Raw genomic sequence first — 57671 nt, 5'->3', positions numbered from 1 at the left:
AGTCCATAAATAGGCTAACAGCAATATTGACTCGTGGTGTTGCTACCACATCACGAATGGCAGTTAGCAAGCCATTTAAGCCAGACTCTTGTGCTAAAATACCTAAAAATGTTGTTGAGGGGATTGAGCCAAGTGTTGCTACCTGCCAAAGGATATATGCAACCAATGGAATTGCGCTACCTGTAATGAAAATCATACGCAGTTTACGCACATCACCATTCATATAGTTAACTAAGCTAGGAACACTACCGTGGAAGCCAAATGAGGTGAATATAACGGGAACAGCGGCGAGAATTAAACCTTTTTCAATAGGCATGGTGCTTAAGTTCACCGCTTCAGCATGTGGCATCATAACAACTAACATGATGATTAAGAAAATTGTTTTGGCGGTAAATAAAATTCGGTTAATAAAATCAACCGAATGGGTACCAATACATACAACAGCTCCACCAATAATTGTGAAGGCGATAATGGCTGCTTCGGTACTGATGGTAATCCCCCACCAAGATGAAAGACTGTCAGAAATCAATACGCCAGCCCCTCCAATATAAGCGGTTGTTAGCGCATACATCAGTAGCAACATGCTTAAACCCGTGACGATTTGTCCTGCTGGACCAAGGTATTTTTTTGCTACAGTACCTAACCCCATATTTGCAGGGTTATGTTGGTAGACCTCGACTAATAATAATGAGGTATAGCTCATTAACATCCATAACCCGACAAGCAAACAGACGATGCCTGTAAAACCGACGCCTGCAGCGGCAAGTGGCATTGCCAACATCCCTGCACCTATTGTTGTTCCTGCAACGATTAACACACTGCCAAGAGTACGATTCTTCACAAGTTCCTCTAATTGAATCTGAATAATTAATAAGTGATGCAGATTATGCGATTGTGCGAATTGTGTCAAATGTAAATTACAGTTGGTGTAAATTTATTTGTACACTAATTAGAGGCAAAATAACAATAAATAACCGACCAATATCAAGGTTAGTTAGCTAAAGAAAAAATGATGAATAAAGATACCTAAAGGTAAATTAATTTTGGCTTATTTGTTAAGGAATGGTATGTAATTTATTGATTTTACATAATTATTGTTTGAACTGGCTAGTATCGCAGTTACTTAAGATAAATAGTGTGATGCGGTCAAAATAAACACAACAAAAATAAAACTATATTGGTTTTAAAATTATCATAAATCAAATTAATGCTTGAAAATCATCTCAATAATAGGAGGCAAATACATATAAAAGGATGGAACTATGGACTTTATGATTCAACTCGCCATTATCCTTGTTTGCTTGTTTTATGGGGCAAAAAAGGGGGGAATGGCATTAGGGCTTCTTGGTGGGGTAGGTCTTGTTATCTTAGTATTTGGTTTTGGATTACCACCAGGAAAACCACCTGTTGATGTTATGCTTGTAATTATTGCTGTTGTTGCCGCATCAGCTACGTTACAGGCATCAGGTGGTTTGGATGTTATGCTACAAATTGCAGAACGATTACTACGGAAAAATCCAAAGTACATCTCTATTGTGGCACCTTTCGTGACTTGTATCTTAACCATTTTGTGTGGTACAGGGCATGTGGTGTACACTATTTTACCTATCATCTACGATGCTGCGATTAAAAATAATATTCGTCCTGAAAGACCAATGGCAGCAAGTAGTATTGGCGCACAAATGGGGATCATCGCCAGCCCTGTTTCTGTTGCAGTTGTGTCCCTAGTTGCCATGCTTAACGGTGTGACTATTAATGGCAAGTCTCTTGAATTCCTTGATTTACTGGCAATTACTATTCCTTCAACCTTAATTGGTATCTTAGCCATTGGTATTTTTAGTTGGTTCAGAGGGAAAGATCTCGATAAAGACCCTGTATTCCAAGAATTTATTTCGGTCCCTGAAAACCATGATTACGTGTATGGTGGCAGTGTGACATTGCTGGATAAAAAATTACCGAAAATCAACTGGGTCGCGATGTGGATTTTCTTAGCATCAATTGTGGTTGTGGCATTACTCGGCGCATTTTCTGAGTTAAGGCCGTTAGTCAATGGCAAGCCGTTATCGATGGTTTTAGTTATTCAGATGTTTATGTTGCTGGCGGGTGCGCTCATCATCATTATCTGTAAAACCAATCCAGGGCAAATTTCGAAAAATGAAGTATTCCGCTCGGGGATGATTGCGATTGTGGCGGTGTATGGCATTGCGTGGATGGCAGAAACCATGTTCGGCGCCCATATGGATGAAATTAAAAGTACACTGGGGTCTTTAGTGAAAGACTTCCCATGGGCGTATGCGGTCATCTTATTACTGGTATCTAAGTTTGTTAATTCTCAAGCAGCGGCATTGGCCGCGGTTGTGCCTATCGCGTTAGGTATTGGTGTTGACCCCGCGTATATTATTGCATCAGCACCCGCGTGTTATGGTTACTATATTTTACCAACTTACCCAAGCGACCTTGCGGCGATTCAATTCGACCGTTCAGGAACGACGCGTATCGGTAAATTCGTCATCAACCATAGCTTTATCTTACCTGGGTTAATAGGGGTTGGTGTATCCTGTGTGTTTGGTTGGGTATTTGCAGCGCTTTATGGCTATTTATAATAGCGAGGGCGAATTAATAAAGAACAAATAGATTAAAAGCGATTGCATAGAAGAGCTGTGCAATCGCTGATAATGCTAACCAATCTCGATATCAGAAAGCGGATGGCAACAACAAGGTAAAATTTCACCTTCTTGTACAAAGGCTAGAGGCTTACGCTTATAGCCTACTTTTCCTCGCAACAATGTTACACGGCATGAGCCACAGTAACCTTCACGGCATTGATACTCGACAGGTACTCGGCTATCTTCTAGCGCTTCCAATAAGCAAGAATGAACTTCTGTATGGTAGGGGACTTGAACACCCTGCGTGAGTCGCAGGGTGATTTTGTGGCTAGCCATAATTACAGTTCGAAGTCACTCAGGTCGTCAGTATTGACTTCAGAGTCAATTTGACCAACTAAGTAAGAGCTCACTTCAACTTCTTGTGGTGCCACTTGAACGTTATCTGACACCAGCCATGCATTGATCCATGGAATTGGGTTAGAACGTGCTTCAAAAGGCAGCTTCAGACCAACAGCTTGCATACGGATATTGGTGATGTACTCAACATATTGGCACAGAATATCTTTATTCAGACCAATCATTGAACCTTCACTGAACAGGTAATCGGCCCACTCTTTTTCTTGCTCTGCTGCCTGCACAAACAAGTCATAACATTCTTGTTCGCACTCTGCTGCAATTTCTGCCATTTCAGGGTCATCTTGTCCTGAACGTAACAAGTTCAACATATGTTGGGTACCTGTTAAGTGCAGCGCTTCATCACGTGCAATCAGTTTGATGATTTTTGCGTTGCCTTCCATGAGTTCACGTTCTGCGAACGCAAATGAACAGGCAAAGCTCACATAAAAGCGGATAGCTTCCAGTGCGTTAACACTCATTAAGCATAGGTATAATTGCTTTTTCAGCGCGCGCAATGAAACGGTGATTTGTTTCCCGTTGCAATTATGTGTGCCTTCACCAAACATGTGATAGTAGTTGGTCATTTCGATGAGGTCATCGTAAAAACCCGAAATATCTTTCGCACGTTTTAAAATTTCTTCATTTTCAACGATATCGTCAAAAATAATCGCTGGGTCATTCACAATATTACGAATAATATGCGTGTATGAACGTGAGTGAATAGTTTCAGAGAACGCCCACGTTTCTACCCATGTTTCCAACTCAGGAATTGAAATCAGCGGCAGTAATGCCACATTAGGGCTGCGACCCTGAATAGAGTCAAGCAGCGTTTGGTATTTCAAATTACTGATAAAAATGTGTTTTTCGTGATCTGGCAGCGCATTGTAGTCAATACGGTCGCGTGATACATCCACTTCTTCAGGACGCCAGAAAAACGATAACTGTTTTTCAATCAGCTTTTCGAAAATCGGGTATTTTTGCTGATCATAGCGTGCCACATTAACAGGTTGGCCGAAAAACATCGGCTCCTGCATTTGGTCATTTTTCTTCTGTGAAAACGTTGTATATGTATGTGACATAACAATTCCTATTAAATTTTACACGCGCCGCCTTCGCAATCGGAATCCGCTGACTCAACAACTTCTTCCAGATCGCCCTGAACATCTTCCGCACCATCGCGGGTGTTATGGTAGTAAAGTGTTTTTACACCAAACTTATAGGCGAGCAATAAATCTTTTAGTAATTGGTTCATTGGTACTTTACCACTCTCGAAACGAGTAGGGTCATAGTTTGTGTTAGCAGAAATCGACTGGTCGATAAACTTCTGCATAATACCAACGAGTTGTAGGTAGCCGCTGATAGATGGCATTTGCCACAACAGTTCATAAGCCCCTTTCAAGTTTTCATAATCTGGCACCACTTGGCGCAAGATGCCGTCTTTCGACGCTTTAATACTGATGTAGCCACGTGGTGGCTCAATACCATTGGTTGCATTAGAAATTTGCGAAGATGTCTCTGAAGGCATCAAAGCAGACAGCGTTGAGTTACGCAGGCCATAAGTCTGAATATCTTTACGCAGTGCTTCCCAATCATAATGCAGTGGTTCATTGGTTAACTTATCGAGCTCTTTTTTATAGGTGTCGATAGGTAATACACCTTGCGAATAGGTCGTTTCATTGAACCACGGGCATGCACCTTGTTCTTTCGCCAAATCGTTTGATGCTTTTAACAGATAATATTGAATAGCTTCAAAAGTTTTGTGCGTTAAATTATTTGCGCTACCGTCGGAGTAACGTACACCGTGTTTCGCTAAGTAATAGGCATAGTTAATCACACCAATACCTAATGTACGGCGACCCATAGAGCCTTGTTTTGCCGCAATAATTGGGTAGTCTTGGTAGTCGAGTAGGGCATCTAAAGCACGCACCGCTAAGATGGCTAACTCTTCTAATTCATCAAGGCTATCAATTGCACCTAAGTTAAATGCAGACAGCGTACATAATGCAATTTCGCCTTCTTCATCGTTGATGTTATTCAACGGCTTAGTTGGCAGTGCAATTTCTAAACATAGGTTAGATTGACGAACGGGAGCAACCTGTGGGTCAAACGGACTATGTGTATTACAGTGGTCAACGTTTTGAATATAGATACGGCCTGTTGATGCACGTTCCTGCATCATTAATGAGAACAATTCGACGGCTTTTACGCTGGACTTACGAATAGTTTCATCTTGTTCATATTGAACATACAAACGTTCGAATTCATCTTGGTCAGCAAAGAATGCATCGTACAGACCTGGTACATCAGAAGGGCTGAATAAGGTAATGTCTTGGTTTTTAATTAAACGTTCGTACATTAATTTATTCAATTGCACACCGTAATCCATATGACGAACACGGTTACCTTCAACACCACGGTTATTTTTCAGGACTAACAGGCTTTCAACTTCAAGATGCCAAATTGGGTAGAATAATGTTGCTGCACCACCACGCACACCGCCTTGAGAGCATGATTTAACCGCTGTCTGGAAGTGTTTGTAGAATGGGATACAACCTGTGTGGAATGCTTCACCACCGCGTATTGGGCTACCTAATGCGCGAATTCGGCCCGCATTTACGCCAATTCCAGCGCGTTGAGAAACGTATTTAACAATTGCACTTGATGTCGCATTGATGGAATCAAGGCTGTCACCGCACTCAATCAGGACACAAGAGCTAAACTGACGAGTTGGTGTGCGTACCCCCGCCATGATTGGCGTTGGCAAAGAGATTTTAAATGTTGAAACCGCATCATAGAAACGACGAATGTAGTCTAAACGCGTTTCTTTTGGGTAATGGGAGAATAAACACGCCGCCACTAAAATATATAAAAACTGTGCGCTTTCGTAGATTTCACCCGTTACACGGTTTTGAACTAAATATTTTCCTTCGAGCTGTTTAACGGCTGCATAGGAGAAATTCATATCACGCCAATGGTCAATAAAACCGTCCATTTGCTCGAACTCTGCTTGCGTGTAGTCTTCCAGCAAATGCTTATCATACTTGCCCATTTCAACAAGGCGTTTTACGTGCGTATAGAGTGCAGGCGGCTCAAACTGGCCATAGGCTTTTTTACGCAAGTTAAAGATAGCTAGACGTGCAGCAAGGTATTGATAGTCTGGTGTTTCACCAGTAATCAAGTCGGCAGCTGCTTTGATCATCGTTTCGTGAATATCAGATGTTCTGATCCCATCATAAAACTGAATCTGAGAACGTAACTCCACCTGTGAAACAGATACGTTACTTAGGCCTTCCGCAGCCCAGGTGATTACCTTGTGGATTTTATCGAGATCAATGCGTTCTTTATGTCCGTCACGTTTTGTGACTAACAGACTCTGGTTCATGAGTAAGTACACCTTGGTTGAACTACAAATAGTGTGCCACAAACATAAAAAAGCTCATGGTTGAATACCATGAGTCTAGTGCTGTTTAGTTTAGCTTCACTACTATATGTAGTAGTTTGTTGAGTAGACAATAACAAGATAATGTTAATATGCGATTTTATCAAGTGAACAAATCTGAGGGATCTTGTGGATAACTGGTTGGATAAGAAAAATGATCATGTCGGTAAGCTGCATGGTAAAAGGGACTAATAAAAAAAAGGCTTCCGACATGATGACTAAAATAAATTTTGTAAACGTAGACCGTTTGCTGATTTCTTAAACGTACTGATTGCGATTTATTCTTTTCGTGATTAGTTAGCTACTCACTAATTGTATGAAGCATATAATTCACATCTACATTTGGCCCCAGCCAGAACTTGTCAGTGATAGGGTTGTAGTGTAACCCCGTGATATGCTTATCTTTTAACTGTGTCCCGTCAATCCAACCGATGAGTTCAGAAGGGCGAATAAACTTATTCACATCATGGGTACCTTTTGGAACCATCTTCATAACGTATTCGGCGGCAACGACTGCCATCAGCCACGCTTTTTTGTTGCGGTTGATGGTTGAAAAAATAACATGACCACCAGGTTTAACCAATTTAGCGCAAGCTCTCACGACAGATTGTGGGTCAGGAACATGTTCTAACATTTCCATGCAAGTGACAATGTCATAAGCTTGTGGATGTTTATCGGCATGCTGTTCAACGGTTTCTTGAACATATTCAACGGGAATACCCGATTCGAGAGAATGTAAGCGAGCGACCATTAACGGATCTGCACCCATATCAAGTCCTGTAACATCCGCACCTTCACGCGCCATACTTTCAGATAAAATACCGCCGCCACAACCGACATCAAGAATTTTTTTACCGAAAATGCCATCTACACGTTGCATAATATAACCAAGACGCAATGGGTTAATACGGTGTAACGGGGCAAATTCCCCTTCTAAATCCCACCAACGGGATGCAATAGACTCAAATTTTTCGATTTCTTGTTTATCGACATTTAAGTATGTCGGTGCTTGGGTATCGCTCATTGATAAAACTCCTATTTTAACCCTATGACTGCATATTGCCTTTTATGATGAGACGAATTAGGCGCAGTTATAGGTGTCCGCCAATCATTGATGGTCATAATCTAGACAATAATGCACTTAAGGCAGTTATTAATGAATAATCCCACAAGTTTCGGACACATAAACTTAATTTTCCGCTATTATACATAGCTTGAAAGACAAATACCCGTCTCTTATTTTTATTAAATTGGCGAATTGTGGTATAGTTCTACTCTTTGAATCCGAAGTTATGAGGGACAGTGGTTCCATGAGCGAGATTGCCAGAGAAATCACCCCAGTCAATATTGAAGAAGAGCTGAAAAGCTCGTATTTGGATTATGCAATGTCCGTTATTGTCGGCCGTGCACTTCCAGATGTTCGAGATGGACTGAAGCCAGTACACCGTAGAGTCCTCTTTGCGATGAATGTATTGGGAAATGATTGGAATAAACCCTATAAAAAATCTGCCCGTATAGTCGGGGACGTTATCGGTAAATACCATCCACATGGTGATAGCGCTGTTTACGAGACAATTGTTCGTCTTGCTCAGCCTTTCTCTATGCGTTACATGCTGGTAGATGGTCAGGGGAACTTTGGTTCGGTTGACGGGGACTCCGCAGCCGCAATGCGTTATACGGAAATCCGTATGGCGAAAATTGCCCATGAGTTACTGGCGGATCTTGAAAAAGAAACCGTAGATTTCGTTCCAAACTATGATGGTACAGAGCAAATTCCTGAAGTCATGCCAACGAGAATCCCTAACCTACTGGTTAATGGCTCGTCAGGTATTGCTGTCGGAATGGCAACCAATATTCCGCCTCACAACTTAGGCGAAGTAATTAATGGTTGTCTTGCCTATATAGAAGACGAAGATATTAGTATTGAAGGCTTAATGGAACATATTCCAGGGCCAGACTTCCCAACTGCGGCCATTATTAATGGTCGTCGCGGTATTATCGACGCTTATAAAACGGGTCGTGGTAAGGTGTATATCCGTGCCAGTGCCGAAGTTGAGGTTGACGAAAAAAATGGCCGCGAAACCATTATTGTTAGCGAAATTCCTTATCAGGTGAATAAAGCACGCCTGATTGAAAAAATCGCTGAATTAGTCAAAGAAAAACGTGTTGAAGGTATCAGCGCATTACGTGACGAGTCGGACAAAGACGGTATGCGTATTGTGATTGAAATAAAACGCGATGCAGTGGGTGAAGTTGTTCTGAACAACTTGTATTCATTGACTCAATTACAAGTGTCTTTCGGTATTAATATGGTGGCTTTACACCAAGGCCAACCAAAAATTCTAAACCTGAAAGATATCATCGCTGCCTTCGTTCGCCACCGCCGTGAAGTGGTGACACGCCGTACGATCTTCGAATTGCGCAAAGCGCGTGATCGCGCACATATCCTTGAAGCATTGGCTATTGCATTAGCTAACATTGACCCAATTATTGAGTTAATCCGTAAAGCACCAACGCCAGCTGAAGCAAAAGCGGGGCTGATTGCACGCTCTTGGGATTTAGGCAATGTTGCCGCTATGCTTGAACGTGCAGGTGATGATGCAGCGCGTCCAGAGTGGCTTGAAGAGCAATTTGGTGTTCATGATGGTCAATACTTCCTGACTGAACAACAGGCACAAGCGATTCTTGATTTACGTCTGCAAAAATTAACGGGTCTTGAGCACGAGAAATTACTGGAAGAGTACCGTGAGCTGTTAGTGCAAATTGAGGCACTACTGTTTATCTTAAGAAGCCCTGAGCGTTTAATGGAAGTGATCCGCGAAGAATTAGAAATTATTCGCGATACTTACAATGATCCGCGCCGCACTGAAATTACCGAAAACACCGCTGACATCAACATCGAAGATCTTATCAATCAAGAAGATGTCGTTGTTACTTTGTCTCACCAAGGTTATGTGAAATATCAGCCATTGTCTGATTACGAAGCACAGCGTCGTGGTGGTAAAGGTAAATCAGCTGCAAGAACGAAAGATGAAGATTTTATTGAGCGCTTATTAGTCGCGAATACTCACGATACCATTTTGTGTTTCTCAAGCCGTGGTCGTTTGTATTGGATGAAAGTGTATCAATTACCTGAAGCTAGCCGTGGTGCGCGTGGCCGTCCTATTGTTAACTTATTGCCACTGGAGCAAGATGAGCGTATTACAGCTATCTTACCTGTACGGGAGTACGAAGAGGGTTATACTGTCTTTATGGCAACCGCAAGCGGTACTGTGAAGAAAACCCCTCTGCAAGACTTTAGCCGTCCAAGAAGTGCAGGTATTATTGCCGTGAACCTCAATGAAGGGGATGAACTCATTGGTGTAGATTTAACTAATGGTTCTAATGAAGTCATGTTGTTCTCTGCTCAAGGTAAAGTCGTTCGTTTCTCTGAAGATGCAGTGCGTGCGATGGGTCGTACCGCAACGGGCGTTCGTGGTATTAAATTAATGGACGACGATAAAGTTGTTTCTTTAATTATTCCACGTGGTGAAGGGCACATCTTAACCGTAACAGAGAATGGTTATGGTAAGCGTACTGAAGAAGCGGAATATCCAACAAAATCTCGTGCAACTCAAGGTGTTATCTCCATTAAAGTGAGTGAGCGTAACGGGAACGTTGTGGGTGCGATTCAAGTTGATGATACTGACCAAATCATGATGATCACGGATGCGGGAACCTTAGTTCGTACTCGTGTTTCTGAAGTGAGCATTGTGGGCCGTAATACACAAGGTGTTACCTTGATTAGAACGGCTGAAAACGAAAAGGTTGTTGGATTACAGCGTGTTGCTGAGACTGAAGATGATGAGAATGCAGATGAAAGCACCGACGAAAATGGTGCTGATGATGCAAATATCAACGATCAAGAATAAACAACGCCTTTAAGCGATATAACGGGCAGCACGGAAATGGCTGCCCGTTTTATTTATCTTCCATAGAACTATCTATTTTATTCCTTTTCATGTTTATCGTTTTTTAATATTGTAATCGAGTATAATTCGCTGTTGTGATAACGCATAATTAGGAAGACACTTGAGATACTTACCCTCATTTAAAACATCATTAAGATTGTCCCGGGATCTTTTTCGTATCCTTGGATTGATGTTATGGGGCATGGGTGCCTTTATTACATTATTTTTTCTCTATTCTCAATTTAATGAATACAAATCGGATATTCGTCAGCAATTCCATTCAGGTTTTGAAAGCTTACAATCGTATATTCAACAAACAGGTGAAACGCTACAAGCTATCCAATCCATGACAGAACAGCATCGGATTAAATTGGATAGGTATAAAAATTTAAATGAAAATGAGCCTGAATTTATGACATTACCTGGCTCAGTAAATTACTCTTACTATAAGTTAACGCTAAATTCTGATTGTGATTATTTTCAATACCGTTCTCAGGGGTATTTACTGGCTTTTGAACAACTAAATTATTTTTGGAAAGAGAGTATTGCAGTACCTCAAGGATTGAATCACGTTTTTGTCATTGGCTCCCAAAGTTATTGCTTAGTGGACTATCCAATTCGTTCGACGGTTTCTGATATTGAGACGCTCAAAAAGGTTGGTTATGAAAGTGCGCACTCTTACCAAAGTCTAAAATCACAAGGTAAAGAGCGTAATATATATACTATCGTACATGGTGCACAACCTGATAATGGCCAAGTTTATTTGATCCAACCGATTCAAAACCAGGGAGCTGTGACAGGGTTTATCGGTATTGAGCGTGCGATAAATTTAAATCAATTTAATATCAGCAAAGATAAATCCATCGAAATCATGGTGGTAAATTCCCATAATCAACCTGTTTTATACTCGTCAGCAGAGGTCAACCCGAAAAATTCAGCATTGTTGGCGATTGCGGAGCCCTCATTCTTTGGTTTTAATTCTGATTACTCAAAACTCATTTTTAAAAAACGGTTATTACCTGCACAACTCACTGTTTTCTTTTCAATTCCGACGTCCGAGATTTTATCCAACCTTGAAAGCACTATATTTTATGGCGCGATGCTAAATATTTTTACTGCGGTTTTGCTATTTTTTTTGATTTGGCTGCTTGAAAGAAAAATGTTAGAACCTGCAGCGAACACCGCTATTCGCTTAGAAGAACATGAACAGTTTAATCATAAAATTGTTGCGTCAGCACCTGTTGGGATTATTATTTTAAGGTTAACGGATGGCGGGAACATACTGAGTAATGAACTTGCACACGATTATTTTAGACTGCTTAATGATGATGACAAGCAGCGAGTTTTGACGATCATTCGCCAAAAAACGAGTAATTATATTGATGTTGTGACCACCAACGGAACTCACTTACAAATTAGCTTCGTAAATTCTCGATATCAAAACGAAGATGTGGCGATCTGTGTGTTGATAGATATTAGCATCCGTGTACAAATGGAAAAATCACTGCAAGATGTTGCGGATGCAGCAGAACAGGCGAACCATGCTAAATCGATGTTTTTGGCAACAGTGAGCCATGAATTAAGAACGCCGCTGTATGGGATCATTGGAAATATTGAATTATTACAACGTTATGAGTTATCAGAGAAAGCAACTCGCTTAGTTTCTACAATGGATAATTCCTCTGCATTATTATTGCAAATTATCAGTGATATTTTAGACTTTTCTAAAATTGAATCTAAACAACTTAAAATTGAAAATAAACTATTCAATTGTCGAGACGTTTTTGCCTTTGTATTAGCGAATTACCTGCCATTGGTATCGAAAAAAAGAATTTCACTGTATTCATATATTGAGCCTGATATCCCTGATTTGATATTGAATGACTCAGTGCGGTTACAACAAGTGGTCTCTAATATTGTGAACAACAGTATTAAATTTACCCATTCAGGTTTCGTCTTGCTCCATGTTTGGAAAGATAATAATTATTTAAAAATTGAAATCCGTGACTCAGGAATTGGTATGACTAATGCGGTTGTTATGCAGTTGTTTGATCCATTCTTTCAAGTTTATGATCAAAATAACACGGGCCATAAAGGTACAGGGTTAGGATTAGCTATCTGTGAAAAATTGATAAACTTGATGGATGGGGATATGGAGGTGAGTTCTCAGCATGGTCTCGGAAGTTCCTTTATTATACGTATTCCATTATATGGGCAAGAATATATTCAAAAAAATATACCTGAATATCGCGCAAATTATAAAATCGCCGTCTCGTGTAAAAATGAATTTTTGATGAGTTTTCTGTCACGCCTACTCAAACATGCTGAATTTTCCGTAGTCACTGGGAATGATATTGATACACAGAAGGCTTATGACCTACTCATCACTGATTTTACTGACACAATTTCAGTACAGAGCCGTTACCAAATCAGGCTTTTAAGTTGCTATGCAGGAGAGTTTTATGAGGCTCAGCCAAATGAGTGGATTTATAATACTTATCAATTAGATAAGCTACCGCTACTTATTGATAAGTGGTTAGTTAAAGTTGCAGAAGAAAATATAAAGAATCAGAATATTCATGAGCCTATTGAAGCGGATTGTCGATTGAGTGGGTATCATGTTTTAATTGTTGATGATCATCCAATTAACCGAATGTTATTGAGTGAGCAACTTGCCAGTATTGGTTTTAGTACAAGCACTGCAGTTGATGGTATTGATGCGCTTAAGTATTTGAAAAATAACCGTGCAGATATCGTTTTATCAGATGTGAATATGCCCAATATGGATGGATACCAGTTGGCTCAGGAATTACGACTTTTAGGGGAAACATTACCGATTATTGCATTAACCGCTAATGCAATGGCAGAAGAAAAACAACGCTGTATTGATGCAGGGATGAACGAGTGTTTATCTAAGCCAACAACTATTGCAATTTTGCGTGAAACACTTATTCAATTTTGTTAACGTAATGAATAAAAAATAAAAACCCGCAATCGGGTTTTTATCGTTTAGATGGGCTGATAAGCCTTATTCGGAAGGAGAATTATCAATACTCACCGATGAGAGATAATTGAGTAGTGCAATATCATTTTCTACACCCAACTTCAGCATCGCAGATTTTTTCTGGCTACTGATTGTTTTAATACTGCGATTCAATTTCTTAGCAATTTCCGTGACTAAAAAACCTTCTGCAAATAAGCGTAAAACTTCACTTTCTTTTGGTGATAAACGCTTGTCACCATAGCCACTTGCATTAACTTTCTCGAGTAATTTGCTGACGCTTTCAGGTGTGAATTTTTTACCTTTTTGTAAAGCCGCAAGCGCTTTTGGTAAGTCTGCAGGCGCACCTTGTTTTAAAACAATGCCTTCAATATCCAGCTCAAGAATAGCACTTAAGATAGCTGGGTTATTATTCATGGTCAGAACAATAACGGAAAGGTCAGGATAGTGGCGTTTAATGTATTTAATTAGTGTAATACCATCGCCATATTTATCACCTGGCATAGATAAATCAGTAACTAGAACGTCAGCATTTAAGCGCGCTAAGTTATTAATCAAAGAGGTTGAATCTTCAAACTCACCTACGATATTCACCCATTCGATCTGCTCAAGTGACTTTCGAATACCGAAAAGAACAATAGGATGATCATCGGCAACAATGACATTTAGGTTATTCATATTATTGGTTACCTTCTGGCATTAGTTTTTTGACTGAATTATCCAGGTCTCTAATGCAATTTCTTATTTCAATTCCGTTTTTATCTGCTATGTAGTGTTCTAAGTCCTCGCAAAGTTTATGAAGAACTGTAAATTCGAGCATAGCAAAAACTCCTTTTAAACGATGTGCAGTGTTTTTCAATTCGGCTAAATCCTCAACACTTTCACTATTATACAGTTTATTAATATCTATCGGTACTGTTGTGATGAACAAATCTCGATAACCGCTTTGTGCCAAAGCAAATTGATATGCCGCAATCGCTTTTTCTGTAGTGGCTAAAGGTTCATCAGGTAGAGCTATTTCATTAATATTACTGCTATCGGTATTGGCATTTTCTATTAATAAAGAAATCGCATCAATCAGTTCATCTGCAAAATTGTAGTTAGCTTCAATATAATTATGATTAACTTCATTTATTGAAGTGATACTTCCGTCAACTTTAAGTGTATATTCAAACGCTTCTTCATTGTTATCCGTGATGAGTAAATCCCAATCTGATTGGGCTGAGCTTTCGCTTAAATCAAGAAATTCAGCACCGTAGTTTGACAGTGTACCTCTTACTATACGAGAGATGTCTGCATTATGGATATTTAAACGAATGTACACATCTTCTAATAGTGCAGGGTATTCATGCTCGATAGATTCATTAATGGCAGGCAGTGAAAGTTCATAATGTGTTCCAATCGCAGTACTTGAGCGAATAGAAAGCGTGCTGTTCATCTTTTTTGCCAACAATTTGCATAAATAGAGTGCCATTCCTGAGCGCGTAAATTGTGCTGGTTTAACAGTTTGCGCACTAAACGGATTTTGCAGATTACTCAGCTCTTGATTACTCAAGCCTGTACCGCTATCTCTAATATTGAGAGAAATAATATGTTTCTCTGTATCATAAGATAGCGTGAATGAGATCTTTCCAAAAGAGGTTGTGACAAGAGAATATTCCCAAATTAGTTGTAAAAAGTTTTGTAGGTATATAGGGTTTACTTCAATTAGGGACTCTGGATTTACATTGTTATGGAAATAGAGCGATAGACCTTTATTATTGATTTTCGATAGATTGTTCTTGAGAAACTGGTTGATCAATTGACTGATTGAAATTGCCTCAGGTTTGAGAGAGGTTTTCTGTGACTCTAATTGGTTAAGAAGTTCAATATTATTAAACCAAGAATGAATTGTAATTAATTGATTTTCAATCTCTTGTAGTATGGATAGTTCACTAGGGTCAGTAGGTTGTGTTAACTGAGAGAATTGTAATTCCAGCGCTGACAGTGCGGGTAAAATTTCATGACACATATTTTCAAGTACAACTTTGCGCATTTGAATATTTTTTTGATATTCACGCATTGCGAGTTCTTGGCGTTTTTGCGTCAAAACCTCTTTATCTTTATCCATAATAATAAAGAGTGCGGCATTAGGCATTGCGTCATTTTCTACGAGTACAACTTCGAAGATATTATTTTCTATGGAGACTTGAATAAAATCATGGTTATCTATGGCCATTTCTTTTATGTGAGCGAGATCCATTGAAGGTAATAGCTGATTAGCAAGATTATTACTGAGGATTTTCGTGTTGGTATTAAAATCGTAAACCAAGATCCCATAAGATATATGACTGATGATATCGTTATTCAGTGACTCTTTAAACTGGAGCTCCTGCAGCATGGATGTGTTCGGTGAAATCAAACGCTTACGTAGGAAAAGTAGCGTTAATACCGCTAAAAAAATCATGGCTATCATGCAAGCAATTAGCCAAAAGTTATAGCTAATAAGATGAAAGATAATCGTTTTTAACGAAATATGATAATAAAGCTGATAGGGAGTGCCGTCTATTGGTTGTGAAAATATAAGGTTTGTTCCCATTAATGTGGTATTGGTTTCAGGGCCCAGTGTGCTAGTTGGGCGAGAGTTTATTGTGAAGAAGTCGCCATCTAATGAAGAAGGAATCAATGAATTCATCGAAATATCAAATGATATAACACTGGTTAATTGCCCTGGTGAATTAAACATCAGTCGGTATGTATAGTAATATACATTTTCAGGGGAGTATTTTTGTACGTTAGAGATGATTTCCCGTCGGTCAAGTAATGTGGACTGAGCTAGCATGTCGGCGCGTTTTTCTTCCGCCGTGAGTGTTAGATAGCTTTCTTTGAAACGCAATTCAGGTTTTAGAACGGAATGCGTGGTCACAAGAACTAAAGTGTTATCTAACCCATTTAGGTAATACATGGAGTTATATTCATTTCTTGCCCCCCAAACGATCTCCATGTAGTTAGCTAGTTTAGTTGCGAGTTCATTATTGGTGGCTTTATTTGGCCCGAATACAATGGCATCTAAAGTTTGGTTGGTGCTAGTCAACCAATAAATATCATGGCGTATTTCCATCGCGGAAAGAGGGGTATTTGCAGAGACGTGTGATTTATCGTTAGCAAGTTTATAAATATGACTTGCTTGATAACGGTAGTCTTCAATTTGATAGGCTAACCTAGTTGCCATGCTATGAAGTGCAGTTTGGCGGCTTTTTACCCATTCTTGATAGTAGTTAAAAAGTGATAACGAAAGTATCACAACTAACAGTAAAATAAATGTCGCAAAAATGCGTGAAAGGGCATTTGGTTTTAATAATGTTTGTCTGTACATACTCGAGCACGCGATCCCATCGGCAAATTTATTATTAGATTAAAAATCATACGCCTAGAGTACTAGTAGACTCCGATTTTGCACAGATATTACCATTTTTCTTGGTAAAATGAGAACAATTGAGTGAAGATTAGCCAAATGAATTAAAAAAAGCAATTTTTTTACTTTCGGGGGTAGACAAGGAGGTCAGATTCCTCCATAATCGCGCCCCATGGAGAGATGGCCGAGCGGTCGAAGGCAGCGGTCTTGAAAACCGCCGATGGGTAACCATCCTAGAGTTCGAATCTCTATCTCTCCGCCAAATTAGCCGGCTTAGCTCAGTTGGTAGAGCAACTGACTTGTAATCAGTAGGTCACCAGTTCGACTCCGGTAGCCGGCACCAAATAAGAACCCGTTAACTTGAAAAAGTTAGCGGGTTTTTTCTTTTTAGTTCTCTGTATAATTACAACACACTAAGTAGTAGTTGCGCCATATTTGTGTCGTCGTATAACATCAGTTTATTACTCCATTTTGCATGCTCAGCAAGATGATTTAGTACTAAGCATGTCGCTTTTTAACCATTAAAGCCTGTAGGGAAGTGGGATTTAATTTAAGAAATGCAATAAAATGAGCGAATTTCTGTTGTTATAAAGCATAAAAAAATCAAGAGATGCTTTAATGCTTAAAGTTCTTCTTGCAGATGGCAAAGCGGAACCCAACCTTCTTGGTTTTTACTATTTTTAGCCCAAATCCATTGATTGATTTCCCGTGTGGATGTGAGTGTTTCACCAGTAACTACATTAAGCTCTAATGCAGTGTAATCTTCAATTGCAATGGCAGACTTGGAATCAATAAGCTGGATGATTTGCTTAGGAACAAAGCCTTGTAGGTTATTAAAACGGCATTCTAACCAATTCTCCCACCCTTCATCTCCGATATATTCATCACCGACAGACAGAATATCCCCTTTGCAAAAATGTATAGGGTTAGGGAATTCTGAAATATGTGATTTAACGACAGTAAATTTACGCATTATTTGTAGTCTCAAATTTTGAACATAGCGCGGTACTAACCATTTATAGTCTAATTTAAACGTAACTAAAAGAATAAGAATGAAAATTTGTATTGTAGGTACATCGGGAGTTGGTAAAACAACGTTAGCAAAAAAACTGTCTAAGGAATTTAATATTTCACTATACAGTTATGATGATATTTATTGGGATAAAAGCGGAGGGGAATACCACAAAAATACCCAAATTATTATTAATTCTTTGGTTTCAAATGTATTGTCACAGGATAAATGGATAGTTGAGGGGGCATATGACAAACGACTTTTGCCATTTTTTAATGACTCCATGTTAATCATACATTTAAAAAAGCCACATCATGTTTGTACCACTCGGATTATAAAACGTTTCTTATTGGCACGTATAGCGAGGACACAACCAAAAGAAACGTGGAAAAACACTTGCGAGTTATTGTACTTTACTAAAGAATTTGAATCTCGATTAGAGGCCTTTTTTGCCTTACACCCTGAATTTCATGCAAAGAAAGTCATTATAAATCGCAATAATTTATGTGTGATTGACATTGTTAAGCTTTTCAAAGGTACCTAATTAATGTCACTTCTTAGTATTGACTGGCTCTGAGGAAGAGAAAACAAATTATCAATATTGGCTAAAAAAATAGCCCCTGGTGTTGGGGCTTAAAAGGGATGGTACTACTAGGATTAACTCATAGAATTAGTTATACGCGAATGAGCGTCATTTTTTGCAAGTGATAGTTAAAATTAAATTAAGTTTTGTAAAGTAATTAAAGGTAAAGGAAATCACGTTAGGCTCAGAGGTGGTATCGGTGATGGGCAATGGTCTTGCTTATAGTTATGGTCGAAAGGGGATGAGGTATTAAGATATTGGTGCAGTGAAAATATAAATTTCATTGCGTATTGAAAATAGATATTTTTAGTTAAAAATTAATTTTCAATAATAAGTTAAATTACCTATTTTATTTTTAATAAAGAAAAGCTTCGTTAGATGACGAGGCTTTTTTTGTTAGAACCAGCTGTGTAGCATAAAATAGGATAATGAAAATACAAAAATTACCATTAGGTGTTGAAGCACCTTTAAAAATAAAAGAAATCTTCTTATTTGATTCATTTTTTCCTGCTCAGACTAACAAATATACGAAATACTTAGTGCAAGATTTATAGCGTAGTTAAGATATCAATAAAGTTCCAATGACTAAAGGTAAATTATTTAAAAAAATAAAATAAAAGAAAGAAATAGGTATATGTAACTAGTGTTAAAGATATCTTAAATATATATAGAAAATATTGTTATAATGAATGCGTAAGGGAAAATATTCTAGACTTGTATTTTTTTAGAAAATGATGCCCTATCTAATTGTCAGAGAGGGCATCATTGTAATAGCTTATTTATATTTTGAATTAAAAGGTACTTTCATACTCACGTGCTTTTTTGATGTCGTAATTATGTTCCCATTTAGCAATAACGAGAGCGGCCAATGCATTGCCAACAACGTTAAGAGCAGTACGTGCCATATCTAAAATACGGTCAACACCTGCAATGAATGCAAGGCCTTCCAATGGGATCCCAACACTGCCTAATGTCGCAAGTAGTACAACGAATGATACACCAGGAACGCCTGCAATACCTTTTGACGTGATCATCAGGGTAAATACGAGTATCAGCTCTTGGCCTATGGATAATTCAATACCATAGAGTTGGGCGATAAATATTGCTGCAATACTTTGATATAAAGTGGAGCCATCGAGATTAAATGAATAACCGATAGGAATAACAAAACTGGTTACAGATTTTGGTGCGCCGTACTTCTCCATTTTATCCATAATGCGTGGAAGCACAGTTTCAGAGCTTGCTGTGGAATAGGCCAATAGGAGCTCATCTTTTAATATTTTCATTAACGTGAAGATATTAATTTTGCAATAACGCGCAACAATTCCTAATACCACCACAGCAAAGAAAATAATTGCACAGTGCACAAGAATAACCAATTTAAGTAATGGGACTAATGATGAGAACCCAAAGTTTGCAACGGTGACTGAGATCAATGCGAATACCCCGATTGGTGCATACATCATGATCATATTAGTCACGCGGAACATGGTTTCAGAAAATGTTTGTAACACATCAAGCAGTGGTTGTTTTTTCTCAGCGGGTAAAGATGACAGCCCTAAACCGAAGATAACTGCAAAAAAGATGACAGGGAGCATGTCACCACTTGCCATCGCAGCAAAAATATTGCTAGGGACTAAAGTGAGAATGGTATTGATAATCCCTGATGGATGACTTTCGACTTCTTGTGTCGTTTTTTCGTATTGAGAAATATCGACTTGGGTGAGTTGAGACATATCAATACCAACACCCGGTTGAAATATATTTGCGAAGGAGATACCAACAATAATGGCGATTGTGGTAATCACTTCAAAATAGAGAATGGTTTTGAAACCGAGAGAACCTAATTGTTTTGTATTTCCGACACCAGCGATACCCACGATGAGCGTTGAGATAACAATGGGCACAACGATCATTTTAATTAACTGAATAAATATTTTACCCGCGGGAGAAAGGATATTTAAAATAAGCCAATCTTTGTACTCTGTATTGTCATGCAAAAGTGCACCAGCAATAACACCTAAAATAAGAGCAATCAGTATTTGCCATCCTAGGCCAAATTTAAAGGGCTTCTTATTAGTCACTTGGTTTAATGTCATAATGAAATCTCATTTATATTAATATTTTTTATGTATGCTTTTTTATTATCGTAAATTTTATAACGAATATTCGAGAAAACTACAACTATTAACTCGATTTATTTGAGTAATTTCAATGGGTAATTTATATCAATTCGTTACTTTTGTTAAATAAGTAGCCTTAAAGTCAATTAATTGTGATGATTCTGTGTTTGATGTAAATTCTTGTGGCGTGAGAAAGTTAATTTTCGAGTTACATTAAAAAAATGAAAGTGTTTTATTCTGGTTGGTTTTACGTTAAAAATAAGTTAAATGCGTAAGGGGGGGAAACTAAATTGGATGAAAAAACAAACAAAAGTACTTTTTTTATTACATACCGATATAAATGGAATATTAAAATTAAAGATATGAATGTGATTAATTAACAATGCAGAGTTTTCTACTCGATAAATTTAAACTTATTTTGCTGTAATATTCGTAAAAATTTTTATTGTGGGAATAAGATGATTCACTCAAATTTTTGTAATGTAAAAAATTTAATCTGGGGGTAATTCAAAGAGGGGGGAACAGCGTTAATTTGGTAAAACAAGAAAATTAAAATGAAGTTTGGCTGCGTTTATAAGCTGCCAATAGTGTTCTTTCAGATAAATCAAGGTAGCTGCGTAAGGTATTTGCAGCTTCAAGGTTGTGGCCTTTATCGAGTAGCTCAAGAATAAATTGGTTTTTATCAATATAGGGTGCATATAAAATTTTGGGGTCATTTAGGTGCCCAAAAGCGAGACGTAATTCAGCAGATATATTACGATAAAGTTTGATAAGCCGCTCGCTATCGGTTAATTCGACAATAGCAGTATGAAATTTCATATTGGCTGTGCCCACACCAATCCAATTCTCGATTTTTTCATGTTGACGCGCATCAACAACTGCATCTTTCATTTTTTGCACGGCAGGATGTAACGCATAAGCGTGTTCTAGTGCATTACATTCAATGAGCCGTCTCACATGGTAAATATCAATAATCGCAGCCATATCAGGAACTGACACAAAAACGCCCTTATTTGGTGCATAGGTCAGTAATCCTTCTTGTGTTAATACACGAAAGACTTCGCGAAGCGTATTACGTGAAATAGCGAGTTCATCACTCAATGTTGCTTCAGACAGCCGCTGCCCTGGCGTGATTTCCCCTACGGTGATTTTAGCACGGATGACTTCCGCAATCGTGACTGACAAGGTTTGAGCAACAGGCGTTTTTTTCATAAAAATGCAAACTTGAATTTGGTGGATGATGAAGCGGCTATATTCACATATTCAAGTTTAAGCGGCAAGTTTCCTTTCAAAAACATCAGGGTGCATCCCCTGATTTGCACCTATATGGTGAAAAATAGCCTAAGCCGCACTGAATTAGTGCATTCCAATGAGATCCATAACCTATTTTTTGCTTTCATTGTTAAAAAAGTGATCACGCCTTGATTTTTAAATCATGGATAACGATTTTTATTGATTGTTTATTCGTCATCTCATACTAATTGTTCAACAATCCATTAAAGATGAATTAACAATTAACATAACAAGTAGAACAATGGCACGATAATTGCCTGAGTGATAATCGCAATAACAACATCTACAACGACACAAATAATTAAAACAATAACACATAGAGGAGTATGTATATGGCAGCTCAAGAAAGCGCACCAAGCACTGCTGAGTATGTGAAAAGTCGCCGCTCGTCACTAATTGGTGCCATATTTTTGATGGCGACGTCTGCGATAGGTCCTGGGTTTATTACCCAAACTGCAACATTTACTGTAACGTTGGGCGCGGCATTTGCTTTTGGTATTTTAGCCTCCATCGTGATTGATTTTGTTGTGCAGCAAAATATCTGGCGAGTCGTGACATTAACCAAAATGCACTCATCACAAATAGCGAATGCGACTATCCCTGGGAGTGGTTATTTACTGGCAATATTGGTGATTTTTGGCGGCTTAATTTTTAATATCGGTAATATTGCAGGGGCAGGACTAGGGTTAAATGCACTTGTTGGCCTTGACCCAAAATGGGGAGGATTAATTAGCGCCTTACTTGCCATTTATATTTTCTCATCACGCAAAGCCAGTACATTTATTGATAGGTTAATTATTGGCCTCGGGATTGTCATGATTGGTTTAACCGTGTTTGTCGCAATTGCATCGAATCCACCCGTTGGGGAAGCGCTACGTCAAAGTGTTTTACCCGATACCGTCGACTTTGCGATGATTACGACAATTGTGGGCGGTACGGTTGGCGGCTATATCTGTTATGCGGGGGCTCATCGCTTACTCGATAAAGGCACGGTAGGGATTGAAAACATTCATGTGGTATCCAGTGCGGCAACAAAAGGAATATTGGTTGTTGGTTTAATGCGCTATGTCTTATTCCTTGCCATTCTAGGAGTTGTTGCAAGTGGCGTAACAATTGATATCTCTGGTCATGCAGCTAACCCCGCATCTCAAGCTTTTCAGGCTGCTGCAGGTAATTTTGGCTTACGTATTTTTGGATTGATCTTATGGGCTGCGGCACTAACAAGTGTGATTGGTGCGGCTTATACGTCGATGAGTTTTTTAACTGCTTTCAAACACACTATTTCTGAAAGACAACGTAATATCGCAACGATCATTTTTATTGCAGTTTCTCTGATAGTGTATTTGCTGATGGGAACGGCACCTGCTGCATTACTGGTTTTTGCGGGGGGATTCAATGGATTAATCCTGCCAATTGGTTTGACTCTTTTTGTCTATATTGGCTGGAAACGTGCAGATTTGATGTCAGGTTATCACTATCCACGTTGGTTATTATGGTCAGGTGTGGTGACTTGCGCACTGACTTGGTACATGGGGGCGATGTCAGTCAGCGCCATCTTTAATTATCTGAAATAACCCTTGGAGTGATGATGAAAAAACAAATCGATTTAAATAGCGACCTTGGGGAAAGTTTTGGTCAATGGCAGATGGGAAATGATGAGGCTATCTTATCTGTAGTCAGCAGTGCAAATGTGGCTTGTGGCTTTCATGCGGGTTCACCTGAAGGGATCTTAAAAACCTTAAAAGCGGCCAAAGAAAATGGTGTGGCAGTAGGCGCTCATGTAGGGTATCCCGATTTAGTGGGATTTGGACGTCGAAATATGGATATTGCTTCCAGTGAATTGATTGCGGATGTGATTTACCAAATTGGCGCACTAAAAGGCTTAGCCACTGCTGCGGGCACTGATGTGTTATATGTGAAGCCCCATGGTGCACTTTATAACACGATTGCACATGATAAACGCCAAGCTATCGCAGTGATTGATGCAATCAAATCGATTGATAATCAATTAATTCTTGTTGCATTAGCGGGATCTCCGCTGGTTGGTTGGGCACAAGACAGTGGTTTGCAAGTTGTGGCAGAAGCCTTTGCAGATAGAGCTTACAACTGCGATGGTACATTGGTTTCCCGTAAACTCGCAGGCTCTGTATTACATGACCCGAAAATTGTGGCTGAGCGTATGTTGCAATTAGTGCAGGAAGGCGGTGTTGTATCTATTGATGGTAAATTTACCCCAATTGATGCTGGCTCCATTTGTGTTCACGGGGATAGTCCAGGTGCGCTTGAAATGGCACAACAAGTTCGCTCTATCCTTGAAAAACAAGGGATTGAAATTTATGGCTTTGCCCATAAAGGAGAGCGCGAATGACACAATTAATGAAAGCCTCTACGCAAGCGATTGAGGCCGCACGAATTGCCCGCGAAGCGATACGTAATGGTTATGATAAACCGACTGCAGGTCTTGCTCCAGGTATGACGCAGGCCAACATGATTGCACTTCCTCGTGATTGGGCGTTTGATTTTTTATTGTACGCACAACGTAATCCGAAAAGTTGCCCAGTCTTAGATGTGTGTGAATCGGGAAGTTGGCAAACCATGTTAGCTGAAGGTGCAGATTTACGAACTGATATCCCGCGTTATCGCGTATGGGAACATGGGCAATTAGCCGATGAAATCACGGATGCGACCGCAATTTATCGACAATATCCTGATTTAGTTACATTTTTGATTGGCTGTAGTTTCACATTCGAGACACCTATGATTGAGGCAGGTATTGATGTGCGCCATATCACCGATAAATCGAATGTCCCAATGTATAAAACCAATCGCTTGTGTCGCCCTGCAGGGCGCTTACAAGGGGAGTTAGTGGTTTCGATGCGACCAATTCCTGCAAACCGCGTTGCTGATGCTGTCAGTATAACAGGGCGATTCCCCGCCGTTCACGGTACACCTGTGCACATTGGTGCTCCTGAGCAGCTTGGCATTGCCGATATAATGCAACCCGATTTTGGCGATGCGGTACGTATCGAAGAGGGGGAAATTCCCGTATTTTGGGCCTGTGGTGTGACGCCACAAGCGGCAGTGATGAAATCGGGGGTGCCATTTGCGTTAAGCCATGCGCCTGGATATATGTTCATCACTGATGTGCCTGATGCGGCTTATCATATATAGAGGTGCCCATTGAGATTTTTACCTGTCAATTTAAGTGCGCTGATGGTAGAGCTTCAAAGCCTTGAGCAGACAATGGCGCTCACAGATTCATTGTATGAAACGCCAATTAAGGGGATTGAAGAAATCACACCTGCAGCAAGGACGATTTTAGTTCGCTATAACCCTATCATTGTTAATGCGAAAAATTTGGTTAGCCAGATTTCTGTCAGAGATATTTCGAAAGTGACGTCTAAATCGAGCAAATTAGTGGTCATCCCAGTGCATTATACAGGGGAAGATTTAATAGAAGTTGCTGAAATATTAGGTGTTTCTATCAGTGAAGTGATCCGTCGTCATACGGAAAATGAATACCACGTTGCATTCAGTGGTTTTGCACCTGGTTTTGGTTACATGGTGTCGAAAGATGCACAGTTGCATGTCCCTAGACGCCAATCACCACGCGTTCGTATCCCCGCGGGTTCTGTCGCGCTTGCAGGGGAGTTTAGCAGCGTGTACCCACAAGCAAGTCCAGGCGGATGGCAGCTGATTGGTGTGACAGATCTTGCTATGTGGGATATCAATCGTCCCGAGCCTGCTTTAGTCCAAGCGGGCTCACGGGTGAATTTTACCAATGCAGCGAAAAGTACGCTGAGCTATAGCCTGCCTGAAAAGGTCAAGCAAACAGCAATCTCTCAGAATTTAACGAATGATTTCACCGTATTAGCGACAGGGTTACAAACATTATTCCAAGATTTAGGCCGTGTTGGCCAATCAGCGCTGGGTATCTCAGAATCAGGGGCTATGGATAAAACGGCTCTGCGTAGTGCTAACCGCCTTGTGGGTAATCGTTCCGATGAAACAGTGTTAGAAATCACGCAAGGTGGTTTTAAGGCACGGGCAAATAAAAATTTAATCGTTGCTGTCACAGGGGCGCCTTGTGCAATTGAAATAACGACAAACAACAACGAATACTACGAAGCGAATGTGTATGAAACTCTTCATCTTGCTAAAGGCGATGAGATTAAACTGGGGCGCCCAACGAAAGGTGTTCGCAGTTATTTGGCCATTCGTGGTGGTTTTAATGTTGCCCCGATTTTATCGAGTCGTTCGTTTGATACCCTAGCCCAAGTTGGGCCATTACCCTTAGCCGTTGGTCAAGAGCTCGCAATAAATAATCAAACAACTTCGCAAGCTATCTCCGTTAACGAAATGCCTGCTTTTGATTACCCATCAGCAGATGATGTTGTGGTTTTAGATGTTATTTTGGGGCCAAGAACAGATTGGTTTACTCAGGAGGCTATTGAGCGACTCACTCACCAATTATGGCAAGTGACTGCTGCATCGAACCGTATTGGTTTGCGACTTCTGGGTGAACAACCGTTTGAGCGAAAAATCCAACAGGAATTACCGAGTGAAGGGACCTGTATTGGGGCGATCCAAGTCCCTGCAAATGGACAACCTGTTTTATTTTTAAACGACCACCCATTGACGGGCGGATACCCCGTTATCGGTACTGTCTGTGAGTATCATTTGGATCTCGCAGGGCAAATTCCAGTGAATGCCTTAATACGTTTTAACCCATTAGGCGAGTTTAAAGAATTACAAGGGAGTGATTGAGCTTATGAATACGAACAACAATAACAAAGACCATAAAGTATTGATTGCCAATCGTGGCGAAATTGCTGTACGCATTATCCGTGCTTGTCGTGATTATGGTTTTCAATCTGTTGCCGTGTATGCAGATAGCGATATAGCTGCGTTACACGTCAAAATGGCTGATGAAGCTTATGCTTTAGGGGGGAGCACCCCAGCTGAAAGTTACTTAAATATTGAAAAGCTGATAAGTATTGCCAAGAAATCAGGGGTAACAATGGTTCACCCAGGATACGGTTTTTTATCCGAACGAGCAGAGTTTGCTCGCGCGGTTAACGAGGCAGGGTTAATTTGGATTGGCCCGAGTGCTGAAAGCATTGATATCTTAGGGGATAAAGTGCAAGCTCGTCATATCGCAATGCAGGTCGGAGCCCCTTTGGTTGTCGGGACAAAAGACCCTGTTAAAGACGCACGAGAAGTGGTGGAGTTTGCCCATCAACATGGCTTGCCGATTGCAATAAAAGCGGCGTTTGGCGGTGGTGGACGCGGCTTAAAGGTTGCATGGCAAATGCATGAGGTCGAAGAGCTTTATCATTCCGCTGTGCGCGAAGCGACCGCTGCATTTGGTCGAGGTGAATGCTTTGTTGAGCAATTTTTGCATAATCCACGCCATATTGAAGCACAGGTTATTGCAGATACGCATGGCAATGTACTGGTCGTGGGAACCCGCGATTGCTCATTGCAACGTCGTAATCAAAAATTAGTCGAAGAATCTCCTGCTCCATATTTATCAGAAAAGCAATTACAGCAAATTATCACTTCATCGACCGATATTTGTCGTAAGGCGGGGTATGTCGGCGCGGGTACGGTTGAGTTTTTGCTTAGCCAAGATGGAACGTTATCTTTCCTTGAGGTCAATACAAGATTACAAGTTGAGCATCCTGTGACAGAAGAAACAGCAGGAATTGATCTGGTTATTGAACAGTTGCGTATTGCACAAGGCCTGCCGTTAAGTATCAATGAAATGCCTAAACCGCGGGGGCATGCTTTTGAGTTTCGTATAAATGCAGAAGATGCAGGAAATGGTTTCTTACCGACGCCAGGGACGATTACCGTTTTTGATGCACCATCAGGGCCAGGTGTACGAGTGGACAGTGGGGTAGAAGCAGGCACAACAATCCCGCGAACTTTTGACTCTTTAATGGCAAAACTGATCGTGGTTGGAAATACCCGTGAACAAGCTATTTCACGTGCTCGTCGTGCTTTGGCTGAGTTTACTATTGAGGGGGTGGCTTCTGTTTTACCTTTCCACCAGGCCGTGATGGAACAGGCTGATTTTTGTGGCGATTTTAAAGTGCACACTCGCTGGATTGAAACGGAGTTTAATGTGGATATTCCTCCTGCGGCACGTCAAATTCCACAAGATAGCAATGCATTAACGCGTACGTTTATTGAAATTGATGGCAAACGCTGTGAATTGGGCTTGCCAGCTGAGCTCCTTTCTGGTTTATCCGTTAACAATGCACCAGTAACAAAAGTGACTTCTAAAAAGGAGAGTAATCCAGATGCTGTTAATGCTCCGATCTCAGGTGTGTTATTTAACTGGTTAATCCCACAAGGTGAAAAAGTGAATGAAGGGGATATTATTGGGGTAATGGAAGCAATGAAAATGGAAGTTCAGGTGCTTGCTCATCAAACAGGAACTTTAGAACATAGTGTCAATAAAGGCGATTTTATCGAAGCAGATTGCCAAATTGCACAAATAAATTAGTTAATCCTTTAGCTAACTTGGGTTCAAATAGGGGCTCAAGTTAGCGTGAATGGCGTTCTGGCAGTGAACGTAGAGGGGGATGCGGTGCTGGAACAGCATGTTTTTCTTCCGCAGTCATTTCTTCGCTGTCACGATAGACCTCCCCGCAGAGGAAATACAGATTAGGGCGTTTTGACTCGAGGTAGCTTTTTCTGCTAACACATTGTTCTTGAGTGAAAATGGTGTCAGTGACAGGGAGTGCATCACATGAATCTGTCCCGCAAGGGCTGACCCATAATGCCCAACCAATAAGTACCATATGTCCTGCCATTTACATTGCCATCCTTAATGAGAGCCAATATTAAACGCTGAAGAATTATTAATGTGGCGTCGTGTACTTAAACGCGTTAGCTATACAATTATCTTATCAGTGAAATTCTAACATTAGCTTAACCAAATGTATCTATTTCCTCTTGATAAACAGATGTCCTCACATTAAATAACAAAACATGAAAATTGAAAAAGTTTAAACCTATTATAGTGATAGATACAATAATTTACCTCAGGTATAAACAAGCTAATTTGTTAAATTGTGACAAAAAATGTTGTGCAATTTTTTAGCGTTAGGTCTCAAAAAAACAAAATAATTTGCTGTGAATTGCTGTTTTTAGAGTTTAACTCTGTTAATTAATACGATTATTAACTAGGATTACGATAACGTCTAATAAGAAAATCGATAGGAATATACGATGAATGCCATGGAAGAAGTGCTTTCATTTTGGTTTGAAGAATCAACACCAAAACAGTGGTTTGAAAAAAGTACAAAATTTGATTCGACGATTGCCCGCCGTTTTTCAGCGATTTGTGAGCGTGCAGCGAAAGGAGAACTCGCTTATTGGCGTGCGTCAATTCGTGGTCGTTTAGCGGAAATTATCGTGCTTGATCAGTTCTCTCGTAATTTATGGCGTGATACTCCGCGCGCTTTTGCTCAAGATGCGATGGCGTTAGCGTTAGCGCAAGAAGCCATCAAGCAGCATGATTATAATTTATTGACGCTATCGCAACGTAAATTTGTCTTAATGCCTTATATGCACTCAGAGTCCAGTTTCATTCATTTACAAGCGGTGGAACTCTTCCGTATGTTAGGGGATGACAATACGTTAGATTATGAAATGCGCCATAAAGCGATTATTGATAAATTTGGTCGTTATCCGCATCGTAATACGGTTTTAGGCCGCCCATCGACCCAACAAGAGCTGGCTTTTTTGCAAGAGCCAGGCTCCTCATTTTAACGTTTAAATAACCAAAGAGCAGGCAGCTTGAGCTTACTCTTGGGTATAATAAAATTAGCGGAATAACTCAACCTGAATTGGTGTAAGTTCAAGTTGTTTTTGTAAGTCAGTTAAGTAGACTTCAGTGACCTTGGCGATATTTGGGTAGAAGGCGTTTTCTGTTTGCGTTTGTTGAACTAAGGTTAAGTAGCGGTATGCCCACGGTAATAAGTGCTGCTCCAACAATTCAACGATAGCGTCATCTTCCCCATGTTCTGCGAGCGCTGAAATTGCCATCAACATCAAGCCAAACTGGTCTTCAGGTTCTCGAATGCCAGTATCAGTAACTAACCCTTTTGATTGCAGTAAGTTGCGATAAGCCGCAGTTGACTCTCCCATGACGGTATTATCATGCTCAAAGTACACTGATCCCCAAGGTGGAGCAGGCATGCTACCTTGCCCTTCAAATAAGACAGAGTAATCATAAGCAATATCATTAGGGGCAGTTTGTGCCAATGAAGCACAAATAGCCTGAATTTGTTCTGAGTCTTTCCATGAGTGTAATTGTGGTAATTCACCTAAGGCGGAATAGACGTTCTGTAAGGTATCTGATTGTGGGGAATAGTAAAAAAACGCACCTAAAATGCGCAGTATAGTGGTGTCTAGCATCGTATTTTATCCATCTTATTTCGCGCTGCAGCATGGCATTTTAATCTGATTACGTTCAATGATATTGTTGCAGAGTAATTTTGGCATTTAATCAAAGAACGCCAAAAGGCGTCCTTTGATAGGTCATTTTAACACAGTAACAACAAAGGGTTACATGGTGATTTGCCATAAATTATAGAAAGCAATGCGACCCGCAAGTTCAGCCAGTAAAACCGCTGCCGCACAGGTAGCTAAGGTCGCTTTCGGTGCGCGTTGTTTCAGTGCGATACCAACAAATGCAGCTAAGGCAATAGCTAAAACAACCACTTGGAAGCCCCAGAAACCTGTTTGCTCGCTACTGAGAACAGGGCCTGTTTCTGTTAGGAACGCTTGATATCCCGCTCGGCTGGCAAAAATAGCGAACGTACCGATAAGAAAAGCAGCAATGCCTAATCCGCGAGCACCAATGGCAATGGCAAGTGCACCACCCCCAACGAGCATGGTCATCCACATTTGCAGTGTGGTATAGCCCGTATTCCAGTTTGCGATTGTTGCAATGTTATATACCTGTGGGATTGACCAGACAAAGGCTAATCCAGATACCACAGCCGCGATATTCGCCAATTCACGCAAGACGGTATTTTTGAAGAACAATGTGAAAAACAAGGTTGCTGCTGCACATCCAACAAATACACCACTTAAGAAGGCTTCGTTACTCATTGGAGAACGACCAACACCTAACAGCATATTAAAGAAGCGCAGTGGTTGACCTACGTGCAATCCACCGATAACTAAACCAATAAGCATAATAACAAACGCAACGATATTCGCCGTTTTTAACTGTTTGTCATCGATGGAACCCATTTTGCGGCTTAAATAGGCCAACAAAAACAGCCCCGCAGCGGATTGCCCTAAGACGGTGAAAAAAACTAATGGTAATTCATGCATTTTACACCTCCGCAGGGTTTTTTAGTTCGCCACTTTTATCACCAAATGGCTTCGCGTCTTTATGGGGTTTGATGACAATGTTCGGATTAGTGAAGCTTGGGTCTGGCATTGGTGCAATCCCACACTCTGTGCCATGTAACTCACGCAGAACATTAATATCATCAAAGTCTAAAGCGCGTTGTGGGCAGGACTCAACACACACGGGCTTCATACCTTTTGCGACACGCTCATAACAGCCATCGCATTTGCTCATCAGTTTTTTCTTCTCATCAAATTGCGGGGCACCATATGGGCAACGCAATTCACAATAACGACAACCTACACAAATAGACTGATCAACAACTACTAGGCCATCTTCTTCTCGCTTATGCATTGCACCTGTTGGGCAACCCGCGACACATGTTGGGTTTGAGCAGTGGTTACAGGAAATTGACAGATAATAATTAAAGACATTCTGCTGCCAAATGCCATCTTGTTTTTGCCAACTACCGCCGCCAAATTCGTACACACGACGGAATTTAGGGCCTAAATCTAAATCTTTTTCGTCCTTACAACTGACCTGACAGGTTTTACAGCCAGTGCATTTTGTGGAGTCAAAATAAAAGCCATACTGTTTCATGATTTAACTCCTTAAGCGCGTTTAACTTCAACAAGGTTAGTATGCTGTGGTGTTCCTTTTGCCAACGGAGAAGGCACGTGAGAAGTCAATGTATTGATACAACCACCAACATCTAAACCTTCACTATTTAGAGTACGCCATGCACCCTGTGGAACAGCAATAACACCAGGTAAGACACGCTCAGTGACTTTGACTTTAATTTGGATACGGCCACGGTCATTGAAAATTTCAGCCAGATCACCATTACTTAAACCACGTTGCTGTGCATCAATTGGATTGAGCCAAAATTGGTGTGGGATGGCTTCACGCAGCATCGCAACATTATAATAAGAGGAGTGTACGTGGCCTTTATCATGGAAGCCTGTCATTAATAAAGTGTGCTTTTGGTCTTTAGCTTGTGCTTCAACCCCTTCTTTATTCACACAATATTCAGGAAGAGCAGGGATGCGCTGGCCTTCTGGCAACTCCCAGTTTTTGACTCTTTCAGCTAATTTTTCCGAGTAAATTTCAATTTTTCCAGATGGTGTTTTTAACGGATTGTTAATCGGGTCATCACGGAATTTTTTCAGTGCAATATTTTCGCTACTATTTAGGAACTTACGGTCAATGATACCCGCACCGTCTGTTTCACTAAATTCAGGTAGATGTGGCATTTTTTCACGAGTCTTGTTGTAACAGAACTCAATCCACTCAGCGTAAGTACGGCCTTCCGTGAACTGTTCTTTAACACCCATTTTTTCAGCGATTTCGGCTAACACATCATAGTTAGGACGGTTTTCCCATAACGGCTCAATCGCGTTTTGTAAGCGTACAAGATAATGATACGCACCGCTTGCATAGGAGTTATTAATCAGGTCGTTAGTTTCAACCGTAGTGACATCAGGTAACAGCAGATCAGCATATTTAGCGGATGGGGTATCATGGTTATCCCACACCAAAATAAACTCACACTTAGACTCATCCGAGAGAATTTCATGCGTTTTATTCAAATCACCGTGCTGGTTGCCAATGACGTTACTGGAATAGCACCACATAAATTTGATGTCATTTTCCAGTTTATCGACGCCTTTAATACCAGCATTTTCTGCAGTCAGTTCTTTACCTCGTACAATGGCTTCAGACCACATGTAGGTTGGGATCAACGCTTTCACAGGGTTAGGTAGCGCAAAACCTGCAACAGGATAAGCGTAGCTATTACCCCATAAACCAGTGTTAGTTCCTGCTCGGCCAATGTTACCTGACATCAATGGCAGCATCATGATAGAACGACATGCTTGTTCGCCATTTTCAGTGCGTTGTAAGCCCCAGCCCTGTGAGATCCAAGCGCGGTTTGCATTGCCAATTTCACGTGCTAATTGGGTAATACGAGCAACAGAGATACCTGTCAGTTTACTTGCCCACTCAGGGGTTTTAACAATACCATCAGGACCATTACCTAAGATATAATCTTTGTATGATCCATTACGCGGTGCAGAAGCAGGAAGTGTAGACTCATCCCAACCGATGCAATAATTTTTCAGGAATTCTTCGTCAGTTAACTCTTCTTGGATCATCACATAACCCAATGCAGCGACTAATGCAGCATCCGTGCCTGGGTAAATAGGGATCCATTCAGCGCCCAAAGTTGTGACACTATCCGTGCGGCGAGGGTCAATAATAATGACTTTCGCTTTACTTTTGTCTAAGGCATTGAGTGTTTCATAGAATTGGCCACCACCAGACATCCGTGTTTCGGCGAGGTTATGCCCAAACATGACGACTAAATCAGAATTTTGGATTTCAGATAAATAAGACTCTTCAACGCTACCATATACGTATGGTGTAATTTCCATTAATTGAGCGTACGAATAAGTACCGTAGTCACCTAAAAAACCACCCGTTAAGCTAAGTAAGCGTTTACACGCTGCGCGACCATGCAAATTGGCGCCTGTAGAACCTGAACCGTATTGGTAGTAAATAGCATCACTGCCATATTTATCAATGGTATATTTCAGTTTTTCAGCGATGATGGTGGTGGCTTCATCCCAAGTGATTTTCTTGAATTTACCTTCACCTCGTTTACCCACACGCACCATTGGGTATTTTAAGCGGTCTGGGTTGTAGGTTTTCCAACGTACAGAACGTCCACGCAAACATGGACGGATTTGGTGCTCGCCTAATGTGGAGTCATCGTACATTGTTTCGTTAGAAATACGGCTGATAACACCGTCTTTAACGTGAACCTTCAGAGGGCAACGACTTCCACAGTTAACTAAGCATGCGCTATAACTGATTTTTTCACTGACTTCGTCAGGCATGATTGCTGGTGCTTTTGCTTGAGCAGAAAAGGGGAGAGTGATTGAGCCTGCTACTGCGGCGACACCCGCAACAGTTGCGGAGGTTTGTATAAACTCCCTCCTGCTCAGTTCTCCAAATTGAGTATTATTTTTAATTTTATGCATTGACATTGCCTATATGTAAATAACAACACGACTTTCTTGTTTTATATGTTAAAAAAAGTCTCTGTTAAGTGACATGACGTACATCAATGTTACTGCGGATAAATTAGATGTATTCATATAATTTATAAGGTTTTTTTTTGAACTAGAACTGATTTTAATCCGATTTTTATTAACAATCGTTATGTTTTTTTTTATATAATGGTGGGGTATGAAGCGAGGAAAAAGAGGGGGTAAACCCTCTTTTAAAATACTACTTTAGATGTAGAAAAATAAGAAACTTTAACTAATTACTTTGGGTTAACGGTTTTACTGCCGATTGGTTAATTAACCTAACGTCATTTCCGGTAGGTGATTGATGCGGCATTAAATTAAACTGTGGCAAAATGGAGAAAATATGGTCAAAGATATCCGATTGAATCCTCTCATATTCAACCCAAACCGTTGTGTTAGTGAAGGCGTAAATCTCAATTGGAATACCATTTGAGTCAGATTCCAATTGCCTCACCATAATCGTCATTTTTTTATGAATATTGGGGTGTGCTTTTAAATAGGCATCAATATATGCGCGAAATATCCCAATATTAGTCAAACGTCGCTGATTTAATGGGATTGCTTTATCATCAGGTATTGCGGAATTAAAAACTTGGATTTCAGACACTTTTTGGCCGATATATGGCTCAAGTAAATTTGCTTTTTCGCAATGCGAAATTTCTTCTGGTGTCAAAAAATGTACGCTGGTGGCATCAATACGAAAGCTACGTTTTATCCGGCGCCCGCCAGATTCGGTCATGCCTTTCCAGTTTTTAAAAGAATCTGAAATTAATGCATAAGTTGGAATAGTTGTAACAGTATTATCCCAATTACGGACTTTAACGGTGGTTAAACCGATATCAATAACAGCACCGTCCGCACCGTATTTAGGCATTTCTAACCAATCGCCAATATTGACCATATTATTGGCAGATAATTGTATACCAGCAACTAAGCCCATTATTGGGTCTTTGAATACCAACATCATCACTGCTGTCATGGCACCGAGTCCACTTAAAATAATCAGTGGAGACTTACCAATTAGTAGCGCAATGATCATGATTGCAATCAGTATGGATGCGATGAGCTTAATACTTTGGAAAATTCCTCGCAAAGGAAGGTGAGCGGTTTTAGCAGCACGTTGTAAGATGCCTAACACGATATCGAGTATGGAGTAAATCGTTAATAAGCCAAATAATAGGCACCATGCTTGTGAACCGACTTTAAGCACTATCTGGGCTGTTGACCCAGTAGATAGCCAAAGTGATGCTTGAATGTTAACAACAATACCTTGAATTACAAATGCAATTCGGTTGAAAAGATTATGTTGGGTAAGCAAATGCGGCCAGCTACCTACTGATTTTTGCCCCCGTTTCTCTAATGAGGGTAGCAATATTTTGTGTAAAAAAAGGTGTAAGACAAGGGCGACAATCAGTATGAGCCCAAGCACAATGAGCAAAGAGGCGAGGTTGGCATAGTCTTGATTAAACTGGTGTACCCAGTCGAGCAGTTGCTGCTGCATGTGTTCTCCTTCTATCAAAGGTTTTGTAGAAAATCTCAAAAAAGTGAGCAAAGCCTGAATAGCATATCATATATGCGATAAAAACTCATTAAGGGTGATATTAAACACTGCCTTAAATGTTTTAATTAGTTAATAATTTCATCACATTAATGACGACTAAGACTATCATTAAAATAGCAGATTTCAAAAGACACAGCCCAGTAGAGAAATAACATTTACATAACATGACAGATGATAAGTATTTTCCGATTGCGAATGAATATGGCACAGAATAATGTTTGCTGAATATTAAAAGCGAGTTTTCTCACAGATCTGCGTATTCAGGGGGTAATCATGAATATATTTAAGTTAAGTAATGTTGGGAGGGGAGTACGTTCTCGTCATCTACTATTTTTCTTTGCGATGGTAATGCCACTATCATCAATGTCTTCACCATATGAAAATAATGAGCAAGGAAAGGGTAAAGGGCATCACCAAGTTCATAATGGAAAGGATAAGCAAACTCAGCGAAACGAAAGAAGTAATGCTAAATGGCATCAAGATACGAATAAGCAGAAACATACGCTGGCAAATTTTAATGTCAGTTTTGGTTATGCTCGTCCACTCGCTATCGAATATGGCTTAACTGGGTATAAAGGCTTACCACCAGGTATAGCGAAACAAATTGGTCGAGGTAAACCATTACCACCTGGTATTGCCAAAAAGGTACTCCCTAGGGAATTTGTATCGCAACTTCCAGTGTATGTTGGTTATGAATGGCAGGTAAGTGGGCGGGATTTACTGCTTGTTGCAGTTGGAACTGCGATTATTGCAGAGATTATTGAAAATGTTTTTGAATAAAAAAGCGGCTTTGAATTCAAAGCCGCTGTGCAAAATGTTTGCAAATTAACGCTAATGATAAGGTAAATGAAAGGTTTGATTGACTAGAAAACAACTAACTTACATAAAACGTTTTGACAGTAATTCAACGACTTCTTGAACACTACTGATAAATTCTTTAATGCTGCTCATGGTTAACTCCGATTATTAAAGTGTGATCTTGATCACGTGAGAGCATTTTAATCTTTGGATTGTTAATGTCAAGTTAATCCTAAAATATATTTTAAAAATTAAACATAATTTTAATGTGGATATTCATCACGGTTATTGGTGCATCCTCTAGACGCTTTATAAGAAAAAAGAGATGAATTTAAACGCAGATAGATAAATATGGTGTATGGTTAATGATATAAAAGAGAATAAAATGGCAGATTAAAGGGATGTATCTCAATGATAAGTTACGTAAATGGTCAATACCTACCTGAAGAACAGGCAACAGTCTCCGTTTTTGACCGGGGTTTTTTGTTTGCCGATGCGGTGTATGAAGTAACAGCCATTATTAACGGTAAATTGGTCGATTTTGAACATCATATTGCACGCTTACAACGCTCATGTCATGAATTGCAACTTGCTTTACCTTATAGCTCAGAAGAAATTAAACAAATTCATATGCAATTAATTGAGCGTAACAATATCAATGAAGGACTTATTTATCTTCAATTCACTCGAGGAAATGCAAAGCAGCGTAACTTTTTATTCCCTGATAAAGATATTCAGCCAACATTAGTCTTGTTTGCACAAAAGACGAATATTGTTGATAACCTAAAAGTAAAAAATGGCATTAGGGCTGTCACAGTAGACGATATTCGATGGGCGCGGTGTGATATTAAGACAGTGGCTTTATTAGCGGCTTCTTTAGCGAAAGAGTATGCTAAACAACAAGGTGCTGATGATGCAATTTTCGTCAAAGATGGAATTGTAACAGAAGGGAGCTCCAGTAATTGTTTCATTGTGAATCAACATGGTCAATTACAAACCCGAGGGTTGAGTCATGAAATATTACCAGGCATTACACGAAAAGCCGTTCTTTCACTGGCTAAAGAGCAGGGTATCGCAATTATCGAAAAAGCGTTTAGTCTTGAAGAAATGCTAACGGCGAAAGAGGTCTTTATGACATCAGCTACAACATTAGTTTGCCCTGTGATCAAGATTAACCATCAGAAGATTGGAGAAGGTAAGCCGGGGAATATTGCCATCCGGCTACGTGAGATTTACCTAGAAAATACAAAATAATAAATTAGGCTTTGCTATTTTAATTGCAGAAATTCCTTAACGGAAGAAACGGTGACCATACCCTCTAATGCTTGGAGACTTTGTTCATGAAGTTCAAGTGTTGGCGCGGCGCATAAGTCATCTAAAATGGTGACAAAATAGCCTAAATCATGCGCTTCCCGTGCTGTGCTCTGAATGGCTTTTACGGTGCTTACACCACCGATAAATAATTGCGTAATTCCATTATTAGTCAGCCATTTATTAAAATGGTTTCCTGCAAATGCAGAGACACCTTTTTTAATCATGATTGGGTCACGAAAACCCACATCAAGGTCATTTACCCAATTGCAGCCATTATCACTTAACTTTAATGCGCCGATTTCTTTGGCATGTTGAAACATGGGGGAGCCAGCGGGAACATCATGGTAATTATCAGAAAAACCGACTTTTACCCAAATAACAGGAATATGAAGGTTCCTCGCGTGATTGGCTGCTTGATTCGTTTTTTCAATAATTTTGCGCTCATAAGTTTGTTGGTAGCTGGAATTTGATAAGCCATTTTTACCAATTATCTCTTCAATGAGATCAATAATTACTAATGCCTTGGACATTATTGCCTCTTTTTGCTGTAAGTAAATTAACTTAAAGGCGGCTATTTTAACCCTAAAATAGGGAGTGTGTTGTTAACTCAATTACAGAATTAGATTTATGGCAAATCAATAATGAAACCAATCCCTCTATTATCTAACCCATCAGTAACTCTAATTGACGCATTAATTTTCATTGCTAAATTATGGGCGATGGATAAACCTAATCCACTCCCTGTTTCCATTGTGCCAGGAACACGGTAAAAGCGAGAGAAAATGAGTTGGCGACTTTGTTCAGGAATGCCTCGCCCATTATCTTGTAATGAAATAGTGGCACCAAAGGGGGTTAAATCTTTAATTGAAACTTTGATATTTCCTTTTTCAGGGCAATATTTGATCGCATTTTCAATTAAGTTGGTAAAGATATTTGTCAGAGCTAGTTTATCTGTGAGCACATAGAATGATTCTGGGCTTTGCAGTTCAACATCAATATTCTTATTAATTGCATAAGGAACATGGGATGAAATAATGGTGCTGATTAAAGTGGGTATATCGACTTGCTCTTTATTTAAGACGAAATCCTCGGCTTCTAAACGGGCTAAATCAATAAGCTGATGAGATAAAGAAGCTGCGCGGTTTAGTGTCTCCTGCATGTCATTAATAATTTCTTCTTTTTCTTTTGGATTATCGATTTGCATTAATAAGTGTAATTGGGCGATAACGGCAGCAATCGGGGTGCGAAGCTCATGTGCGGCATCTGCCATAAAACGCTTTTCACGCTGATTAGCCGCATCAACACGAGCCATTAAATTATTGATTGCGGCAATAATCGGCCGAATCTCTTTATATTGTTCCTTAACTTCGATAGGCGTTAAGTTTCCAGGTTGGCGGCTGGAGATAATTTTTGCCGCTTGTCTTAATGGTCTTAGACTAAAATAGGCGGTAATTAAAATAGCAAGTAACATTATTCCTAAAATAAAGGCGAGAGGAATTGCAGTGCCTTCAGCAGGGGTTCCTAATAATGATTTTCTATCACTATAGGACTCTGCAATAACAATTTCGAATGTGTTTGTTTTATCCCAAGCAGAGGTGAAATGCCAATCTTTATGTAGGTTAGCTAATTCAGAAACAGATTTTAGTGAAGGAACCTTTAATTTTTCATTATTGCGGTAAAAAACATTGCCTTGTTGGTCCCTGACAACCATAAAAGGACGATAGGTTATTTCATCACCACTCTCCATTGCGTCTGCATATAGATTTTGTAGGTTATCTGCAATTTCTTTGAAATATTCAGGGTTATTTGAAACCACACTTAATGTTTTAGCAAATCCTTGAGTAATAATCTCTTGCTGTTTATCAAGCTCTTCATGAATTGAAGGCCAATAGAAAAACTGTAGCCAGCCAACTAATATTAGCCAGAGAAAAATTACAGAGCTAATTTGTAATCCGAAGGTATAAATAAAAAAGGACTTAACTTTCACTTGTTTGAGCTTCTTTTTTTAATAAATAACCGATACCACGGATAGTAATAATGCGTTCTTTACCTATCTTGCGGCGCAAATTATGGATATGAACCTCTAAAGAGTTACTTTCTACATCATCAATACCAAAGAGACGTTGTTCTAAGTCTGCTTTTCGAACAACATTATCGGCATTCTTAATTAATTCATACAGTAATAAATATTCTTTTCCAGAAAGCAGAAGCAGTTGCTCATTAAGTGTGACTTGATGATTTAACGGGTTTAATTGCAGATTATCTAATTGCCAAATCTCAGAAGAAAACCCCGCTATTCTACGGCTTACAGCTTTGACGCGAGATATAAGTTCTGGCATGGCAAAGGGCTTAGTCAAAAAATCATCTGCGCCTGAGTCTAAGCTAGAAACCAAATTATCCATCTGATTTCGAGCTGTTAATATAATGATTGGAATTGACTCCCCAGATTGACGCCATGCAATTAATTCTTCCTGACCATCACCATCAGGTAGCCCTAAATCTAATAGCATTAAATCAAAATTACGAGAAGCGAGCTGTGACTTTGCATCTGTAAGCAACCGTACCCAACAGGGGTTAAAACCAGCTAATTCAAGTCCACGACAAAGTGCTTTTCCCAACTGGAGATCATCTTCTACTAATAGGATATTCATATTATCACCTCTGACCGTCAGTATAAGTAGTCAATGGAAACCAGACAATATCTCGCCGTCTCAAGTTCAGCTTAGATTTAAGTTTATCTTAAGGTTGGTTTAACCCAGTTTTAAGGTACAAAAATATAGACAGATTATTATTCTTACACCCTCCTAAGAATAAGAGCATTGATGATGAAACAAGCTTTCTATGAAGTACCAATGTTTATTGCAGTTATTCTCATCGCTTTGATCATCATGGGAAAAGATTTCAATAAGACATCAGGCATTTATCCTTCTAGCATAACAACCAATGAAATATCAACATGTATTGATGTTAATAAATGTATTTCGCAGTCGCATCTTTCTGATGAAAGAAAAAACAAATCAAACCTATTAAAAGAAATTAAAACGTTTTTAAGACAAAAGATTTATTAACTACGATGAGCGTAATTTGAACATGAAAAAAATTGTAGCATTAATGGTTGGCATTTTACCTTGTAGCTATGTGTTTGCAGGGGAAAGTACATTTATTGCAGGGGCGGGGATCAATATAGCACCCGTTTATGAAGGTTCAAAAAAGTACCAGCTTGGACCAAGCTTAGAAGCAACGTATGCATATCTTTCTGATGATTATGGCGTATTTAGCTTAGGTATTGAAGGTGCAGCATGGGGAATAGGCTTAACGGATAATCTCACTTTTGTCAGTTCATTGGGCTATGACTATGGGCGTGATGAAAAAGTTGGATTTTTGGGTAATAAAAATAAAGACCTAAAAGGAATGGGGGACTTAGATGGCTCCTTGTTAGTTGGCGCTGATCTGTCTTATACACTAAATAATTATGAGTTTTACATCATGGGTGATATAGCAACAAAAGATAGACGCTATGGCGGTCGCCATATAGGTCGAACTGTTACTATAGAATTAGGTATGAATACAGACTATGACATTAATAGCTCATGGGAAATGGAATATAATTTAGCGGCGGTTTGGGGAAATAAAGCCTATAACCAAGCTTATTTTGGTGTTTCCAAACAACAAGCCAGCAAAACTAAATTCGCAGAATATGATGCAGGTAGTGGTTTTAAAGATATACATGGCTCAGCCATATTAAATTACAATATGGATGATAATTTCACGCTATATACTGGTATCGCTGCGTATTATTTAATTGGTGACGCAGGAAAGAGTTCATTAACAGAACAAAAATTAGGTTTTGTGGGGTTAACTGGCTTCCGCTACAAATTTTAAGTATCCAAAAAAGGAATGCTTATTGATTACTAACATTCCTTTCGTTAATGAAGTCTATTCAGCAGTATTTTCTTCGGGGATCCACCCGTCATCTAACCAAATTTCTTCCAATATTTCTTCAATGCGGATTTTATCTTCAGACATTTTGGTTCCTGAAATGTTTACGCGCTGCTGCGAGCTAAAACCAACACGGGTTACCATATCAGGGTATTGATTTTGCAATTTACGTAAAATCTCAGATTCAAGCGCGTGTAAAACGTTTGTGCTTGGTTTTTGTGGTGCATTTTTATCAAATAAAACTTCAATTCTTAACATAATAGCCTCGGCCAATTACTGTGTTAATATACAGTATTTTTGGGCGTATATAGAAAAAAGTCAATATGATCACAAAAATATTTTTTAAATTAATCTGAGTTAAAAACCAATATTTTTATATTAGAAAATAATAAACAATTAAAACAAATAGTTATTTTTTTATAAAAATAGGTTTGCAGTGGATAAAATGATTGTCAGATCTTAAAAAAAACGTATTCTAAAAGTGTAATTATGTTCATATAACGATGAGTCTAAAATCAAATGCTACATTCAATCAGAATTTCTAGGGAAAACATAAACGAGAATAATGTTGTTAATCAGCTATATGATCAGGCATTTCCGCTTTATGAGCAGAGAAGTTATCAAGGTCGTAAGTCAATTTTGAGTCATGACGACTATTATCTCTATTATTTTACAGATAATAACGTATTTGTTGGTTTTATTGGTTGCTGGAAAATTAATGAATACTTTTACATTGAACATCTCGCCATTTCAGATTCTCTCCGGGGGCAAGGGTATGGTCAGAAAGTACTAAAGCAATTCTGCCACGATGTAGGGTTAGTTATCCTTGAAATTGATCCTGTAATTGATGAAATCAGTCAAAAGCGGCTTTCGTTTTATCAGCACTGTGGTTTTCAACAAAACGAATACAACCATGCTCACCCGAGTTATTATCCTGAAAATAAGCCCCATAAGTTAGAAGTATTAAGTTTTCCACAGACAATAGATAAAGAAACGTATCAGCAATTTAACCAGATGCTACAAACTGTTGTGATGGAAAAATCACTACTATAGACCTGATTATTAGGTCATTTTACCTAGCGATGTAGCAGTAAATAAGCTCTGGATCATTATCATCTATGTTTTCAATACAGCCACTAGGAATAAAGCCAGTTTTTATCAATAGCTGTTGAGTGGCTGTATTTGATTTATTAGTTGACGTGAAAACTTTGGCTGTCGGGCTTTTCTTTATCAATTGATTGATTAGTATAAGCCCAAGACCTTGCCGACGATATTGGTTATTGACCATTAATAGTTCAATAAACCCATAGCCAAAAAAATGTGTGTTTATAACACCGTACGCTAATATTTCTTGATTTTTTTCCAATATAAAACAGTCATTCTGTTTTACCCAATGTGTGATTTCGTTTAATCGAACATCTGTCGCTACAGTGTCTATTTTGTAGATATTGTCTATGTCATCAATTGTTGCTAAACGGCAATTCATGTGAAGGTATCTTCTAATTTATTAGGGGGTAGTAGTATAGAGCTAAATAATCTTTATTTTCAATAGATTAGATATGTTTGTTGGTAAGCAGAACATAAAATAGGTATTTATGTGCAAAGGGCCAGGTTACTATAAAAAATACAGGGTATTATATACAGTAAATGTCAGCTTTTAGGTGTGTGATGACATGCATTATGAGGTGGAAAGTGGAAATAGAGAACCATGGTGAATATTTAGAACAAAAATTTTGTAACTTAGAGCTTGAAAACGAAAGACTAGAGCATGTACTTTTTGAGCAGTGTGAATTCATCAATTGTAACTTTACTGGAAGCTGTTTTACAGATTGCCGATTTGTCGAATGTACATTTCTAAAATGCAATTTGAGCCTAATCTCCATCCCTAATTCCCGTTTTTCTATTTGTGAATTTAATGGGAGTAAATTAGTGGGGGTAGATTGGACAAAAGCGCATTGGCCTCGTTTTGATTTTTATTCACAGCTGAGTTTTAAAAGTTGTATTTTAAGCGGTAGCAATTTTTTTGCGCTTAAACTTCATGAAACTCATTTTGATGATTGTCGTTTACACGATATTGATTTTAGAAATGTGGAACTCAATAAGTCTGTGATAACAGATTGTGACTTATCAAACAGTCTGTTTATGCAAACTAATTTAACTTCGGCTGATCTTACAGGTACTCATTCTTTTACGATTGATATTCGACAAAATACCTTAAAACAGGCTAAATTTTCGCGTTTTGAAGCATTAGAGTTGTTATATGGGCTAGATATTCAACTTATTGATTGAGATATAACAAGTCATAAAAATGCCCTTTGCAGGGGGGCCTGAAAGGGCGATTATTTAATATTACATTGCATACATAAGTCCTATTTGCTTATCTTCAACCTCAATACTAATTTTGTCGCTATCAGGCATTTCAATAGTCGCCAAAGAGATGAAAAAAGCAATGACAATGATGGTATATACGAGAAACATAAAAACCTCCCGTAATGCTTGGCGGTGACAGTACTGCACGTAAGCATGTTCGCTCAATTTAAGAATAAATGAGTTTTTTAAATTTGGGAATAGAGAAGGGACATTTTTTAAAAAGTTTATTGTTAAAACTACTTATATTTATCAGGTATTTTATCTGAGTAAACTTCTTTAATGCCCATCCAATCAGCGATTAAGTTAAAGAAATTAAGGCCATTCCTTCGAGCTGATATGAATTCTCGCATTTGCGAGTCTGAAGAGGTAATAAAAAGCGGTGGTTCAAAATTTTGTTTACGTTTATCGCCATGAGTCAAATCTTTTTGATTATCAATAAAAGAAAGACCATGAGCTGAAAAATAGAGCATAGACCATAATTTTTCGGTTTCTAATAACCTTTCTACATTAAAATCAAAGACTCTATAAAAAAACCAACCGTAATAGGTTGGTTTTCTTAGGGAATTTTGGTCGGCATGATAGGATTTGAACCTACGACCCCCGACACCCCATGTCCCCGATAGTGTCCTGTGAATACCATTGATCTAAAAGGAAAATAACTCATTTGATTGTACAAACAAACAGTGCTTAACATGCAAAAGCTGCACTATATGAAACAATGAGTTAAGTCTGATTTTACCGCCTGATTTATACTAAGGATAACAACTCTTTTTCAGCAGATAGCAACAGATCTTCCTTTAATTTTTTGAATGTTATTAGCGAGTCATTGACATAACTTTCCCATTCTTCATAATCATTGGGTTCAGGTTTAATTAAATCTATGATGCCTGATATTATAGTTTTAGACTCTTGTGATAAAAATAGAGCTTTAATTTGCAGAATAATAGCAAGACTTTCTATGCTTCTTTGTTTGATATTTTTATATTTATCAGATAATTGCTTGTATTCATCGGTATCGAATTTGTCATGGTATGCTTTTTTAGAACTGTAATATTCATTTAATTCTTCTTTAGATGCATTATCGATAAATTGATATATACCATGTTCATACCAAGTATATTCATCAAGTGCAGATCCTTCATAATTTAAGTATTTATCAATATCAATAAAAATCTTAAAGATATCATCATAGATTTCTTGTTTTTTTATCCAGACCTGCTGTGAAACCCATGTTTTTTGTATGAATTGATGCTCAATGTTTTTAGTCGTCTCAGTGTTCTTTGCTAACTGAGTATTGATTTCAGTTAGATTCTTTTTAATAAAATCGAATTTAGATTTTTCTTTAACGTACCCAGTTAGATACACTGAAAGCACTGAGAAAAAAGAACTCACTAGAGCTACCACGAAATATGACTCAAAGGATAAGCTTTGATTGAATTGTATTTTACCTAAGATCTCTGCTAACTGTTCGACTGTCATTTCTCACCCAACTATTTCACAATGCGGAACCTCTACCCATTCTACATGATTATCGGTATAAATCTTGGTTGATTCAGCGTCACTATGAGCCATGCGAGCTTGCGGATCAAAACCTCGTTGTTTAAACATAAATGCTGCCAATGCCCTAATTTCATGAAAGGTCGGTCTTTCATCTTGCGGTAAATTAGCTGCAACACCAACGCGATCCCTAAGTGATGAAAAAGCACGACTGAGATAATCAGGTGCCACTTGAGTAGGGTGGTTAACTTCTTTGCTGATTTTATTTGGCAATCGAATTGGCAGTCTATGCACGATGTAAGGACTGGCTACACTGTCACGACTATTATCAATTATTTCTTTAAGTTTTTTTCCAATAGGTATTGCTACATGGGATGCTTCTTTGTGCTGAACCTTTTGACGGTGTATATAGATCATGCCATAAATGCCGTCTTTCTCTTCATCAAACCAAACGCAACCGCAGGTGTTAGCTTTCGGTGCTTTGATATTGTATTTGATACGTGAAACTTCAAGTCTGGCTTGTGTTGTCTGTAAAGCTAAATCCATAGCTGTTCGTAACCAACGTTCAGCAGATGCTCGGATTTTAAGAAAGTCATCATAAGATAGTCGGCGACGTTTTTTCCCATCAACTCGTTTCATTTTCTTACGTTCTGCAGGATTATCTAGCATTAGAGATTCATCCATTGCATAACTAAATATTTTCTTTAGAAAGCCAACTTTTCTATTTTGAACATTAGCGGAAGCTTCCGCATGAAATTCATTAATGAACCCGTTAACATGCTCAAGAGTGACCTCAGCTGGTGTAATGTCATTGAAATAAGCTTTAACCCTTTCTAGATCGTTAGTCCAATCACTAAGCGTGCTTTCCGATGGCTGTTCATCATTCACCATTCGAGCAAACAATTTATCCAGATGTTCAGAAAACGGAAGTGACTCTCCATTTTTACCCCCTGAACTAATGATTAACGAATTAACAGAAATGAAATTTTCTGGTCGCATGATATTGTTATACTCTTTAGCAATCGCGATAGCCTTTGCCTTGTCTGCTCCCAAGTTCTTACGAGCACCATTTACTAAAGTAAATCGATACTGTTTCTCTGTTTTGTCATAGTAGAGAAAATCAGGCAAATGCCTGAATTCTCTTTTACGTGGTCGGCCTGCCATCTTAAGAAGCCCTTATAAGATCACTTACGCATGATGAAATAATAGACTCAACACCCCAGCGTTCTTGTGAATTTACCCATACAGAGCAATCAACAATCTTGCCTTTTAACATTCCAGTTTCAACCCAGCGCTTAATCGTGCGATTGTCGGGTATTGAGCCATCCTCGAATTCTCTTTTAGCCCATGCGCTAGCTTTCATTAATTTTCCACTAGACATAATTATCTCCACATATCTGCCGCATACAGATTTAAAAATTCAACCACAGGCATTCAGTTCGAATACCAGTACCTCTACCTGTAGAAATTCTTGAGTCTTTAGTTACTTTCCTCCACGTTGATAATTCACTGTTGTATAAACCAGAGTTGTAACCGCTAATTAAAACTTTGCCGTTAATTTGTTTTACTGTATTAAGTAGCTCCTGATGTTGTTAGGGGGATCATTTCTGACCTCCAAAAACATCTTGAGACCCTTGAAAAGTCCGAGATTCAATCGCCTCAAGGGAAGAAGCATTAACTGTTGGGAATGTACTGTAACCATGTTGGATAGTTTTCCCGAACGCATTAGCCTCTAGTTCTAGCGAATTTCTATCCAGCATTAAGACTTCAGTGGTTTTTGCGATAAATGACAAGTAATCCGCAGCTACCGAGCCATCCGTTCTCAAATAACAAACCGTGGCGCCATTGATTTTCAACTCAATAATATTTCCTGTTGTTTTATCTGCTTTATTCGACATAGCTAGAACTCCACACAATTGAATTTAGTTAAGCATTAATAATGACTTGGCAGCGTTCAGACTGGTCGAAAATATCTTCATCGAGCTTTTCTAATTGGCGCTGCAAGTCTGATTGCTTAGCTTTAAGTGCCGCCAGCTTTTGAAGTTCAGCGGCTTTTTCCATAATCCATGCCGCAGCATCTTCTTGTGTCATAGCAACGCTAAAAGTAACGATTGGTTCATTTGAATTGGTTTGCATTGAGCGCCTCCTAAGTTGTCTTAGATGTAAGCTAATTCAACTTAGGATTTATGTCAATACAAAATCTAAGAAAACTTAGATTTAAATTAAGAAGGGAGGTTATAGCTCGTATTGAACACCACGAACGAGACCGACTATTTCACAGTTACCATTGATTGGAATGTTGTCATATCGGGGGTTTAGTGGCATTAAAAATTTATTGGGGCCATCAACAACATAACGTTTCACGGTAACTTCATCAGAGCCTTGCAATCTAGCGACAACAAATTTACCACTAACAACTTCAGCTTCAGGATCAACAATAACTGTTGAGCCTTCTGGGATTGACGGTAAGCCATAAGGATTTGTCATGGAGTCGCCAATGACGCGCAATGCGAATGATAGAGGCGATACTTTAAGGGTGGTCTCTATGAACTCTAAATCATCATCGTAAATCTGATTTGGCGCATAGTCAGTGAAGTTGCCAGCTTGGACATAAGATAAAATCGGCACCTTTTGTGCGCTCGTGATTATGTTAGATGTTTGCTTAGATGGAATACCATACAATATATATGCTTCAGTTGTATTGAAATACCTAGCTAATTTCAATAGAGCATCACTCCGTGGTGCATTTAGGTCTCTCTCCCAATACCCGACAGTAACATCAGATACGCCACAGTACCGACCAAGTTCTTTTTGGGTGGTTTTAGTGATATCCCTCAAGGCCTTTATTCTGCTTCCGATGGTGTTTTCAGTTTTACTCATTCCTAAGTCCATTTCATATAAACCTAAGTTATCTTAGTTTTTATTGACCAAATATAAATTAACAATTAATATCTAACTTAACTTAGAAATTAGGAGGTGTTATGACCACAGAGCAGATCGAAAAATACTTCGGAACCACTAATAAAATTGCTGAGTTTTTTCGGATAAGCCCCGAAGCTTTTTACCAGTGGAAAAAACGGCCCAATCAATTAATTCCGAAAAATCGTGCCATTGAGGCTGATTACAGAACGAAAGGTGAATTGAGGTTTGACCCTGCACTTTATCAATAAAGTACCAAATCGAACTAACTGAGTTAACTACCAACAAAACAACGGAATTGTAGATATGTGCAAACAAACATTAAAAGAAGTCGTGAAAGAGATGTGTAAAGCATTCCCTGGTGGTCGTTCAGCAATGGCGGGTGCATTGGGTATTTCTGAAACTACTTTCAATAACAAGCTGTATGAGAAAAACGGCTGTCGCTTCTTTGAAAATGATGAACTAGAAGCGATTGAAGAACTATCAGGCACTAAGTTGCTGGTGGAATATCACATGGATCGTCACTCAATGGTTCCTGCAACTAAAGTCGAGCCTGAGAATTTAGATACAGTCGAACTCTTTGAAATACACATGAATCTTGGCGCTATGCAAGGTGCCTTATCTGTACTGATTCAAAATAGTATTTCCGATGGTGTTCTTACTGACGAGGAAATTAAGGAAATAGATCGCAAATTAGCAAAGGTGTTTGGTTACGCGGCAGGATTTATTGAGTCATTAAAAACGGTATATGGAATTAAACGATGATGAGCATAGCTAGAAAGGGTGACGCTCAGGATATGCGGTCCCGAGCGTCGAGTGCTAATAACAACTTGTGTGGAGTAACTAGCATGAGCAGTGTAACGAATTTACGCGGTAGAGCGCAAGTACGCGCTTCAATCCGTAATAACCGTTTCGTCTATGAGATTAAATTACCAGACGGTTACCAAGAAACCAACTACCCATTTATGCAGTGGTTGGTAGATGATTTTAATGCCAATTGCGGGAGAGGGGAGCATGTCCAATGAAGACGCCAATAATCTCAATCGCATTTATCTGGATAAGCGCGGTATTCGCGTTCGTGTCATACGTTATGACCGTGTCAAACAGTGGGTCATATTCCTGCGTGACGGCTATGAACATGAATGCTTCGCCCCTTTGTACAGATTTAAAGCTGAATATACACGAGTCGAATAGGTAACAGCATGAGCGTAAAACTATCAAGTTATGTATGGGATGGCTGCGCAAGTGCAGGTTTGAAAATAACCTCTGTTGCGATAATGGCCCGTCTCGCTGACTTTTCAAATGATGATGGTGTTTGTTGGCCATCAGTACCGACAATTGCTCGTCAAATTGGTGCGGGTGAAAGCACTGTTCGTACGGCAATAAAAGATTTAGAAAAGGATGGATGGTTATCCAGAGAAAAGCGCCGTAAAGGTAACCGCAATGCGAGCAATATCTATCAATTGAATGTTGATAAATTAGCTTCAGCGGCAATGGCTGCACTTTCTCAACCGTCAGCTTCTGATACATCAAATCCTGACGTATCAAATTCTGTTGCATCAAAATCTGTCCCGTCAGAATCAAGCAAAAATAACCGTTTTGACCCGCCAGAATCTGGGGGCGATCCGTCAGTAACTTCAATACATGATCCATCAGTAACTAACTCTTCGTCGCAGAATTCTAGCGAATCCAGCGACCAGTCAAAAATTGATTTTTTAAATCGTTACCCAGAGGCGGTGATTTACAGCGCTAACTTCCAGAAATGGGGCTCAAGCAATGACATCAAGTGCGCTGAATGGTTGTTTGACCGCAAATGCGAAGTTTTCAAAGACTTAGGGCTCAAAGCTCCTAAGGAGCCTAACTTCACCGATTGGGCTAACGAAGTTCGCCTGATGGTCAGTGTTGACGGGCATAGTCACAAAGAAATTTGCCAATTCTACAAGCGTGTTACCCAAGACGATTTCTGGAAGAAAAACGTTCAGTGCCCAAGAACACTGCGCAACCAATGGGATGACCTCTCATTGCGTTTATCTGGTGAGCAAAAAGTGAAAGTCGATGCAGTTGAGCGTGATGAAGCATTTACACGGATCATCGGTTCCCGTTCAAAACCTCAAAACCGCACCGAGGAAATCGCAAGTGAACTGGCGGGTAAATCAGGTGTTCGTCGCATGACTGATTTTGTAGGTCGTAAGGCATGGGCGGGTATTTGGCAACAGGCAGCCGAACAAGCAGCAAAGGAGATGACAGTATGATTTCTTCACAGAAACGTCGGTATACCGAATTCACAACGCACTTCAAGGGTAGACCTTTTAGTCGTGATGATTTGTTCAACGAGTTCAATATGAAAAAGCACTCTGGAGCGACAACTATCATCAAATTTCTAATCAACTATGGCTTGGTGTATCAAGGCAAAGATGGTCTTTATCACGTATCTGATGATTGTGAAAAAATGCTAAGGGATGGGAAGTTTCGTTCTCATGATACTTCAGCGAGTTCAAATGGGATTGTTGCTGAGACAGCTTTGTCCGCTTTAGTTCGACAGTTTGATGCTTTATTGGCAGGGGTAAGAGCATGAGCATATCACTTATATTGCCATTTCCACCAAGTGTTAATGCATGTTGGCGTAATGTGAATGGTAGAACGCTAATCAGTGAGAAGGGCCGTAAATTTCGTGGCAGTGCGATTGTCGCTATCTATGAGCAATTAAGGCGTAAACCGATAGCGATAACAGAGCCCGTTACAGTAAAAGTAAAAATGTATCCACCAACGAACCACAAACGGGACATAGATAACTATTTAAAAGCACCATTCGACGCATTAACACATGCCAATATTTGGAAGGATGACGACCAAGTCAAGCGAGTTGAGATGGAGTGGTGTGAAGTGGTCAAGGGTGGGCGCTTTGAAATATCAATCAGTTTGCATGAAAGCGTAAGTACGGTTGCGTAAATGTGGGGAATAGAATGAGTTACCAATGGATATTAACTCCGATCATCGTTCCTGAAATTAACGCTGTGATATTTAAACCAGGAGCGAATTTGAACACATTCGCTGGCAGGATGTTGCTCATGACACTACCCGATGAACTAAAAAATAAGCCATCAGGCTTTATCTCACTTTCTGACCAAAGCTTCAGCGACGTGATGAATGAGATTGAGGTATTAAAGCCAGCACTAAGGCTATCTGTAGATCCTGAGCCACCAGCAAGCCTTATGCTAAAGCCGAAGCTGCAGCGCTGGACTAATGATAAATACCTGCAGTGGGTAAAATCACAGCCGTGTTGTATCTGTAACTCTATCGCGCATGATGCACATCATCTAATAGGCCATGGTCAGGGTGGAATGGGCACTAAAGCCCATGATTTGTTCACTATCCCATTGTGTCGAGTACATCATGATGCATTACACCATGATCCAAAAGGGTGGGAGAGCGAGCACGGAAGCCAGTTGGTTTTGTTATTTCGATTCCTAGACCGTTCAGCGGCGCTGGGTGTTTTCGGTTAACGTAGGGTGCGGCCTACTAAAGAGGTATTAAGTGATTTATCCATTAACAACAGGTAAAGGCGAAGAGCATTTTAAATTACGTACATTGGAAAGTGTGTGGATCCGTGGGCGTTTAAAAATGTGGGGACGATGGGCGGCATTTAGCAAGGTACCAGATGCAGCAGGCATGTTTAATCAGCTATTAGAAGAACCAACAATTACCAAAAAAGCCTTAAAAGATGCAATGAAGAGAATGCGCACATCTGGTCTATCCAAAGAAACGTTATTAATGTTCTTGGAAGAGTTTAAAGATAAAAAGGCACTCAGTAGCATGTGGTTCTGTTCGGATGCTGAAGGCGGCAAAATGGATAAAGTCATTTGTGAGGTTATGAAAGCTGATGCTGGATTGTTGGATATCCTAAAAGAGCATTATGTTTATAAAAAATCCAAGTATAAAATTGCGCTAGAGCTTTTCGAACAAGACGGTCGTTATTGTTTGCGTACATACCAAGACAGAGTTAAAGCATGGATTAGTGTTGCTGAGTTTATGCTATATCGTCCAATGTGCGATGAATTCGACCATAAGTATCATTACGGTGAATAAAGCTTGACTATTTTACCGATAAAGTTATAGTTTTCATATATGCTGCGCGGAGCTTTAAACGCAAAGCAGAAAACGAATTTAAGGCCTCGCAATTGCGGGGCTTTTTTATTGCCTCATTATTTAGTCTTTATTAATATTAGCTTCCTAAATTAAATAGATATCTGATGTTTATATTTAATGGAGGATAATTAAATGAGTAAATCATTTTCAGTATTGCTGGCTATCTCAATTATGGTTGTATCGAGCAGTACTTTAGCAGCGGAAAGAAGCCTAACTAAGGAAGAAGAGATTAAGGTAACTAGCTTAATAAAAAAACACCTTAAATTACCAGCATCTGCAAAGTTCAACCTCGGGAAAATGATTGCTAATCCGTATGATGCATACTGCGGTTCAGTCGCTAAATCAAATAAAGAGGCAACTCCTTTTATCCTTTCAATGCCAGAGCCCATAGATCACATTGACTTACGCCGAGTTGTCCTTGTTGGTGATAATGAATATAAGTATCGCAGTGTTATTGAGCAATGTGCAGAGTATGGGTACAAAGTGAATTAATAGTCCTGAAAAGAATGCCTACCCGAAGTGGAAATGTTCCATAGCCCCTTAATCGTGATTGTGCTATAGACCAGTCAGTAATGTCGGGTTTTTTGCTTTTGATATGTACAATTCTTTACAATGCGTAAAATGTTGCTACCTTTATATAACAACCAAGTAGTAAACAATTGTTAGTCATAAAGGGATTGTATTTATGGGGATCTTTAATGTATTACAGGTAGCGGTAGCTGCACTGGTATTAGTTCTTCTATTTGTTGCTATTCCACACTGGATAAGGTGAATATTCTACAATTAGAGCTAGTTGGCTACATTAGATGTATACATTATCTTTATGTGGATATTTGATGCTGCTTTAGTTACAATTTACCTTATGGAACCTTGTTTATGAGTCGGGATTTGTGAAAGCAGTTAATCGTTTTTTAGATTTTATGGTTGGAATGCAATATTTAGTGGTGATTTTTGTCGTTTCATTGCTGGTCTTGTTTGTGGAAAACTTGGCATAACATTAACCCCAAATAATATTTTCAGATAGATGAATAGTACCCCATACAAGATGTCACCAGTGCAGGGTGATTAAATTGCATAATTTTTAAGAGGTCGCCTAGTGCGGCTTTTTGTTTTCTGAGGCCCAATAATGCAAATATTTGCTGAATTAGTTGTTCAGATCTGCTAGTGAATTACCAACCGAAGATTTAGTTGCTAGAGAAGTCATTGTACTTAACTCGTGTGAGGCTTGCATATAGGCTACATTCAGGTCGATAAAGATGAAGAGGATTGTTTTACCAGAACTTACTATGCGCCTACTGAGATAATATGTCCTCATTGTTTCTATGTTACGTGGTCACGTTTACCAGATGGTATCGCACTGGGTAACAAGTTCGATGATAAACATTACATGAATCGCTATTGTTGTGTATGCTTTATGCTATTATTTAAAATAAAATTTGCTATCTTAGAGTTTATGTGGCTTAATCAGCTCATCGGTTTGGAAGTACAGGCCTATTTATGCTAGTCAGTTTAAAGATTTTCACCATTTAGCGTTATCTAAGATACCTCTTCATTGCGAATTCCTTCTAATTAATTCCCATAAGTAAAAATAAAAAACAAACCTCATTTATGCCTTATGGCAATCAAAAAAAATTAAAGGAAATTCTATGTCTAATACAATGACTGGTTCAGTAAAATGGTTTAACGATAATAAAGGTTTCGGATTTATCACTCCAGCAGATGGCAGTAAAGATGTCTTTGTTCATTTTTCTGCGATTCAGAGCGATAGCTTCAAATCTTTAATTGAAGGACAACAAGTTTCATTCACAATTGAGAATGGAATGAAAGGTCCTGCTGCTGGCAACGTGGTGGCGCTTTAAAAACATTATAAAAATCTATCTCTATTTTAAATGCCCTTGCTGTAGAGGCTCCCAATATAGAACTTCACAGTTTGATATATCGGTCAGCAATCCACATGGTGCAAAATGTATTTTTTGCAAAAGTGTGATGAAAGCACAGGCATGTTAATAGCCAATTAGGTTATTACTTAAAACCTCGCAATGCGGGGTTTTGTCATATTTGAAGCTAATGGAACGTATTTGTTCTGTATTGTGTGTTATGATGGGATTCGCATATACCTCATTGCAATAATAGCAGATCTTGCACCCGCTAGATTTTATCTAAAAAATAGATGCGGTATCCAAAGGAAGTTATTTCCTAAGGGATCACCTATGAACCTACCGACACTTTCTCAGCGAATTTTATCGTTTGCACAAAATGCCTTATCCATTACAGGCTTGCTTCTGGCGACAGTGGCATTGGTTTACTGGATGTAAATTTATTCGGTCGTTGTCTTATTGGACTAGTAATTAGTCTTAGCAAAATTAAAACTCGAGGTCAGATGCTTCGATGACAGTTCATGCTAGTTACAAATCCTTTGTAAAATGAAATGGATACATATGAATTATTATATTCAGACGATAATGAAGCTACGGGAAGATTATAAAATACATAAAGTTGGATGCAAAAGTATGCCTATGGCTCTGAATAGGCTTTACCTTGGTAACTTTTTTAATGTTATACAAGCGATTCAGGCAGCTAAAAACTCAGGTTATACAATTGTGAAAACATGCTCGTGTTGCGTTGACAGTAGTGTAAGGCATTAAGTTACAAGCAAAAGATAAGTCGCCAAGTGCGACTTTTTTATTTTCTGCAACGACAAGGCAACTTCAAGAGGTAGGTTTGCTGTTCTTGAAATCAACCCTCAAAGTTGGAAGTTACCTTTTCATTGTGGAGAGTACCAAGGCTGATTGGCTAACTCGCATGGATTATCTGCACTTATCAGGATAGAAGCATACACGCCATGGGGAACCTGAACGCATAAACTCTCAGCATATGTCTCTACAACGCCATTTCGAAAAACAAAAAACTCCAAAAATTACTCCAAGGGCTGGGCGTTGCGTGGTTTTTTTAATCTAATTTATTAGAATGTGTAGCGTTCATTTATAGGGCTAGCAAATAAAGTTCAATATTATTAATATGAGTTCAGCATTATTATATATTAATTTAGTCGTATAAGTGATTTCATATAAAGGTGGCAATGATGGTTAATGTTTTTTCATCTAAAGATATGAGTAACGCTTCAGATAAAAAAATCGTTGTAGGTATTAGCTCATGTTTATTGGGTGACAGCGTCAGATTTGATGGTGGTCATAAACGTTTCCATTTTGCTGTAGACGAGTTATCCGATTATTTCGAATACAGACCAACGTGTCCAGAAATGGCTATCGGCTTGCCAACACCCAGACCAGCATTAAGGTTAGTTAAGTCGGAAGAGAACAGTGTTAGACTCAAATTCAGTAATGGTTGTGAAGGTGATTTAACTGAAAAAATGGTACAGTTTGCAGCTGAACACTTGGGCAAGTTTTTTAATTTAAATGGTTACATTGTATGTAAAAACTCACCAAGTTGTGGTTTGGAAAGAGTTCGGGTATATGATTTCGTTGGTAATGGCAACAAAAGATCGGGAATCGGTCTTTTTACTGAGCAATTACTAAAGATGATGCCCTGGTTACCAGTTGAGGAAGATGGCAGATTAAGTGATCCTCATATTCGAGAAAACTTTATTATACGAGTATTTGCTCTTCATGAGCTAAATGAAATAAGGACAAACTCATTTAATCGTCATTCATTAATAGACTTTCATGCGCGATATAAACTCCTTTTGTTAGCTCACTCTCAGCCCCTTTATCGGGAACTTGGTCGCTTTGTGGCTAGGAATGCTGAATGGAAATCACTCGATTCTTATTTTGATGAGTATCGAAATAAACTTATGAGTTTATTGCAACACCAAGCTACTCGGCGTAATCACACTAATGTACTTATGCATATTCAAGGTTATTTTAAACGTCATTTAACATCAAGCCAAAGGCAGGCATTAAGTAAGTTAATTCTAGAATATCGTCAAGGAACACAACCTTTATTAGCTCCAATAACATTAATAACGCACTATTTATCTGAATATCCAGATAATTATTTGAATAATCAAAAGTACTTTCATCCTTACCCTCAGGCATTAAGGCTACGTTATGGACTATAATATTAAAAATTATTATTCAGTATTTTAAAGTTACTTACATATTCGGTTATTCTGAATAATTGAATTTTGAGTCATAGGGTTATGGTAGCACGAATAGTCTGGTTGAACTAAACCAGCTATCCTTTCAAGAGGTCGCCTAGTGCGGCCTTTTTCGTATATAGCCCTCGCAAATCACTATCAACATGCTTAATTACTGTAATGACCTTGCGACTGGCTACCTATTAACTAAACATCGGAACACTCCGCAGGGGGTGGATATGCGTATGCCTGAAAAGTATTCAAGCCCCGCTGCAATCATATGGGGTGTTCTAACATCCATATTTGGTATTTTCACACTAGATCAATGGGCTGTAATCGTGGGTATTTTATGTACGGTTGGTACTTTTGCTGTGAATTGGTACTACAAACGGAAAGAATTCAAATTAAGAGAGGCTAACAGTGGCAAAAATACCAAATAAAATTCAAATGGCTGCTGCTGGTGGCTTGATGGCCTTAACTGTTGCGATGGTTACTGAGTTTGAGGGATATGAGCCCAAACCTTACCGTGATGTGGTGGGGGTGCTAACTGTATGTTATGGGCATACAGGTTCTGACATTATCCCCACAAAAACATACACAAAAGCCGAGTGCGATGCGTTGCTAGAAAAGGACTTGGCAATTGTCGCTAAGGCTGTGAACCCTTTAATTAAGGTTGATATTCCTGATTACACCAGGGCGGCACTGTACTCATTTACATATAACGTCGGAACAGGGGCATTCTCACGTTCTACGCTACTTAAAA

Annotated in this window: 58 protein-coding genes, 2 tRNA genes and 1 pseudogene (2 of these 61 only partly in view); 33 read left to right on the top strand and 28 right to left on the bottom strand. The window is 39.2% G+C overall.

The features are described 5' to 3' along the window. Positions 1-841, bottom strand: partial view of a tyrosine transporter TyrP gene (gene tyrP, locus PSF27_RS15815; RefSeq protein WP_404462827.1) — the 5' portion only. 368 nt of this gene lie to the left of the window's left edge; the window shows 841 of its 1209 coding nt (coding positions 1-841); its start codon is at positions 839-841; the stop codon falls past the left edge of the window. Positions 842-1262: 421 nt separating this feature from the next. Here tyrP and PSF27_RS15810 point away from each other — a divergent pair, with 421 nt between their 5' ends. After that, positions 1263-2603, top strand: coding sequence for an anaerobic C4-dicarboxylate transporter (locus PSF27_RS15810; protein ID WP_206082329.1), 1341 nt, complete (start codon positions 1263-1265; stop codon positions 2601-2603). Between the two features lie 75 nt (positions 2604-2678). On the opposite strand, the gene yfaE is transcribed toward PSF27_RS15810, so the two are convergent. The 4 genes from yfaE to ubiG form a co-directional block, all read right to left on the bottom strand. After that, on the bottom strand, positions 2679-2942 hold the full coding sequence (gene yfaE / locus PSF27_RS15805) for a class I ribonucleotide reductase maintenance protein YfaE (RefSeq protein ID WP_206082328.1): 264 nt from the start codon (positions 2940-2942) through the stop codon (positions 2679-2681). Between the two features lie 2 nt (positions 2943-2944). After that, the gene (nrdB, locus tag PSF27_RS15800; RefSeq protein ID WP_225818901.1) at positions 2945-4081 is read right to left on the bottom strand and encodes a class Ia ribonucleoside-diphosphate reductase subunit beta; all 1137 of its coding nucleotides are present in this window, start codon (positions 4079-4081) and stop codon (positions 2945-2947) included. Between the two features lie 11 nt (positions 4082-4092). Next, complete coding sequence (nrdA, locus tag PSF27_RS15795; protein WP_206082326.1) at positions 4093-6384, bottom strand: class 1a ribonucleoside-diphosphate reductase subunit alpha; 2292 nt, start codon at positions 6382-6384, stop codon at positions 4093-4095. A gap of 358 nt (positions 6385-6742) precedes the next feature. Beyond that, a complete protein-coding gene (ubiG, locus tag PSF27_RS15790) occupies positions 6743-7465 on the bottom strand; it encodes a bifunctional 2-polyprenyl-6-hydroxyphenol methylase/3-demethylubiquinol 3-O-methyltransferase UbiG (protein WP_206082325.1) in 723 nt (240 codons plus the stop codon). 286 nt (positions 7466-7751) lie between these two features. Here ubiG and gyrA point away from each other — a divergent pair, with 286 nt between their 5' ends. Then, positions 7752-10352: a DNA topoisomerase (ATP-hydrolyzing) subunit A gene (gene gyrA, locus PSF27_RS15785; RefSeq protein ID WP_272539634.1), complete on the top strand. Its 2601-nt coding sequence runs from the start codon at positions 7752-7754 to the stop codon at positions 10350-10352. Positions 10353-10512: 160 nt separating this feature from the next. After that, positions 10513-13356 carry a two-component system sensor histidine kinase RcsC gene (rcsC, locus tag PSF27_RS15780; protein ID WP_272539633.1) on the top strand — a complete coding sequence of 948 codons (2844 nt, stop codon included), beginning with the start codon at positions 10513-10515 and terminating at the stop codon, positions 13354-13356. A 63-nt stretch (positions 13357-13419) separates the two neighbouring features. On the opposite strand, the gene rcsB is transcribed toward rcsC, so the two are convergent. Beyond that, on the bottom strand, positions 13420-14070 hold the full coding sequence (rcsB, locus tag PSF27_RS15775) for a response regulator transcription factor RcsB (RefSeq protein ID WP_206082322.1): 651 nt from the start codon (positions 14068-14070) through the stop codon (positions 13420-13422). 1 nt (position 14071) lies between these two features. Further along, positions 14072-16747, bottom strand: a complete 2676-nt coding sequence (rcsD, locus tag PSF27_RS15770; protein ID WP_272681854.1) for a phosphotransferase RcsD — start codon at positions 16745-16747, stop codon at positions 14072-14074. 213 nt (positions 16748-16960) lie between these two features. On the opposite strand from rcsD, the gene PSF27_RS15765 reads away from it, so the two are divergent. Together PSF27_RS15765 and PSF27_RS15760 are read left to right on the top strand one after the other, a co-directional pair. Next, positions 16961-17048, top strand: a tRNA-Ser gene (locus tag PSF27_RS15765). 5 nt (positions 17049-17053) lie between these two features. After that, positions 17054-17129, top strand: a tRNA-Thr gene (locus PSF27_RS15760). A gap of 279 nt (positions 17130-17408) precedes the next feature. Here PSF27_RS15760 and PSF27_RS15755 read toward each other — a convergent pair. Beyond that, positions 17409-17759: an SH3 domain-containing protein gene (locus tag PSF27_RS15755; RefSeq protein WP_272539631.1), complete on the bottom strand. Its 351-nt coding sequence runs from the start codon at positions 17757-17759 to the stop codon at positions 17409-17411. A gap of 79 nt (positions 17760-17838) precedes the next feature. On the opposite strand from PSF27_RS15755, the gene PSF27_RS15750 reads away from it, so the two are divergent. Continuing rightward, positions 17839-18342 (top strand): AAA family ATPase, encoded by a 504-nt coding sequence (locus tag PSF27_RS15750; protein WP_272681853.1) that lies wholly within the window; start codon positions 17839-17841, stop codon positions 18340-18342. An 830-nt stretch (positions 18343-19172) separates the two neighbouring features. Here the strand turns inward: PSF27_RS15750 and gltP are convergent. Together gltP and PSF27_RS15740 are read right to left on the bottom strand one after the other, a co-directional pair. Next, the gene (gene gltP / locus PSF27_RS15745; RefSeq protein WP_206082318.1) at positions 19173-20480 is read right to left on the bottom strand and encodes a glutamate/aspartate:proton symporter GltP; all 1308 of its coding nucleotides are present in this window, start codon (positions 20478-20480) and stop codon (positions 19173-19175) included. Between the two features lie 573 nt (positions 20481-21053). Further along, entirely contained in the window at positions 21054-21716 is a 663-nt protein-coding gene (locus PSF27_RS15740; protein ID WP_272574084.1) for a GntR family transcriptional regulator, read from the bottom strand. Positions 21717-22129: 413 nt separating this feature from the next. Between PSF27_RS15740 and PSF27_RS15735 the strand changes: the two genes are divergently transcribed. From PSF27_RS15735 to PSF27_RS15715, 5 genes are read left to right on the top strand one after another with little or no spacing between them, the layout of a single operon-like run. Next, positions 22130-23371: an NRAMP family divalent metal transporter gene (locus tag PSF27_RS15735; RefSeq protein ID WP_206082316.1), complete on the top strand. Its 1242-nt coding sequence runs from the start codon at positions 22130-22132 to the stop codon at positions 23369-23371. Between the two features lie 14 nt (positions 23372-23385). After that, positions 23386-24165 (top strand): LamB/YcsF family protein, encoded by a 780-nt coding sequence (locus tag PSF27_RS15730; RefSeq protein ID WP_272681852.1) that lies wholly within the window; start codon positions 23386-23388, stop codon positions 24163-24165. Then, entirely contained in the window at positions 24162-24968 is an 807-nt protein-coding gene (locus PSF27_RS15725) for a putative hydro-lyase (RefSeq protein WP_206082314.1), read from the top strand. Before PSF27_RS15730 ends, PSF27_RS15725 begins: the two co-directional genes overlap by 4 nt. Before the next feature lie 9 nt (positions 24969-24977). After that, entirely contained in the window at positions 24978-26564 is a 1587-nt protein-coding gene (locus PSF27_RS15720; protein WP_272539628.1) for a 5-oxoprolinase/urea amidolyase family protein, read from the top strand. A 4-nt stretch (positions 26565-26568) separates the two neighbouring features. Next, entirely contained in the window at positions 26569-28311 is a 1743-nt protein-coding gene (locus PSF27_RS15715; protein WP_272681851.1) for an acetyl/propionyl/methylcrotonyl-CoA carboxylase subunit alpha, read from the top strand. Positions 28312-28351: 40 nt separating this feature from the next. On the opposite strand, the gene PSF27_RS15710 is transcribed toward PSF27_RS15715, so the two are convergent. Continuing rightward, positions 28352-28621 (bottom strand): hypothetical protein, encoded by a 270-nt coding sequence (locus tag PSF27_RS15710; RefSeq protein WP_206082311.1) that lies wholly within the window; start codon positions 28619-28621, stop codon positions 28352-28354. Between the two features lie 418 nt (positions 28622-29039). On the opposite strand from PSF27_RS15710, the gene PSF27_RS15705 reads away from it, so the two are divergent. Beyond that, complete coding sequence (locus PSF27_RS15705) at positions 29040-29582, top strand: DUF924 family protein (RefSeq protein ID WP_206082310.1); 543 nt, start codon at positions 29040-29042, stop codon at positions 29580-29582. Positions 29583-29636: 54 nt separating this feature from the next. Here PSF27_RS15705 and PSF27_RS15700 read toward each other — a convergent pair whose 3' ends face one another. From PSF27_RS15700 to PSF27_RS15680, 5 genes are all read right to left on the bottom strand, one after another. Further along, positions 29637-30230: a TorD/DmsD family molecular chaperone gene (locus PSF27_RS15700; protein WP_206082309.1), complete on the bottom strand. Its 594-nt coding sequence runs from the start codon at positions 30228-30230 to the stop codon at positions 29637-29639. A gap of 150 nt (positions 30231-30380) precedes the next feature. Further along, entirely contained in the window at positions 30381-31157 is a 777-nt protein-coding gene (locus PSF27_RS15695) for a dimethyl sulfoxide reductase anchor subunit family protein (protein WP_206082308.1), read from the bottom strand. A 1-nt stretch (position 31158) separates the two neighbouring features. Beyond that, positions 31159-31776 carry a DMSO/selenate family reductase complex B subunit gene (locus PSF27_RS15690; RefSeq protein ID WP_206082307.1) on the bottom strand — a complete coding sequence of 206 codons (618 nt, stop codon included), beginning with the start codon at positions 31774-31776 and terminating at the stop codon, positions 31159-31161. Between the two features lie 11 nt (positions 31777-31787). Next, positions 31788-34217: a DMSO/selenate family reductase complex A subunit gene (locus PSF27_RS15685; RefSeq protein WP_206082306.1), complete on the bottom strand. Its 2430-nt coding sequence runs from the start codon at positions 34215-34217 to the stop codon at positions 31788-31790. A gap of 283 nt (positions 34218-34500) precedes the next feature. Further along, positions 34501-35769 (bottom strand): mechanosensitive ion channel family protein, encoded by a 1269-nt coding sequence (locus PSF27_RS15680; protein WP_272681850.1) that lies wholly within the window; start codon positions 35767-35769, stop codon positions 34501-34503. Positions 35770-36102: 333 nt separating this feature from the next. Between PSF27_RS15680 and PSF27_RS15675 the strand changes: the two genes are divergently transcribed. Then, positions 36103-36609: an anti-virulence regulator CigR family protein gene (locus tag PSF27_RS15675; RefSeq protein WP_241016769.1), complete on the top strand. Its 507-nt coding sequence runs from the start codon at positions 36103-36105 to the stop codon at positions 36607-36609. Positions 36610-37032: 423 nt separating this feature from the next. Further along, positions 37033-37881: a D-amino-acid transaminase gene (locus PSF27_RS15670; RefSeq protein WP_272681870.1), complete on the top strand. Its 849-nt coding sequence runs from the start codon at positions 37033-37035 to the stop codon at positions 37879-37881. 14 nt (positions 37882-37895) lie between these two features. On the opposite strand, the gene PSF27_RS15665 is transcribed toward PSF27_RS15670, so the two are convergent. The 3 genes from PSF27_RS15665 to PSF27_RS15655 all read right to left on the bottom strand — a co-directional run bounded on the left by PSF27_RS15665 (position 37896) and on the right by PSF27_RS15655 (position 40592). Then, a complete protein-coding gene (locus tag PSF27_RS15665; protein WP_206082304.1) occupies positions 37896-38471 on the bottom strand; it encodes a cysteine hydrolase family protein in 576 nt (191 codons plus the stop codon). 95 nt (positions 38472-38566) lie between these two features. Next, positions 38567-39928 carry a sensor histidine kinase gene (locus tag PSF27_RS15660; RefSeq protein ID WP_272681849.1) on the bottom strand — a complete coding sequence of 454 codons (1362 nt, stop codon included), beginning with the start codon at positions 39926-39928 and terminating at the stop codon, positions 38567-38569. Continuing rightward, a complete protein-coding gene (locus tag PSF27_RS15655) occupies positions 39918-40592 on the bottom strand; it encodes a response regulator (RefSeq protein ID WP_272681848.1) in 675 nt (224 codons plus the stop codon). The genes PSF27_RS15660 and PSF27_RS15655 overlap by 11 nt, the downstream gene beginning before the upstream one ends. Before the next feature lie 171 nt (positions 40593-40763). Between PSF27_RS15655 and PSF27_RS15650 the strand changes: the two genes are divergently transcribed. Next, complete coding sequence (locus PSF27_RS15650) at positions 40764-41009, top strand: hypothetical protein (protein ID WP_272681847.1); 246 nt, start codon at positions 40764-40766, stop codon at positions 41007-41009. Positions 41010-41031: 22 nt separating this feature from the next. Next, positions 41032-41823 carry a MipA/OmpV family protein gene (locus tag PSF27_RS15645; protein WP_272574077.1) on the top strand — a complete coding sequence of 264 codons (792 nt, stop codon included), beginning with the start codon at positions 41032-41034 and terminating at the stop codon, positions 41821-41823. 54 nt (positions 41824-41877) lie between these two features. Here PSF27_RS15645 and PSF27_RS15640 read toward each other — a convergent pair whose 3' ends face one another. Next, entirely contained in the window at positions 41878-42138 is a 261-nt protein-coding gene (locus tag PSF27_RS15640; RefSeq protein WP_206082299.1) for a DinI-like family protein, read from the bottom strand. 261 nt (positions 42139-42399) lie between these two features. On the opposite strand from PSF27_RS15640, the gene PSF27_RS15635 reads away from it, so the two are divergent. Further along, positions 42400-42933, top strand: a complete 534-nt coding sequence (locus PSF27_RS15635) for a GNAT family N-acetyltransferase (RefSeq protein WP_206082298.1) — start codon at positions 42400-42402, stop codon at positions 42931-42933. Positions 42934-42952: 19 nt separating this feature from the next. Here PSF27_RS15635 and PSF27_RS15630 read toward each other — a convergent pair whose 3' ends face one another. After that, complete coding sequence (locus tag PSF27_RS15630; RefSeq protein WP_272539622.1) at positions 42953-43366, bottom strand: GNAT family N-acetyltransferase; 414 nt, start codon at positions 43364-43366, stop codon at positions 42953-42955. Between the two features lie 206 nt (positions 43367-43572). Between PSF27_RS15630 and PSF27_RS15625 the strand changes: the two genes are divergently transcribed. Further along, positions 43573-44169 carry a pentapeptide repeat-containing protein gene (locus PSF27_RS15625; protein WP_272681846.1) on the top strand — a complete coding sequence of 199 codons (597 nt, stop codon included), beginning with the start codon at positions 43573-43575 and terminating at the stop codon, positions 44167-44169. A gap of 60 nt (positions 44170-44229) precedes the next feature. Here PSF27_RS15625 and PSF27_RS21100 read toward each other — a convergent pair whose 3' ends face one another. The 7 genes from PSF27_RS21100 to PSF27_RS15590 form a co-directional block, all read right to left on the bottom strand. After that, a complete protein-coding gene (locus tag PSF27_RS21100) occupies positions 44230-44358 on the bottom strand; it encodes a hypothetical protein (protein WP_263974613.1) in 129 nt (42 codons plus the stop codon). A gap of 639 nt (positions 44359-44997) precedes the next feature. Continuing rightward, positions 44998-45729 (bottom strand): hypothetical protein, encoded by a 732-nt coding sequence (locus PSF27_RS21095; RefSeq protein ID WP_272681845.1) that lies wholly within the window; start codon positions 45727-45729, stop codon positions 44998-45000. A gap of 3 nt (positions 45730-45732) precedes the next feature. Next, the gene (locus PSF27_RS15610; protein WP_272681844.1) at positions 45733-46911 is read right to left on the bottom strand and encodes a tyrosine-type recombinase/integrase; all 1179 of its coding nucleotides are present in this window, start codon (positions 46909-46911) and stop codon (positions 45733-45735) included. 1 nt (position 46912) lies between these two features. Next, positions 46913-47128, bottom strand: coding sequence for a hypothetical protein (locus PSF27_RS15605; RefSeq protein WP_272681843.1), 216 nt, complete (start codon positions 47126-47128; stop codon positions 46913-46915). 220 nt (positions 47129-47348) lie between these two features. Beyond that, on the bottom strand, positions 47349-47645 hold the full coding sequence (locus PSF27_RS15600) for a hypothetical protein (protein ID WP_272681842.1): 297 nt from the start codon (positions 47643-47645) through the stop codon (positions 47349-47351). A 28-nt stretch (positions 47646-47673) separates the two neighbouring features. Beyond that, positions 47674-47883: a hypothetical protein gene (locus tag PSF27_RS15595; RefSeq protein WP_272681841.1), complete on the bottom strand. Its 210-nt coding sequence runs from the start codon at positions 47881-47883 to the stop codon at positions 47674-47676. A 99-nt stretch (positions 47884-47982) separates the two neighbouring features. Continuing rightward, on the bottom strand, positions 47983-48627 hold the full coding sequence (locus tag PSF27_RS15590) for a LexA family protein (RefSeq protein ID WP_109913345.1): 645 nt from the start codon (positions 48625-48627) through the stop codon (positions 47983-47985). Between the two features lie 101 nt (positions 48628-48728). Here PSF27_RS15590 and PSF27_RS15585 point away from each other — a divergent pair, with 101 nt between their 5' ends. From PSF27_RS15585 to PSF27_RS15515, 15 genes and pseudogenes are all read left to right on the top strand, one after another. Further along, positions 48729-48917, top strand: a complete 189-nt coding sequence (locus PSF27_RS15585) for a Cro/CI family transcriptional regulator (RefSeq protein ID WP_109913337.1) — start codon at positions 48729-48731, stop codon at positions 48915-48917. Positions 48918-48972: 55 nt separating this feature from the next. Then, positions 48973-49431 (top strand): YmfL family putative regulatory protein, encoded by a 459-nt coding sequence (locus PSF27_RS15580; RefSeq protein ID WP_272681840.1) that lies wholly within the window; start codon positions 48973-48975, stop codon positions 49429-49431. Between the two features lie 83 nt (positions 49432-49514). Continuing rightward, entirely contained in the window at positions 49515-49691 is a 177-nt protein-coding gene (locus PSF27_RS15575) for a hypothetical protein (protein WP_272681839.1), read from the top strand. Further along, positions 49648-49860: a DUF4222 domain-containing protein gene (locus tag PSF27_RS15570; protein WP_442958953.1), complete on the top strand. Its 213-nt coding sequence runs from the start codon at positions 49648-49650 to the stop codon at positions 49858-49860. The genes PSF27_RS15575 and PSF27_RS15570 overlap by 44 nt, the downstream gene beginning before the upstream one ends. Before the next feature lie 8 nt (positions 49861-49868). Then, positions 49869-50918 carry a helix-turn-helix domain-containing protein gene (locus PSF27_RS15565; RefSeq protein WP_272681838.1) on the top strand — a complete coding sequence of 350 codons (1050 nt, stop codon included), beginning with the start codon at positions 49869-49871 and terminating at the stop codon, positions 50916-50918. Between the two features lie 89 nt (positions 50919-51007). Continuing rightward, a complete protein-coding gene (locus tag PSF27_RS21090) occupies positions 51008-51241 on the top strand; it encodes a hypothetical protein (RefSeq protein WP_272681837.1) in 234 nt (77 codons plus the stop codon). Then, the gene (locus tag PSF27_RS15555) at positions 51238-51615 is read left to right on the top strand and encodes a RusA family crossover junction endodeoxyribonuclease (RefSeq protein ID WP_272681836.1); all 378 of its coding nucleotides are present in this window, start codon (positions 51238-51240) and stop codon (positions 51613-51615) included. Before PSF27_RS21090 ends, PSF27_RS15555 begins: the two co-directional genes overlap by 4 nt. Positions 51616-51629: 14 nt before the next feature. Further along, positions 51630-52169, top strand: a complete 540-nt coding sequence (locus tag PSF27_RS15550; protein WP_442958952.1) for a DUF968 domain-containing protein — start codon at positions 51630-51632, stop codon at positions 52167-52169. 31 nt (positions 52170-52200) lie between these two features. Beyond that, positions 52201-52752, top strand: a complete 552-nt coding sequence (locus PSF27_RS15545; protein ID WP_272681835.1) for a DUF1133 family protein — start codon at positions 52201-52203, stop codon at positions 52750-52752. 192 nt (positions 52753-52944) lie between these two features. Next, on the top strand, positions 52945-53304 hold the full coding sequence (locus PSF27_RS15540) for a hypothetical protein (protein WP_272573233.1): 360 nt from the start codon (positions 52945-52947) through the stop codon (positions 53302-53304). A gap of 1154 nt (positions 53305-54458) precedes the next feature. Beyond that, positions 54459-54671 carry a transcription antiterminator/RNA stability regulator CspE gene (gene cspE, locus PSF27_RS15535; RefSeq protein ID WP_123381835.1) on the top strand — a complete coding sequence of 71 codons (213 nt, stop codon included), beginning with the start codon at positions 54459-54461 and terminating at the stop codon, positions 54669-54671. Between the two features lie 7 nt (positions 54672-54678). Then, positions 54679-54801 (top strand): annotated as a pseudogene (ymcF, locus tag PSF27_RS15530) (cold shock small protein YmcF); the annotation flags it as partial. A gap of 1090 nt (positions 54802-55891) precedes the next feature. Then, positions 55892-56890 carry a YbgA family protein gene (locus PSF27_RS15525; RefSeq protein WP_432807425.1) on the top strand — a complete coding sequence of 333 codons (999 nt, stop codon included), beginning with the start codon at positions 55892-55894 and terminating at the stop codon, positions 56888-56890. Positions 56891-57147: 257 nt separating this feature from the next. Further along, on the top strand, positions 57148-57348 hold the full coding sequence (locus PSF27_RS15520) for a phage holin family protein (RefSeq protein WP_211888368.1): 201 nt from the start codon (positions 57148-57150) through the stop codon (positions 57346-57348). Next, positions 57329-57671 carry the 5' portion of a lysozyme gene (locus tag PSF27_RS15515; protein WP_272681834.1) on the top strand. It continues 227 nt past the right edge of the window, so 343 of the gene's 570 nt are visible here — the first part of the coding sequence; the start codon lies at positions 57329-57331; its stop codon lies beyond the right edge, outside the window. Before PSF27_RS15520 ends, PSF27_RS15515 begins: the two co-directional genes overlap by 20 nt.

The organism is Providencia sp. PROV129 (assembly GCF_028482245.1).
Lineage (GTDB): Bacteria > Pseudomonadota > Gammaproteobacteria > Enterobacterales > Enterobacteriaceae > Providencia > Providencia vermicola.
The sequence above is the reverse complement of the archived record's forward strand: the minus strand, read 5'-3'. Positions and strand labels throughout refer to the sequence as shown.

Bases quoted from the DNA above. Each gene is read 5' to 3' on its own strand.
- yfaE (WP_206082328.1), bottom strand. From the start codon at position 2,942: ATGGCTAGCCACAAAATCACCCTGCGACTCACGCAGGGTGTTCAAGTC.
- PSF27_RS15730 (WP_272681852.1), top strand. From the start codon at position 23,386: ATGAAAAAACAAATCGATTTAAATAGCGACCTTGGGGAAAGTTTTGGT.
- PSF27_RS21095 (WP_272681845.1), bottom strand. From the start codon at position 45,729: ATGACAGTCGAACAGTTAGCAGAGATCTTAGGTAAAATACAATTCAAT.
- PSF27_RS15600 (WP_272681842.1), bottom strand. From the start codon at position 47,645: ATGTCGAATAAAGCAGATAAAACAACAGGAAATATTATTGAGTTGAAA.
- PSF27_RS15590 (WP_109913345.1), bottom strand. From the start codon at position 48,627: ATGAGTAAAACTGAAAACACCATCGGAAGCAGAATAAAGGCCTTGAGG.
- PSF27_RS15650 (WP_272681847.1), top strand. From the start codon at position 40,764: ATGATGAAACAAGCTTTCTATGAAGTACCAATGTTTATTGCAGTTATT.
- PSF27_RS15755 (WP_272539631.1), bottom strand. From the start codon at position 17,759: ATGCGTAAATTTACTGTCGTTAAATCACATATTTCAGAATTCCCTAAC.
- PSF27_RS15550 (WP_442958952.1), top strand. From the start codon at position 51,630: ATGAGTTACCAATGGATATTAACTCCGATCATCGTTCCTGAAATTAAC.
- PSF27_RS15635 (WP_206082298.1), top strand. From the start codon at position 42,400: ATGCTACATTCAATCAGAATTTCTAGGGAAAACATAAACGAGAATAAT.
- PSF27_RS15700 (WP_206082309.1), bottom strand. From the start codon at position 30,230: ATGCTAGACACCACTATACTGCGCATTTTAGGTGCGTTTTTTTACTAT.
- PSF27_RS15540 (WP_272573233.1), top strand. From the start codon at position 52,945: ATGAGTAAATCATTTTCAGTATTGCTGGCTATCTCAATTATGGTTGTA.
- PSF27_RS15630 (WP_272539622.1), bottom strand. From the start codon at position 43,366: ATGAATTGCCGTTTAGCAACAATTGATGACATAGACAATATCTACAAA.
- PSF27_RS15595 (WP_272681841.1), bottom strand. From the start codon at position 47,883: ATGCAAACCAATTCAAATGAACCAATCGTTACTTTTAGCGTTGCTATG.
- PSF27_RS15810 (WP_206082329.1), top strand. From the start codon at position 1,263: ATGGACTTTATGATTCAACTCGCCATTATCCTTGTTTGCTTGTTTTAT.
- PSF27_RS15740 (WP_272574084.1), bottom strand. From the start codon at position 21,716: ATGAAAAAAACGCCTGTTGCTCAAACCTTGTCAGTCACGATTGCGGAA.
- PSF27_RS15705 (WP_206082310.1), top strand. From the start codon at position 29,040: ATGAATGCCATGGAAGAAGTGCTTTCATTTTGGTTTGAAGAATCAACA.
- ubiG (WP_206082325.1), bottom strand. From the start codon at position 7,465: ATGAGCGATACCCAAGCACCGACATACTTAAATGTCGATAAACAAGAA.
- PSF27_RS15695 (WP_206082308.1), bottom strand. From the start codon at position 31,157: ATGCATGAATTACCATTAGTTTTTTTCACCGTCTTAGGGCAATCCGCT.
- rcsD (WP_272681854.1), bottom strand. From the start codon at position 16,747: ATGTACAGACAAACATTATTAAAACCAAATGCCCTTTCACGCATTTTT.
- cspE (WP_123381835.1), top strand. From the start codon at position 54,459: ATGTCTAATACAATGACTGGTTCAGTAAAATGGTTTAACGATAATAAA.
- PSF27_RS15665 (WP_206082304.1), bottom strand. From the start codon at position 38,471: ATGTCCAAGGCATTAGTAATTATTGATCTCATTGAAGAGATAATTGGT.
- PSF27_RS15725 (WP_206082314.1), top strand. From the start codon at position 24,162: ATGACACAATTAATGAAAGCCTCTACGCAAGCGATTGAGGCCGCACGA.
- PSF27_RS15655 (WP_272681848.1), bottom strand. From the start codon at position 40,592: ATGAATATCCTATTAGTAGAAGATGATCTCCAGTTGGGAAAAGCACTT.
- PSF27_RS15580 (WP_272681840.1), top strand. From the start codon at position 48,973: ATGTGCAAACAAACATTAAAAGAAGTCGTGAAAGAGATGTGTAAAGCA.
- PSF27_RS15715 (WP_272681851.1), top strand. From the start codon at position 26,569: ATGAATACGAACAACAATAACAAAGACCATAAAGTATTGATTGCCAAT.
- nrdA (WP_206082326.1), bottom strand. From the start codon at position 6,384: ATGAACCAGAGTCTGTTAGTCACAAAACGTGACGGACATAAAGAACGC.
- PSF27_RS15710 (WP_206082311.1), bottom strand. From the start codon at position 28,621: ATGGCAGGACATATGGTACTTATTGGTTGGGCATTATGGGTCAGCCCT.
- PSF27_RS15610 (WP_272681844.1), bottom strand. From the start codon at position 46,911: ATGGCAGGCCGACCACGTAAAAGAGAATTCAGGCATTTGCCTGATTTT.
- PSF27_RS15565 (WP_272681838.1), top strand. From the start codon at position 49,869: ATGAGCGTAAAACTATCAAGTTATGTATGGGATGGCTGCGCAAGTGCA.
- PSF27_RS15520 (WP_211888368.1), top strand. From the start codon at position 57,148: ATGCGTATGCCTGAAAAGTATTCAAGCCCCGCTGCAATCATATGGGGT.
- nrdB (WP_225818901.1), bottom strand. From the start codon at position 4,081: ATGTCACATACATATACAACGTTTTCACAGAAGAAAAATGACCAAATG.
- PSF27_RS15690 (WP_206082307.1), bottom strand. From the start codon at position 31,776: ATGAAACAGTATGGCTTTTATTTTGACTCCACAAAATGCACTGGCTGT.
- PSF27_RS15645 (WP_272574077.1), top strand. From the start codon at position 41,032: ATGAAAAAAATTGTAGCATTAATGGTTGGCATTTTACCTTGTAGCTAT.
- rcsB (WP_206082322.1), bottom strand. From the start codon at position 14,070: ATGAATAACCTAAATGTCATTGTTGCCGATGATCATCCTATTGTTCTT.
- PSF27_RS15680 (WP_272681850.1), bottom strand. From the start codon at position 35,769: ATGCAGCAGCAACTGCTCGACTGGGTACACCAGTTTAATCAAGACTAT.
- PSF27_RS15735 (WP_206082316.1), top strand. From the start codon at position 22,130: ATGGCAGCTCAAGAAAGCGCACCAAGCACTGCTGAGTATGTGAAAAGT.
- PSF27_RS15675 (WP_241016769.1), top strand. From the start codon at position 36,103: ATGAATATATTTAAGTTAAGTAATGTTGGGAGGGGAGTACGTTCTCGT.
- PSF27_RS15570 (WP_442958953.1), top strand. From the start codon at position 49,648: ATGATTTTAATGCCAATTGCGGGAGAGGGGAGCATGTCCAATGAAGAC.
- gltP (WP_206082318.1), bottom strand. From the start codon at position 20,480: ATGACATTAAACCAAGTGACTAATAAGAAGCCCTTTAAATTTGGCCTA.
- PSF27_RS15605 (WP_272681843.1), bottom strand. From the start codon at position 47,128: ATGTCTAGTGGAAAATTAATGAAAGCTAGCGCATGGGCTAAAAGAGAA.
- PSF27_RS15555 (WP_272681836.1), top strand. From the start codon at position 51,238: ATGAGCATATCACTTATATTGCCATTTCCACCAAGTGTTAATGCATGT.
- gyrA (WP_272539634.1), top strand. From the start codon at position 7,752: ATGAGCGAGATTGCCAGAGAAATCACCCCAGTCAATATTGAAGAAGAG.
- PSF27_RS15585 (WP_109913337.1), top strand. From the start codon at position 48,729: ATGACCACAGAGCAGATCGAAAAATACTTCGGAACCACTAATAAAATT.
- PSF27_RS21100 (WP_263974613.1), bottom strand. From the start codon at position 44,358: ATGTTTCTCGTATATACCATCATTGTCATTGCTTTTTTCATCTCTTTG.
- PSF27_RS15750 (WP_272681853.1), top strand. From the start codon at position 17,839: ATGAAAATTTGTATTGTAGGTACATCGGGAGTTGGTAAAACAACGTTA.
- PSF27_RS15525 (WP_432807425.1), top strand. From the start codon at position 55,892: ATGATGGTTAATGTTTTTTCATCTAAAGATATGAGTAACGCTTCAGAT.
- PSF27_RS15640 (WP_206082299.1), bottom strand. From the start codon at position 42,138: ATGTTAAGAATTGAAGTTTTATTTGATAAAAATGCACCACAAAAACCA.
- PSF27_RS15685 (WP_206082306.1), bottom strand. From the start codon at position 34,217: ATGCATAAAATTAAAAATAATACTCAATTTGGAGAACTGAGCAGGAGG.
- PSF27_RS15575 (WP_272681839.1), top strand. From the start codon at position 49,515: ATGAGCAGTGTAACGAATTTACGCGGTAGAGCGCAAGTACGCGCTTCA.
- PSF27_RS21090 (WP_272681837.1), top strand. From the start codon at position 51,008: ATGAAAAAGCACTCTGGAGCGACAACTATCATCAAATTTCTAATCAAC.